We start from the raw sequence: 56440 nt of genomic DNA, 5'->3' as shown, positions 1-56440 counted from the left end.
AGCAGGATGTGGCCGTCATCCTGAACTACAAAGTCGCAGGCTTCGGCGCCCGGTACGCCCGGCGGCAGCCACGCATCCCGGCTGCCCATCGACAAGTCACCGGGCAGGCGCACCACCTGCCGACCGTTGTCACCGAAACCTTTATCCGGCTTGCCCTGTGCGTTGAACATGGCCAGTGCCGGCAGGGTGCGATGAGCGTTTTCATAATGCAGGCCGGCGAGCAGGATGCGCCCGTCGGGAAGTGTCTGGACTTTGCCGGCCGTGGCTTCAAAACCCGGGGCAAAGGTGTCGATGACGCTGCCTTGATCACCGAAGGTCAGATCGGCCGAGCCATCGGCCAGCATCCGCGCCAGGCCGAATCGGCTGCCGGTGGCGACGCCAACCTTAGCTGCGACCAGAACCCGCCCCAGCACATCGAGGGCGATGTCCTCGGTCAGGCTGGACACACTGCCAGCGAAATACACTTGAGCGACGCCGGTGGCGGCAAATGTTCTGTCGAGTTGACCGGCTTGGCTCAATAAAGACGTCGAAACCGCCGGCAGCGCAAAAGTGTTCAGAGTGGACATGCACGCATCTCCTTGCGAGTTGACCTGTCCCGGGAACCGGGTGGGTAACTGCATGAGCGAAACATTCAATCCCTGAACCGGGAGAAGTACAACTGTAAGAACTAACAGGTGGAGGGTCGCACTGTGCCAGAACAGTGTCTTTTTGAACCAATAGCAAGCCGGCCAAGCAGTTAAGCCTGAATAACTTGCAAATAGTTGTACAAAATTACGAGGCGTTAAAAAGATTGCAACTAACAGAGTAGGGCGGATGACCTGAACGTCATCCGCATCGTCCGGCTGTTAGTGTGGCATCGACCAGGATTGCAGGCTGTAACCTTCTTCGCTGAGTTCAGCGCGCGCCTGCTGCAGCAGTTGCTCGAGTTGCGCCGGATCAGAGTAGGCGCTGCTTGGGATCTGTTTGCGACCGATATGGGAATTGGTCCGATCGACGACGGTCAGGCTCAGTTCGCCATTGCCGTCTTGTGGCGCCCAGGCCACGCACTGGAACGGTTTGAACGCGTGGTTGGCAATCAAAAGAGCTTCGTTGATACGGAGCGGGGCGGTCATGGATTTCTCTCTCTGTCGTGCCCAATCAAGTGATGTGCCGTCGGTTGGGCTTACCGTTCGGCTGGTACTTGTACTGATGCACCGAACCCGCAGGCGGGTCACACATGAAACAAAGAAATTTCAACTTTCTTTCATCGCATTGCTTTACAGACAGGTTTTTGAAAGCTCACTGAAAGGTCTGGGGCTGAAATGAGTAGATAGCTGACTAACAACTTCTGTTCTTATAACGTGTTTGCTTGTACACCTATAAGCAATCGATACAAGGCCCTGTCAAAATCTTGCTAATGTTACAGTCGGGTCTGCCAAATGACTGTTTTTACGATCATTTCTAATAATTTGGCGCCAAGGAACAGTCATGAGCGAAGCGCCAGCGTTACGACGTTTATTGGTGGTCGATCCGTGCGACGACTGCCACCGCTTATTGCCCGGATTACGCGCCGTAGGTTGGGATGTCGACAGTTGCACCCTGGAAAATGCCGCCGACCGCAGTTGTGATGTCGGCTTGTTGCGATTGCAGCCATTTCACCTCGAACGTCCCGAAGCCGTAAAGGAACTGATCAGTCGCAGCGGCACTGAATGGATCGCCGTGCTCAATCAGGAAGTCCTGCGTTTACAAAACGTCGGTGACTTCGTTTGTGAATGGTTTTTCGATTTTCACACCTTGCCGTTCGACGTGTCGCGGGTACAGGTTACCCTCGGCCGGGCATTTGGCATGGCGCGTCTGCGCGGGCAAGGCACGATTCATGTGGATCAGCCCGAACACGAACTGCTTGGCGACAGCAAACCGATCCGGGAACTGCGCAAATTGCTCAGCAAACTGGCGCCGACCGAATCGCCGGTATTGATCCGCGGTGAAAGCGGCACCGGTAAAGAACTGGTTGCACGCACGCTGCACCGGCAATCCCAGCGTCACAGCAAACCATTTGTGGCCATCAATTGCGGGGCGATTCCCGAGCACTTGATTCAGTCCGAACTGTTCGGGCACGAGAAAGGCGCGTTTACCGGCGCCCATCAGCGCAAGGTCGGGCGCATTGAAGCGGCCAATGGCGGCACGCTGTTTTTGGATGAGATCGGTGATCTGCCGCTGGAATTGCAAGCCAATCTGTTGCGCTTCCTGCAGGAAAGGCACATCGAACGTGTCGGCGGCAGTCAGCCGATCCCGGTGGATGTGCGCGTTCTGGCGGCGACCCACGTCGACCTTGAAGCCGCCATCGAGAAAAAGCGATTTCGCGAAGATTTGTATTACCGGCTAAACGTCCTGCAAGTGGTCACTGCGCCTTTGCGTGAACGACACGGTGATCTATCGATGTTGGCCAACCACTTTTCCCATTTCTACAGCCATGAAACCGGCCGCCGCCCACGCAGTTTCAGCGAAGATGCGCTGATTGCCATGGGCAAGCATGACTGGCCGGGCAATGTCCGTGAATTGGCCAACCGTGTGCGGCGTGGACTGGTGTTGGCCGAAGGCCGGCAGATAGAGGCCCGTGATCTGGGTTTGATCAGCCAGCATTCGATCGCTACGCCCATGGGTACGCTGGAGGATTACAAGACCCGCGCCGAGCGCCAGGCACTGTGCGATGTGTTGAACCGGCACAGCGACAACCTCAGTGTGGCGGCGAAAGTGCTGGGCGTGTCGCGGCCGACGTTTTATCGCCTGCTGCATAAACACCAGATTCGCTAGATACCTGAAGATCAAAAGATCGCAGCCTGCGGCAGTTCCTACAGGGATTTACACAAACCCGATGTAGGAGCTGCCGAAGGTTGCGATCTTTTGCTTTTACCTAGAAGTAGTACGGGAATTTCAGGCTGAAGGAGAAGTCCGGTGCGTCGTCGGTCAGACCGATCGACAGGTTCGGAACAATGGTCAGGTTGTCGGTGGCGGCAATGGTCATGCCGACGTTGAAGTAACCGGCGTTGGCGTCACTGGACACCACCGACTCCCAATCCCCGCCATCCTGTTTCAGCTTGCTTTTACGCTGCACCAGGTCAGACATCGAGAACGACATACTCATCTTCTCGTTCAGCGCGAACGCAATACCGGCGCCGATCTGGAAGCTGTCGCCAATGCGCACTTTGCCCGGGGTTTTCTGGTTGACGGTGGAACTGATGTCGTCGAACGACTCCTCCAGGTTGTGGGTGTAGGACAAACTGCCGAACAGTACGGCCGGATCAAACGTCTTGACCAGCGAGATACCGGGGGTGACCGACCAGACGCCGTTGCCGGTAGGCAGGGTGTCAGGCACGAACAGGTTGGTATTCGCGTCGGTCTGGCGCAGCTTGATGCCGAACGGATCCTTGCCGGTTGGCGCCTTGACCCGCAAGGTGACGACCGCATCCGGGGTGTTGACCGATTCGTCGAGGAACTTGTAGGCGATGCCGAAGTTGACGTCGCCGATAGTCGGATCGCGTGTGACATCCTGTTCGGTGGTGACGTTGGCTGCGCCCTGGTTGCCGCCACCCGACTGATAAGTCGAATCGCGGTAGACCACCGGTACGTTCAGGTCGAACTGCCAGCGGTTGTCGAAGTTGTAACGCCCCGTGAGGTCGAGGGTCCAGGTATCGGCCTTGATCCGGTCAAGGTTGATGTTGCCGAGAAAGATCGAGTCGAGTGCCAGAAAGCCGTTGAGGATCAACTGACGGGTGTCGTAACGCGAGTAGGTGATACCGGTTTCGAAGCTGAATTTGCCACCGCCGAAGAAGCCACTGGCTTCGTCGTACAGGTTGGACACACTTTGTGCCGGTTGCGAATCATCTGCCAGCGATTGCCCGTAAGAAGCCCCACTGCCTCCGGCTGCGCCCCCCGACGCTGCTGCGGCCCCGGTACCGGTGGCCACTTTGGGATTGCCTTTCATATCCGACGGCGACTTGGCCAGCCTTTTGGGTTGTGGCGCCGCCGGTTGATCTTCGACCTGGCGGACCCGTTGTTCGAGTACCGCCAAGGCTTTTTGTTGTACTTCGTATCGTTGCTTCAGCTCCAGAAGCTCTTGTTTCAGGACTTCTACGTCGGCGTCCGGTGCCGCTTGCAGCATCGCTGCAGGTAGAAGCGTGCTCAAACAAACAGCGGCGCGCAGTGATACTGATCGATACATGAATAAGCCGTCCCTTTAAGCCCAATGATCGAGACTCAGCGTAGTTCAATATCCAATAGTGCGTAGTGCCCTGAGTTGAGTCAGGTTGCAATCCAGTGCGCCGGCGCTCATGCCGTTATTGTTCAGGACGACGTTGAGTTGAGTCATGTTGTTGACCACGTTGGCGCTGCCCAGCAAACGGGTGTTCTGCAGCAAGCCACCCTGAGCGACCTGTTGCAGGGCGGTGCCCTGATTGCCGGCGGCCTGAATAGACATCTGGACGCCGCCACCGGTCGCCGAAACGGCCACGCTGCCCGCGGCATTGCTGCCGCCGATGGTTTGCCCGGCCATCAGCGCCTGCCCTTGAACGGGTACCAGTGCCGGTGCCTGATTGGCTTCTTTGACGTTGATGGCAACGTTGTTACTGGCGGTATTGCTGTCGCCAGCGGCACGCACGCTTTGTGTCACGCCCTGGCTGCTGTCGAGGCCGGCGCCACCCGTGATCGTGCCGGTGCCCGTTGGGAGGACGCTGCCGTTGCCGTGTTCCTTGATGGTTTGCACGTAGAATTCGGGTTTAATCGTTGCTGCCTGAAGTTGCATCGAGGTTGCCGCCCCGATCAGATCGCCACTGGCGTTGCGCCAGGTACTGCTCATGACAATGCCGAAGCTGATAATCCGCCCCGGCATGACATAACGACCCCGTAGTTCGGACAACTCCTTGTCTTGTATTTCGATAGGTTTGAATCCTGCATTGGCATAGCCTGACGCACTCGCTGCCAGGCAGGCGGCGGCCAGCCAGTATGAGGTTTTCATTTGCTGCTCCCGGGACATCCAGCCCCATTCTTTATAATCGGCGATTAAAAGAAGTCGCTCTGTATGAACCCGAAGTCCATCAATTCAGCATCTCTGACAGGGTTGAAGTTATCCAGCTTGTTCTTGGCCGTCAGCGGTGTCGGCGGGCTGCGCAATGCATTGGTTTTGTCATAACCGGGGCCGACGATGGCGAAGACTATGCCGTTCCAACCTTTGACAAAGTCATCGTGCTTGTAGCGTTTGTGGCCTAAAACCGGGTCTCCGATGTAAACCCAATCCTTGTCCGAACGCTGCAGAACCACGAAATGCTTGTAGCCGCGAATTTCCATCAGTACCACCACCGGGATCGTTACAGCGTCGAGTTTTTCCGGTGGAATCTTGTAACCCCTGGCGCGCATGCCGATGCTTTCTATGTAGCGCTTCATGTCCAGCATGGAAAACCCTTGAGTACGAACAAGGTCCTGGTCTGCATTGACCAGCATGCCTTTGATGATGTGCTCCTCATCGACGTCGAGCCAATAGGCCTGGCGTAACACCGTGGCCAGTGCAGCAGCGCCGCAGCTGAAATCGGTTTTCTGTTCGACGATGTCGGAAAACTTGCGCTCACGGATGCTTTGCACGTTTTTGTAGATGAGTGTGCCGCCGGGGAGGGCAGCCACGGGCATCTGGGCAGCCTGGGTCAGGCCAGACAGACAAAGCAGAGCGATAAGGGCAGTCTTACGCATGATCGATACGCCTTTGCGGACTGAGGAAAAGCCCCGTTTCCGGGGCTTTCGTTTCGATCGCGATTACATGCAGGCTTTGCAACCTGCAGCGATGGACAGCGAGTTGCTTTGTTGGTTGCCAACACCTGCGGCGTTGTTGAAGCCACCGTTGCCAGACCAGTTGTTGCCTACGTTGGTCATGTTGGCGTTGTTGGTGACAGGGTTTTTCCAGCCGTCTGGAGTCATCACTTGTTGAGTGGTCACGCCAGCCAGACCGAAGACACCCACAGCGACGAAGTCAGAGCTGGATGGTTTGTTGCCACCATTGCCGCCGTGCCCTTTGTCGTTGTTGCCATAGCCGCCACCGCCGTGACCATGATCGTCATCTTTGGTGGTTGCAGTACCAGCGGCGACGAACGCGCCGACGGCGGCAACAGTGCCAGTGACGGTATCCTTTTTGTAGGTTTGAGTGCCGTTGTTGGCGACGGTCAAACCGCTGGAGCTTTGGTTGGCGGCGGCAGCAGCCTGCGCTACACGACCACCGGACACAGCGATTGCCAGATTGTTTTTCTGTTGGTTGAAGTTGCCGGCACTGTTGTTCACGCCGATGTTACCCGAGCCGCTGTTGCCGACGTTGTTGAGGCTGGCGTTGGCGGTGCTGGAATAGTTGGCTACCCCGTTGTTGGCGTTGACTTGAGTGGCGCTGGAAGCAGCCACTGCGGTGCCGAAGATGAAGCTTTCGTCAGCAGTCGCCAGAGCCGCGGCGTTGTCTTGTTGGTTGCCGTCGCCTGCGGTGTTGTTCGCACCAATGTTGCCGTTGGCGCCGTTGAGCGAGCCACTGACGTTGGCGTTGTTTTGGGTGCCTTGGTTAAGCACTGCGTTGCCGCCGCTGCTTTGCGTATCGAGCACTGCGGCACCGGCGCCAGCGCCGATTTGCAGCAGTTCTTCGAGGGTAGGGCCTTTTGGATCATGGCCATTGCCATGACCGTTGCCGTGCCCGTTACCATGACCGTGATCATTGTCATCACGACCGCCTGCCTGTGCTGCGATTGCCATCACTGCTGCAAGTGCGAAAACCAGTGGTTTGAGAGCCATTGTAGGTTTCATGGTGTTTCTCCATCGTGCTTATTAGTTGGTTAAGTGTTGGTACTTTCTAATTGCACTGCTTTTGTTGTTTGGGTCAGTCAGCGACCCGGATGCTCAGGGTGTTAGCCATTCGGTTCCCCACCCCGGCACTCTGGTTCACCTGGATTACCCCGCGGCTGCCGGTGAAGGCCTGATCACTTGTCGTGACCTGGCGACTGCCGGGTGAGGTACCAGTTGCTCCTGAGCTCGGTAAAAGCGCCACGTTCTGTTGCGAAAGGGCACTGTCGTCAACGCTCAGCGGGGCAGCACTGATGCTGACGCGCGTCACGTTGGCCATCTGGTTGTTGGCGCCGGCACCCTGGTTCACGCCCAGAATCCCGTTGCCATTGCTGAAAGAGTTGCCGCCGATGGTGGCGCTGGCGTTCGTTGACGGATTGCCCGGGGTGTCGATGTGTTGGCGGACAATCGTGGTGGCGCTGGCCGAGGTACCGATGGCGATCGCCTTGGTGTTGGTCTGTTGCATCTGGTCGCCAGCGGCCTGGTTGACGTTGTAGTTGCCGCGGTACTGGGCACCAGTGTCCTGAATGTTCGCGTTGTTCACTGAGCTGGGGTCGGCGGCCATGGCACTGGCGCAGCCGAAGAGGGCAAGCAGGAGCAGGGTGCGATTCATCTTATTGGCCTCCAGCCATGCGGGTCAGCGGCGCCAGACCGGTGCTCAGCGAACGATTGATGGTGTTGGAGATCGTACCGCCGCCACCGCCGCCGTGGCCGGCACTCATGCCAGGCAGGCCATTGGGGTTGGTCAGAACGTTCATGCCGGGCAGGCTGGAACCGGGCGTCGCGATGTTGCCTCTGATGGTCGCGCCGCTGGCTACACTGGCGAAGTCACCGTCATTGAGTTCGGTGCTGTTCATCGCCTGATTGATGCGACCCGAAGGGTTGGCGTTGACAGTGGTGGGATAGGGGTCTTTGCCGGGTGCGCTGCGACCGATAGGAATCGGCTGAACATCGCGATTGAGGACAATCACGCCGTTACCTTCTGCCTGCACGTTGAAGCTGATCAACGTACTGGCTGCTGATCCGATCAGCAGAAGGCAGGTCAAACCTTTTTGGATATTCCCCACGGCTGCAATTCCTTCTTCAGTGGGCTGGCCCGAGTCAGCGTTGTGAAGGAGAGAGCGAAAGCTGTGCCGCTTTTTAAAAGTGCTTTAATTACAAAGAGTTGGGAAATAAATGCGCATGTCTGATACACAACCTGTTTCAGGCTTGATACACGCACCGGCGCGCCGACCTGTCCATTGGCTGAACAAAGCTCTGGAACAAGGGTTTGCAGCGGTGTGTATCAGCCGCGTAACAACTCGTATGACAAAGCAGTGAACAGTGCTGAAACGGGCACTTTGCAACGCACGGAGTGTTTCAGGAATGGACACTTTGCCCCCAAAACAGGGGGCGCGGCGGGGAAGATGACCCGCTGACCGGGTTATTGCGCCAGCAATTGGTCGACGGCGGCAAATGCCTGAGTCTGGCGTTCGCCCCAATTGCCCTGAATGATCTGAAAACGCTGGTGATGGTTTTCCAGCCAGTTTCGCGTGGACTGGTAAAACGCCATTCGCTCGTGCAGATCCGGTTGGCAGCGCTGACCGTCATCGGTCCAGTCGATCTGCTCAGGCGAGAGTAAAAGATGCAGGTCGTAATGCCGCCCCAACAACTCCGATTCAAGCCATTCCGGACATTCGCCGAACAGCGTCTGGCTCCACAACATATTGCTCAACAAATGGGTGTCGAGAATCAGCAGCGACGGCTGTTGTGCCCGAGCCAGGTCTTCCCGATGCAGTTGGCCGCGAGCGATTTCAGGGATGTCAGCCAGACAGGTATCCCGGGGGTTGAGCTCGATAAACCGGCGCACGTACTCATCCACGCGCAAGCCGCCAAAGCGTTGTTGCAGTCCCGCCGCCAGCCAGCTCTTGCCGGTGGATTCGGGCCCGGTCAGCACCACGACCTTCATGTGCGCAACGCCGGGTCAGCGCGCCACTCGCGAAAGCCTTGAATCGCCAGCAAGGTGAACAGACCGTACAGCGCAGCGGTGAGGTACAACCCCTTATAGATGAACAAGCCGACAAAGATCACGTCGAGCACGAACCACAGCGCCCAGCATTGCAGGCGTTTCTGCGCCATCCACAGTTGCGCGACCAGACTGAAACCGGTCAGCGCGGCATCCAGCCACGGTTGCGCGGCGTCGGTCCAGTGGGCCATGGCTGCACCGAGCAGCAAGCTGCCGATAGCGCCGATGCCCAGGCCGATCAGGATCGAGCGTTGATCGAGGCGGGTGACCTCGCGGCCATCATGCATCGTCCCGGCACGGGTCCATTGCCACCAGCCATAGATTTGCAGCGCGGCGTAGATCACTTGCAGCAACATGTCCGAGTACAGCTTCACTTCAAAGAAGATCCAGCTGTACAGCAACACCATGACCAGCCCGATCGGCCAGCACCACGGATTCTGTTTGACCGTCAGCCAGACGGCGATCACACCGAGGGCGGCGGCAAACAGTTCAAGCCCGGACATGTAGATTCCTTGGGGGAAATTGAGGAGGGGGCGGATTGTACTGCATTGGGCTAGGTACTGATGACCGCTGTAGATCAAAAGCCCCTCACCCTAACCCTCTCCCAGAGGGAGAGGGGACTGATTGGGGGATGCTTTGGAGCTTGAATCCATAATCGACTCGATTTTTCAGGTCGACGTATAGCTTGAGACACCTCGGTCGGCCCCCTCTCCCTCCGGGAGAGGGCTGGGGTGAGGGGTGGGCTCACCAGAGTTACATGGTCAGACGCGGAACTGGCGCAGGAGGCTGTTGAGTTGTTCGCTCAATTGGCCGAGCCGTACGCTGGCTGCGCTGGATTGCTCGGCCGCGATCGCCGTGCTGTGCGAGAGCCCCGCCGCCTGGGTGACGTTCTGATTGATGTCTTCGACGACATGCGCCTGTTGCAGCGTGGCGCTGGCAATCGACGCGTTGAGACCATTGAGATTGCGCAGCGCCTGGCCGATGGCGTTCAGGCTGGCACCGGCCAGCCCGGCTTGCTCGATGGTCAGTTGCGATGCCTTGCTGCTGTCGCCGATCACCTTCACGGCGGCTTCGGAATGGTTCTGCAGGCGTTCGATCATCGACTGGATTTCCGCCGTCGACTTCTGCGTGCGCTGCGCCAGCAGGCGTACTTCATCCGCCACCACGGCAAACCCGCGACCTTGCTCACCGGCCCGCGCCGCTTCGATCGCGGCGTTGAGCGCGAGCAGGTTGGTTTGCTCGGCAATCGAGCGAATCACCTCCAGCACACTGCCGATCTGTGTGCTTTCGGCGGCGAGCGTGCGAATCACTTCAACCGCTTGATCGATGGTGCCGGACAGCTTGTCGATCTGCTGCAGGCTGCCGTCAATGTTGATCTGGCCCTGTTGCGCCTGCGCTTCGGCATCGCGCATTTCGGCGGCGGCGTGCTCCGCGTTCTTCGCCACATCCTGCACGCCGTAAGTCACTTCGTTGATCGCCGTGGCCACCAGTTCCATCTGCTGCGACTGCTGCTGGCTGCGCTGCTGGGCCTGCGAAGCGTCGTTACCCAGTTCGCTGGACGACTGGCCCAAGGCGCTCGCCGATACCTGGAGGTCACCGATCACCCGACGCAGCTTGGCGGTAAAGGCATTGAAGTGATGCGCCAGTTCAGTCACTTCATCTTTGCCGTGGGTATCGAGGCTGCGGGTCAGGTCGCTTTCACCGCTGGCGATGTTGGCCATCGCGTTCACGGTTTCCTGCAATGGACGGACGATGCTGCGCGCGATCAGGATCACCAGCAGCGCCATGATCACGGCAATCGCCAGACCGATGACCGTAGCCTTGATCACTTGGCCCTGGAATTCCGCCTGCACATCGTCGACGTAAACCCCGGAGCCGAGCACCCAGCCCCACGGTTCGAACAGTTTGACGTAGGAGGTCTTGGCCACCGGCTCGCTGGCGCCCGGTTTCGGCCACCGGTAGTCGACCATGCCGGCACCTTTGGCCTTGGCGATGGCGACCATTTCGTTGAACACCGCAAAACCGTCCGGATCGCGGATCGCCGAGAGGTTCTGGCCTTCGAGTTTCGGGTTGGTCGGGTGCATGACCATCACGGGGGTGAGGTCGTTGATCCAGAAGTAATCGCTCTGGTCGTAACGCAAGCCGCGAATCGCCGTCAACGCCTGTTTCTGCGCGGCGTCCTTGCTCAGGGTGCCGGCGGTTTCGAGGTCGTGGTAATAGGTCAGCAAGCCGCTGGCTGTCTGTACCACGTGCTGGGTTTTCTGGGCTTTGGCGTGATAGAGATCGTCGTGGATCTGCTTGAGCATCAACATGCCCAAGGTCAGCAACATGACCACCGCCACAATCAAGATGAGCCACAAGCGTCGGCTGATCGACACACTGCGCAAGCTGTTCATAACGCTGTCACTCCGGATTCTTTTTCTTGTAATAAACGACCGCCAGCATCCAACCACGATTTTGTGAGCGGGCATACGCGACCCAAGTCGTATAACGCGGCAGCGCTATTAAGGCTTGTCTGTTAGGATTTCGGCCCCGCGCGTGAAAACCTGAATCCAAATTGATATTTCACGGAATTTTGACCGTTTCGTGTGGATCCTGTGCGTGCGGAATCGGTACAGCCATAAACAGCTACGCTGATCGCAGTGAACGCTAGAAAAATACTATCGGGGCATGCCGGCGCGCATCGCTCTTTGGGGGATTGATGGATCTTTGGACGGCCTTGCAGGCACTGATACTAGGAGTTGTAGAAGGGCTGACGGAGTTTTTGCCCATTTCCAGTACCGGACACCAGATCATTGTTGCCGACTTGCTGAATTTCGGCGGCGAACGGGCCATGGCGTTCAATATCATCATCCAGCTCGGCGCGATCCTCGCGGTGGTCTGGGAGTTTCGGCGCAAGATTCTCGACGTGGTCATCGGTTTGCCGACCCAGCCGAGCGCCCGGCGTTTTACCGCCAACCTGCTGATCGCTTTTTTGCCGGCGGTGGTGTTGGGGGTGATTTTTGCCGACCTGATTCACCAGTACCTGTTTAACCCGATTACCGTCGCGACCGCGCTGGTCGTGGGCGGCATCATCATGTTGTGGGCAGAAAAGCGTCAGCATGAAGTGCATGCGGAAACGGTCGATGAGATCACCTGGAGAGACGCCCTTAAGGTTGGCTTTGCGCAATGTCTGGCGATGATTCCCGGCACCTCGCGTTCCGGCTCGACGATCATTGGCGGTTTGCTGTTCGGCCTGTCGCGCAAGACCGCCACCGAGTTCTCGTTCTTCCTCGCGATGCCGACCATGGTCGGTGCGGCGGTCTACTCGGGCTACAAGTACCGTCACCTGTTTGTGCCGGCGGACTTCCCGGTGTTCGCCATCGGTTTTGTCACGGCGTTCATCTTCGCCATGATCGCCGTGCGCGGCTTGCTCAAGTTCATCGCCAGCCACAGCTATGCGGCGTTCGCCTGGTATCGGATCGTGTTTGGTCTGGTCATTCTGGCGACGTGGCAGTTTGGCTGGATCGATTGGGCGGCGGCCAAGCCATGAGTGATTCCCGCGCACGCCGCCCTGAAGGGCGACCTTCAGGTGGCAACAACCTCCAGCATCTGAAGCTGAAACTGCTGGTTCTGTTGGTCGTCTGTGCGCTGCCGTTGTTCGGCTCAGTGTCGATGTGGCTGCGCGGGATATCGTGGGTGCCGTTGGCGGCTTACGGGATCATCAGCGTGCTGGCGTTCTTCATGTACTGGGCTGACAAGCGCAAGGCCCGCGCTGATGCCTGGCGCACGCCAGAGAACATCCTGCATGCTGTGGAACTGGCCGGCGGCTGGCCGGGCGCGTTGATCGCTCAACAAGTGTTCCGGCACAAGACACGCAAGGTGTCGTTTCAGATTCTGTTCTGGGTGATTGTGCTGCTGCATCAGGTGTTCTGGATCGATCAGCTGTTTCTCGGTTCGAACCTGTTGACCCTGTTCTGACAGCTTACACAAAACCCTTGTAGGCGCTGCCGAAGGCTGCGATCTCTTGATCTTGCTTTTTAAAAGATCAAAGTCAAAAGATCGCAGCCTTCGGCAGCTCCTACACAGGGGGATCGGGGTTAGAGCAATAATCCGATTTGGGTCTTTTTCGGCAACTTGCTCACCACCAATTGATGCGAGCGCTGCAACAACCCGCGCAATTCCTCAGCACCCAACGGGTAGGGCGGGTGCATGATGATCCACTGCGCCCGCGCCAGATAAGGCGCCGGGTGAATGCCCGGGCGGTCGCAATGGCCGAGAAACAGATCCTTGTCGACCTTGAATGCCAGTGAGTCGCCACGCAGTCCCTGCAAGGCAAACATCTTGTTGCCGGCAATCGAAAACACCCGCACGCCGCCCCATTTGTAATCTTCCCGAGCGCCCGGCAATGCCAGGCAGAACGCCGCTACGTCGGCTTCGTTCATCTTTCCCTTGCTCATAACAACCGCTCCCCACAGGCATTGAACGACTCGACCAGATGATCGATCCAGGCACGCACCGCCGGCATCACCCCGCGTCGATGCGGATACACCGCTTGCAGCCAGCCGCCAGGCAGCGACCACTCTGGCAGCAATTGCACCAGGGTGCCGTTTCTCAGTTCTTCTTCGCAGTACATCATCGGCAGCAAGGTAAAACCCTGACCGGCCAGCACGCAGGCTTTGCGCACAATAAAGTCGTCGATGCCCAGGCGTGCCTCCATGTTCAACTCAAAGCTTTCACCCTGTTGATCAAACAAGCGCACATGCACCAGACGATCCGCCTCCAGCGCGCCGAGCACCGGCAGCGTTTTCAAGTCTTGTGGATGGTGAATCGTTTGACCCTGGATAAACGCAGGGCTGGCCACCACGACCATTTGCGCCTGGCGCAGACGCCGGGTGACCAGCAACGGGTCCTCATCTCCATGTTCACGCACGCGCAACGCCACATCAAAGCCTTCGCCGACCAGATCGACGCGGCGATTGAGCAGAACGACTTCAAGTTGCACCTGCGGGAATTTACCGAGAAATTCGCTGATCACCCACGGCAGCATCTCATGTGCCAAACCGGTCGGGCATGACACCCGCAAGCGTCCACGCGGCTCACTGGACATGCTCGCCACCGCTTCATCGGCCATCTCCGCCTCAAGCAACATCGCCTGACAGTGACGCAAATAACGCTCGCCCACCGCTGTGAGGTTGAGTTGTCGAGTGGTGCGTTGCAGTAAACGTGCACCAAGACGTTCTTCCAGTTCGGCAATGCGCCGTGACAAGCGTGACTTGGGAATGCCCAGCAAACGCCCGGCCGCCGCGAAACCGCCGGCCTCGACCACTTTGGCGAAATAATAGAGATCGTTGAGGTCCTGCATCGTTTAATTCCAACTGTTCTATCAGTGGGACAAACTATCGCATTTCAGGCGGCTAATCATCCATTGGTTTCTTGCGTAGGATTGTCTCCATTCCGTCGCCACCGGCGATTCCTTCCAGGAGATTCCACATGAAACTGCTGCATATCGATTCGAGCATTCTGGGCGACAACTCGGCTTCCCGTCAGTTGAGCAGCGAAGTCGTCAAAGCCTGGCAGGCCGCCGAGCCAAGCGCCGTGGTGACCTACCGCGACCTGGCAGCCGATGCCATCAGCCACTTCTCGTCGACCACCCTGGTCGCTGCCGGCACCACCGCTGAGCTGCGTAACGCCGCACAACAGCACGAAGCCGAGCTGAGCGCATCGACCCTGGCCGAGTTCATCGCTGCCGACGCCGTCGTCATCGCTGCACCGATGTACAACTTCACCGTACCGACCCAACTCAAGGCGTGGATCGATCGCGTAGCAGTCGCCGGTCAGACCTTCCGTTACACCGAAGCCGGCCCTGAAGGTCTGTGCGGTGGCAAGAAAGTGGTGATCGTCTCCACATCCGGCGGCATCCATGCCGGTCAGGCCAGCGGCATCGCTCACGAAGAATACCTGAAGCTGGTACTGGGCTTCCTCGGCATCACCGACATCGAAATCGTTCGTGCCGAAGGCCTGGCGTATGGCGAAGAAGTGCGCAACAACGCGATGACCGCTGCCCAGGCGAAGATCAGCGAGCAACTGTTCGCCGCCGCGTAAGGCTTGCGTAAAGAACAGCTGATGTTCAGGTAACGCTCAAAAAACTCTGTATTCTGGTTCTGCAAGGGCCAGTTACGGAGTTTTTTGTTTCTGACTGTTACATAATCTGGCCCGGGTTATGCAGTCACACAATCAGCGTCTGAGTGCATTGTCGTACCGGAGCACCGAATCCCCGGGGTTTCAGGCCCGCAACGCAACGGAACTTTCGATTGAGTAACAACAGGGTGGGGCATCCCATGATGCGTCTTTGTGCAGCGTTACTGATTTGCCTGCTCGGCAGCCTTAACACAGTGCATGCCGCGCCTGGGCGACACCCGGTGTGGAGCGTCGGCTACCACGAGATGACGTTTCTCGATCCGCTGGACCTGCAACCGATGCGCGCCATCGCCTTCTATCCTTCCAGCGACCGTGAACACATGAGCCTGCTCGAGGGCTACTCGGTCGAGGCCGGCGAAGACACCAAAGTCGCCATCGGCCGCTTTCCGATGCTGATGCTCTCCCATGGCAACACCGGCACGCCGCTGGCGCTGCATGACCTCGCGACCTCACTGGCGCGCAAAGGCTTTGTCGTGGTGGCGGTGATTCACCCCGGCGACAACTCCAAAGACCACAGCCGATTGGGCACCCTGAGCAATCTCTACGGGCGACCGATCCAGATTTCCGAAGCCATTACCGCAACCCTCGGCGACCGCATGCTTGCGCCGTACGTTAACGCCGATCAGGTCGGGGTGATCGGTTATTCGGCGGGCGGTGAGACCGCTTTGATCCTCTCCGGCGCGCAACCGGATCTGGATCGCCTGCGCCGGTATTGCCAGGAACGCCCGGACGATCGTGACGCCTGCAATACGCAGGGTGAGCTGATCGTCGATCGCGATGACCTGCAACCGGTGGCCGATCCGCGTGTTCACGCGTTGCTGTTGATGGCGCCGCTGAGCTTGAAGTTCGGTCGTCACACTCTGGCCGACGTGCATGTACCGGTGCTGCTTTACAGTGGCGATGGCGACAAACTGGTGGCCTTCGACAAGAACGCGGCGGCGCTGGCGCGCAAACTGCCGACGGCGCCGGATTTCAAATTACTGGCCGGGGCAGGGCACTTCGTGTTCATGGCGCCGTGCAATGAAGAACAGATTCGCGCGATGCCGGCGTTATGCACCGATGCTGATGGTGTGGATCGCGAGGATATCCATCGCAACCTCATATCCGAGGCCGGGCGATTCTTCTCCCATGCGTTGGGCAGACCGACGCGGGCGGGCATGCAAACCGCAGATCAATAGATCAAAAGATCGCAGCCTTCGGCAGCTCCTGCACGGGAATACCGTACAACCTGTAGGAGCTGCCGAAGGCTGCGATCTTTTGACTTTGTTTTTCAGCTTGTTGCGCGGCGCTTGAGCAGCAACGTCAGCCCCAGCCCGATCACCGACAACAGCGCCGCACTGAAGAAAATCCACGAATACCCCAGGTTCAACGCCACGGCACCCATCAGCGGTCCGGCAATCGCCAGCGCCAGATCGAAGAACACCGCATAAGCGCCCAGCCCTGATCCCCGGCTGGAACTGGGCACCTGTTTGATCGCTTCGACGCCCAGCGCCGGATACACCAGCGACAGGCCAAATCCCGCCAGCCCTGCGCCGATCAAGGCGAACGCGGTGGAGGGCGCCAGCCACAACATCACCAGGCCCACGGTTTCGATGGTCATGCAGGCGATGGCCGAAGTGAAGCCGCCGAAGCGACTGATCGCCGAGATAAACATCAGGCGCGACAGGATGAAGCACACACCAAACACCGTCAGACAGTACGCTGCGCCGGTCCAGCCACGGTTCAGGTAATACAAGGTGATGAACGTGGTCAGCGTGCCGTAGCCGATCGAGGCCAGAGTCAGGCTGGCGCCATACGGGGCGATCCGCCCGAATACCGCCCAGAACGGCAGCCGTTCGCCGCGTATCACCGGCACCGAGGGTTTGTTGCGGATCAGCAGCAGCGCGCCTGCCGCCAGTACCGCCAGCGCGATGCCGAGGCTGGTAAAGCCGTAATCGGCGACCATCACCACACCCAACGGCGCACCAATCGCAATCGCGCCATAGGAGGCAATGCCGTTCCAGCCAATGGATTTCGCGGTGTGTTCGACACCCACCTGGCCCATGCACCAACTGATCGTGCCGACACCGATCAAGCCCTGCGCGATACCGAGCAGCAAACGGCCGATGATCAAAATGATCAGACTGGTGAGCGGGAAGTCTTGCAGCAGTGTGGAGAGCAACGTCAGCAAGCCGCTGAGGACAATTCCCCACAAGCCATAAATGATCGCCCGCTTGGTCCCGACCGTATCGGACATGCGCCCGGCCATCGGCCGGCTGAGCAGGGTGGCCAGATACTGCGAGCCAATCACCAGCCCGGCAATGACTGCGCTGAAACCCAACTGCTCGTGCACGTAACCGGGCAACACCGCGATCGGCAGACCGATGCAGAGGAAGGCAATAAAGGTATAGAACACGATGGAGACGATCTGCAGGGTGATCGCCATGGAGCTTTGCGGTGGCTGTTGCTGCGCAGACATGAGGACTCGTTCGCGGGCGGCGGTGGGAGAGTTCGCATCATGGCTTGAGCGTCATATAAAAGAAAGCAGGCTAACTATTTTTCACCTCGCCGATCGTTCCCACGCAGAGCGCGGGAGCGATCAGCGCCCTGAAATGCAAAAAGCCCTGTCACATGGACAGGGCTTTCAACTTGCAGCTAGCGGCTCGAAACTTGAAGCTGCTGTTTAGAACACCACACCCTGACTACGCAGGTAGTCATCGTAGGTGCCGCTGAAGTCAGTCACGCCATCCGGGCTCAGCTCGATAATGCGCGTGGCCAGGGACGATACGAACTCACGGTCGTGGCTGACGAAGATCAGCGTGCCCGGGTAGTTTTCCAGCGCCAGGTTCAGCGCCTCGATCGATTCCATGTCCAAGTGGTTGGTTGGTTCGTCCATGATCAGCACGTTCGGCTTTTGCAGGATCAGCTTGCCGAACAGCATGCGACCTTGCTCACCACCGGAAATCACTTTGACCGACTTGAGGATCTCGTCGTTGGAGAACAGCATGCGGCCCAGAGTACCGCGAATCATCTGCTCGCCTTGAGTCCACTGACCCATCCAGTCGAACAGGGTGACGTCGTCTTCGAAGTCGTGCGCGTGGTCCTGGGCGTAGTAGCCCAGTTCGGCGGCGTCGGTCCACTTGATGCTGCCGGCGTCCGGGGTCAGTTCGTTGACCATGGTGCGCAGCAGGGTGGTTTTGCCGATACCGTTCGGGCCGATGATCGCCACGCGCTCGCCGGCTTCAACCTGGAAGCTGAAGTCTTTGAACAATGGCTTGCCGTCGAAGCCTTTGGCCATTTTTTCGACGATGACCGCCTGGCGGTGCAGCTTCTTGTTCTGATCGAAGCGGATGAACGGGCTCACGCGGCTCGATGGCTTGACCTCGGCCAGCTGGATCTTGTCGATCGCCTTGGCACGCGAAGTGGCCTGCTTGGCTTTCGAGGCGTTGGCCGAGAAGCGGCTGACGAACGATTGCAGTTCGGAAATCTGCGCTTTCTTCTTGGCGTTGTCCGACAGCAGTTGCTCGCGGGACTGGGTCGCCACGGTCATGTACTCGTCGTAGTTGCCCGGGAACAGGCGCAGCTCGCCGTAATCCAGGTCAGCCATGTGCGTGCACACACTGTTCAGGAAGTGACGGTCGTGAGAGATGATGATCATCAGGCTGTTGCGCTGGGTCAGCACGTTTTCCAGCCAGCGAATGGTGTTGATGTCCAGGTGGTTGGTCGGTTCGTCGAGCAACAGCACTTCCGGATCGGAGAACAGTGCCTGCGCCAGCAATACGCGCAGTTTCCAGCCTGGCGAGACTTCGCTCATCGGGCCGAAGTGCTGCTCGATGCCGATACCCAGGCCCAGCAACAGTTCACCGGCACGGGACTCGGCGGTGTAGCCGTCCATTTCGGCGAATTCGGTTTCCAGTTCAGCCACGGCCATGCCGTCTTCTTCGCTCATTTCCGGCAGCGAGTAGATACGGTCGCGCTCGGCCTTGACCTTCCACAGCTCTTCGTGACCCATGATCACGGTGTCGATCACGGTGAATTCTTCGTAGGCGAACTGATCCTGACGCAACTTGCCCAGGCGCACGTTCGGCTCGAGCATGACCTGACCGCCGGACGGGTCGAGGTCACCGCCGAGGATTTTCATGAAGGTCGACTTGCCGCAACCGTTGGCGCCGATCAGGCCGTAGCGATTGCCCGCACCGAATTTGACCGAAACGTTTTCGAAGAGCGGCTTGGCGCCGAACTGCATCGTGATGTTAGCTGTAGAGATCAAGAGTTTTTCCTGCGAAGCATTCTTAAAAAGCGAGGGTGCGGCTGCAGCGCGTGGCCCGAGTCAAAGTGCGCTGATGCGGGGAAGTCCCGTCATCAACCAAGGGGGGCGCGTAAAGTTTGGCGGCGATTGTACTGGTCTGGCTCTTTAAACGATAGGGCGATCACGCCACAATCGCCGATTGGCATGATCACGGGACAGTTTTTCACAGTTGAAGATTCACTATCGGTTACAAACTGTGGCTAAAATGCCACCTTTCACCGAGCGTCCGGTTACGGCGCGGGCCAAGGACGTGCCATGTGTATTCAGACCACTGCATAAGACGCTGGGCCTCAGGCCGCCAGGCGCGCAGTTTGTTCACTTCTGACGTGTGACGATTTCCGTGAAACTCATCATTGCTGCTATTTATGTCATTTCCATTGCATACGTTCATCTGCGTGGGCGTGTGCGACACAAACTCGGTCGACAACTGAGCGACCATTCGACGTTTCTTGCGCCGATCAACTGCTTTCTTTATCTGTTTTCGAAGAAGCCGAACAAGCCGTACCTGGACCCAAGCGAGTTTCCTGACTTGAGCCCGTTGCAGGCGCACTGGGAAGAAATCCGCGAAGAAGGGCAGAACTTGCTGCGTGCCGGCGAGATCAAGCGCTCTAACCAGTACGACGATGTTGGTTTCAACTCCTTTTTCAAGAGTGGCTGGAAGCGTTTCTATCTGAAGTGGTATGGCGAGAGCCATCCGTCGGCGATGAAGCTGTGCCCGCGCACCACTGAATTGGTGCAGAGCATCGGTTCGATCAAAGCGGCGATGTTTGCCGAGCTGCCACCGGGTTCGAAACTGGTGCGTCACCGTGACCCGTATGCAGGTTCCTACCGCTATCACCTGGGCCTGGACACGCCGAACGACGCTGGCTGCTATATCAACGTCGACGGTGAGAGCTACCACTGGCGTGACGGCGAAGCGGTGATGTTCGACGAGACGTTTATTCATTACGCCGAAAACACCACGGACAAGAATCGCATCATCCTGTTCTGCGATATTGAGCGTCCGATGAAGTACCGCTGGGCCGCCGCGTTCAATGCGTGGTTCAGCCGCACCGTGATGTCGGCGGCAGGCGCGCCGAACGATGCCGGTGACCGCACCGGTGGCATCAACCGGTTGTTTACCCGGATCTACAAGATTCGTCTGCGTGGCAAAGAGCTGAAAAAGCGCAATCGCAAGCGTTACTACATGGAAAAGTGGGCGATCTTTGGTGGTTTGCTCGCGGTGTTCATTCTGATCTGAATTTTTGCATTGCTTTGGCTGGCCCCTTCGCGAGCAGGCTCGCTCCCACCTTAGTCTCGAGTGAAAGCAATTTTTGCATTCGACTCAGAACCCTGTGGGAGCTAGCCGCTAGTGATAACTCTCTCAAATACAACCTGTCAGTTGCCTGACGATCTCTGGATTGTCATTCGCCGGAAGCCTTCTTTGTCCTCTTGGCTGGCGCTGCTTTGGTGGCGGCTTTCGCCTTCGGCTTGGCGGCTGCTTTGCCACCCAGACTGCGTTTAAGCAGCTCGGTCAGGTCGATTACATCGGCCGTCTTGCGCTCTTCCTCACCACCCACCGACTCAACATCCTCGATCTTGCCTTCATGGGCCTTTTTCTCCACCAGGGCCATGATCTTGTCTTCAAATTCATCCTTGTAGTCTTCGGGCTTCCAGTCCGCGCTCATGTCCTGCACCAGCCGCTTGGCCATGTCCAGTTCACCCTTGGCCAGCTGCGGCTTGGTCACTTCGCTGCCCAGTTCGAGATCATCGAGGCTGCGCACTTCCTGCGGCCAGCGCAACTTCACCAGCACCAGTGCTGATTCCAGCGGCATCAACGCCGCGAGGTACTGGCGCGTATGCAGCACCACGCGGGCGAGGGCGACCTTATTGGTTTTGCTCAGGGTTTCACGCAACAATGCGTAAACCTTGCCGCCGCGTTTGTCGGGCGCCAGGTAGTAGGGCGTGTCGATGTTCTGCAGGGGAATCTGTTCGGCGTCGACGAAAGAAAAGATGTCGATGGTCTGCGTCGATACGGGATGCGCCGAGCGAATCTCTTCCTCGCTCAGCACCACATAACGGCCCTTTTCATAGGCCACACCTTTGACGATGTGCTCTTTGGTGACTTCCTTGCCGGTGACCTTGTTGACCCGTTTATAACCCACTGGGTCCATGCTACGGCTGTCGAGCCAATCGAAATCGACGCCCTGCGACGAGGTCGCCGAGACCAGTGCGACAGGGATGTGCACCAGTCCGAAACTGATTGCGCCTTTCCAGATTGCCCGAGCCATGGTGAGTTCTCCGAGTGATGATCGGATGACCTGCGGTCGTGGCTGAAAGTTTCCCCGGAATGCGCGGGGTTCCAGGGACTCGGTCAAGCCGTGTTACATGTTGTTTAAAGCTTGTGGGTTAACAAATCCGAACCCTCGGCGTAGCGTGGACTCGAACGCTCTATCCCCGGCCCATCGAGAGGCAGCGTCATGAACCGAATTCTGCTTGGCATCGTCGTCCTGACCCTCAGTGGCGGTCTGGTTCATGCCGACGTCCTGTTGGCGCAAAGCCCCACCGGCAATAGCAATAACCCCTACAACAGTCCGATCCGCCGGGCCAATCCCAACAGCATGCAGGGCACCCAGCCCAGCGCTCCGCCCGTTCGGGGGCCGAACACTGTACCGACGCCGCGTCAGCCTACGGTCGAAAACCGTGGCATCGGCAACGGCCAGCCGATCCGCTCGGTGCCGAGCACGCCACCCACGTTCATTCCCAACCCACCTTCGCGCAGCGGAGGCAGCAACCGTTGAGCGGCAGGACCGAGGTTCTGTCGGCCCTTGAAACGAACAAAAGGAATCGTGCATGTTGCGTAAAACCCTTCTAGCCACTTTCTGTGCCGGCGCGCTGATCAGCGCTCCGGTATTCGCCGCCGCCCCTAAAGAGCTGCAAAGCGAACAGGGCACCCTCGAAGTCACGACCATCAGCGCAGGCCTTGAGCATCCATGGGCCTTGGCATTTCTGCCGGATCGCCAAGGCATGCTGGTCAGTGAACGTCCCGGCAATCTGCGCGTGGTGAGCGCCGACGGCAAACTGTCGGCGCCGATTTCCGGCGTGCCGCAGGTCTGGGCCAAAGGGCAGGGCGGGTTACTGGATGTTGTGCTGTCGCCGGACTTCAAAGAGGATCGCCTGGTCTATCTTTCTTTTGCCGAAGGTGGCGGTGCCGGCGACAAGGCCGGCACCGCTGTAGGGCGTGGACGGCTCTCGGATGACTTGAAGACGCTGAAGGATTTCAAAGTGATCTTCCGCCAGGAACCGAAGCTTTCGGTCGGCAATCACTTCGGCTCACGGCTGGTGTTTGATCGCGACGGTTATTTGTTCATTACCTTGGGCGAGAACAACGACCGGCCAACGGCGCAGGATCTCGACAAGCTGCAAGGCAAAGTCGTGCGCATTTACCCGGACGGCAAGGTGCCGGATGACAACCCCTTTGTTGGTCAGTCCGGCGTTCGGCCGGAGATCTGGGCTTACGGCGTGCGTAACCCACAGGGTGCGGCGCTCAACCCATGGACCGGTACGTTGTGGGAGAACGAGCACGGCCCGCGCGGTGGCGATGAGGTGAACATCATCGAGCGCGGCAAGAACTACGGTTGGCCGCTGGCGACCCATGGCATCAATTACTCAATGCAGCCGATTCCGGAAGCCCAGGGCAAAACGGCCGAAGGCACTGTCGCGCCGCACCATGTCTGGGAGAAATCGCCGGGCGTTACCGGCATGGCGTTTTACGACGCCGATCGTTTTAAACCGTGGCAACACAACGCGTTTATCGGCGCGCTGGTGACTCAGGAACTGATCCGCTTGCAGTTCGATGGTGACAAGGTGGTGCACGAGGAGCGCTTGCTGGGCGAACTCAAGCAGCGGATTCGCGATGTGCGGCAAGGGCCGGATGGTTATTTGTATGTGCTGACGGATGAAGAGAAGGGATCGCTGTACAAGATCGGCCTGAAGCCCGCGCTTTAAGGACGATCCTCCTGTAGGAGCTGTCGAGTGCAACGAGGCTGCGATCTTTTGATCTTGTTTTTCAAAATCAAAAGATCGCAGCCTTCGGCAGCTCCTACAGATGGCTTCTCACATTTCGCGGGAATACAACACCACCGCCGCACGCAATTTACCCCGGCCAAACCGGCACATTTTCTCGAACTCCCCGTGACTCACCGGCACATGCTGGCAATCCATGGGCTGTCGATGCTGGCTGTGGTCGACATCCGGGTCATGCAGATAAACAAAATCCTCGTCGCAATCGGTCACGACCACCCAGTGCGGGGATTTGGAGCGCGTCAGTCGATAGCTGCTGATCAACACCAGCGGCTGCCCACCGGCGTCCAGCAGTCGCGGCAGATCCAGTGACGAGCCGATCACACACTCGACATCGGTCTTCTGCAATTGCGCCGTGAACTCTTCGTGTACCAGGCACATGACGTCTTTTTTATGCGCGTCACGTACACCGTCGAGGAACAGCGGCCCACGCATGCTCAGCGCCATACGCACGCGAAACCCCCGACGCCACGCTGCCAATGCCAATCCCTGCGGGCTGCATCCGCCATGGCCGGAGGTCATGAACACCGTGGTCGCTTCCCGCCAGACCTGCAGTTCCTCTCGACGCTCCAATGAGCGTTCCGCTTGCAGCGCCCCCATGGCCATCAACAGACACGCGGGCCCACAGGTGAAATCGGTGGTTTGCCGGTAGTAGGGCACTTTGATGCTGCGCGAATCGCGGTGCTGGAGAATGCGTTTCTCCAGGCGTAGCGCGTCGGCGTGGTCTTCGTAGTAATCATGAATCAGCGCAAAACGCCGGTAGCCATTACGCTCGTACAACGCGATCGCCGCAGGGTTGTCGAGGCGCACCTCCAGGCGCAGGTACGCACAGTCATGCTCCAGGGCCATCGCTTCAATGCGTTGCAGCAGCTGTTTGCTCAGGCCCGTGCCGCGCGCCTCGACGGCCAGTGCAATGGAATACAGCCGCGCAAGCGATGTGCCGCGATGAAACAACACCAGCGCATAGCCCAACAATTGACCATCGCGCTCCGCCACCAGCAACTGCCCGTGAGCGCGGGTGATCATCCATTGAAAGCTGCGACTGGTGAGCCGGTCCGTGGTGAAACATTGCATTTCCAGTGCCAGCAACGCCGGCAAGTCTTCAACTACCGCCAAACGAAAAACAGCCTTCATATGACCACCGTAAAAGTTGCGTAACGAAACGAGACTTTCGAAAAACTTCGTGCTTAATAGAAAAGGTCTTGTTCTCCAACGGATCAATCTCTATGTCAGCGGTACAGGGTCATTGGCGCGAAGTATCCGAGCAAAGTTTGCCGGCGGCAACTTATTTAAAGTCAGCAATTAAAACATCCAGTCAGGTGTTGATTATTGTCGAGCGTAAGGAAGATTGGGCCTCATATTTCCCCAGCGAAGACATCCTGACGGCGCAGGAGTACCTCGAGCACAGCTGTGACAGCGAGCCGGGCAAGCGCATGCAGGTGATCAACCTGTGCCGCAGCTATAAGTACCTGGGCCACGGTTACTATTGCTCGCTGCTCGCCGAAGCTCGGGGACACAAGGTGATCCCGTCGGTGCGTACCATTAGTGAACTGACGAAGAAATCACTTTACGGCCTGGCGCTGGACGATCTCGATAAAACCCTGGAGAAAGCCCTCAGTCATCATCTCTACAGTGATACCGAAGGCTTTACTTTGACCTTGTATTTTGGGCGAACTCATATTGAGCCATTACAGGATCTGGCCCGGCAATTGTTTGAAGTGTTTCCCTGCCCGATTCTGTTAGTTGAGTTTCGTAGAACTAACGGCTGGCACATCGAAGGCATAAAGTCCGGTGCCTTGCACAAGTTGCGCGATGATCAGGAAGATCAGTTTGCCAATGCGCTGGACGGTTTCAGTCGTAAAGTCTGGCGTGTGCCGCGCTCGCCGCAAGTGGCGCGCTACGACCTGGCAATATTGCACGATCCGCAGGAGGCGTTGCCGCCGTCCAACGCCAGGGCACTGGCGAATTTCGTCCGGGTCGGTAAAACCATGGGGATCGACGTCGAACTGATTGAACGCAAGGATTACGCACGTCTCGCCGAGTACGACGGCTTGCTGATCCGCGAAACCACCAGCGTCGACAACCACACTTATCGCTTCGCCAAGAAGGCCGAAAGTGAAGGGCTGGTGGTGATGGATGACCCGACGTCGATCCTGCGCTGCACCAATAAGGTTTACCTGACCGATCTGCTCAACAGTCATCAACTGGGGATGCCCGCCACCGAAATTCTCTACAAGGAGCGACCCGAAGACTTCGAGCGAGTGGGCGAGCGCCTCGGTTTTCCGCTCGTGCTGAAGATTCCCGACGGTTGTTTTTCCCGTGGTGTGATCAAGGTAGAAAGCCAGCAGGCTTTGCTCGACGCCACTGCCGAACTGTTTGAGCACTCGGTGTTGCTGCTGGCTCAGGAGTTTTTCTACACCGAGTACGACTGGCGCATCGGCGTGCTCAATCGCAAACCGATCTTCGCCTGCCAATACTTCATGTCCAAGGGGCATTGGCAGATCTACAACCACAAGGCCAAAGGCCAGGACGTCAACGGCGAATGCCGGACGATGGCGATCCACGAGGCGCCGCGTGCGGTGGTTGAACTGGCGGTAAAGACCGCCAACCTGATCGGTGACGGCCTCTACGGTGTCGATCTGAAGCAGGCCGGCGACAAAGTGGTGGTGATCGAAGTCAACGACAACCCCAATCTCGACGCCGGTATTGAAGACGCTTATTTGCACGACGATCTTTACTCATTGGTGCTGGAGGAGTTCGTGCGGCGCCTGGAACTCAAGCGTCGCGGCCAGGCCTGGTGACGCGCCGATGATCAATAGCTTCGCACTGAGCCACGGCGCCTTGCAGAGGGTCGAGCGACTGGACGCCGAGGTGATGCTGTTCAGCAACCCCGATGTCGCCGAGCGCGACTTGCTGCACAGTCACTTCAAGGTCGATGAACATGCACTGGCGTCCGCGCTGGACCCGGACGAGGTGTCGCGCATCGAGTTCCATCCCGACCATTTGTTCCTGATCTGGAAGCGTCCGGAAAACTACTCCGGTGGCGGCAGTCTGGCATTTGAGGTGTCATCCTGCGGATTGTTGTTCGCGCCGGGACAATTGCTGGTGATCGCCACTGACGACACACCGCTGCACGGCCTCGGCACCCGCCAGCCGTTGAACACGCCGCTGGATGTGTTGCTCGACTTGCTGTTCAACAACATCCATCACTACCTCGGGCACCTGAAGGTGATCAAACTGGTCGCCCGCGAACTGCAGCAGAAATTCAACGCCTCGATGCAGAATCAGCACCTGGTGCAGATGTTCAACCTCAGCGAAAGCCTGATCTATTACATCAACGCGCTGCACAGCAACGGCGCGGTCCTCACGCGCCTGCGCAATCATGCCGAAAAACAGCATTTTGGCAGTGAAGCGCTCGGCCTGATCGACGACCTGATCATCGAAAACAACCAGTGCTACAAGCAAGCGGAAATCTACTCGACGGTGTTTTCCGGTTTGATCGATGCGCGGGGCAATCTGATGAACAACAGCATGAACAACCTGCTGCGCAAACTGACGCTGATCAACGTGGTGTTTCTGCCGTTGAACCTGATTGCCAGTATTGGCGGGATGTCGGAGTTCAGCATGATGACGGCGGGGACGCCGTGGTGGGTTTCCTATCCGTTGTTTCTGGCAGCGATGTTGTTGGGGGCAGGGGGGATGTTGTTTGGGCTGCGGCGTTTGGCCAAATAATCGGCTTGTGCAAACACTACAGAGAACGCGCGCTGCAGTCCCGCATTTGGCCGAACCGCCACTGTGATGCCTTGTTATAGTTCGGGCCTCATTTTCTGCCCGGTAAAGGATCACTGCCATGACTCAATACTCCGCCTTCAGCGTCGAACTGGCCGACAACATCGCCCATGTGCAGATCAATCGCCCGGAGAAGATCAACTCGATGAACGCGGCGTTCTGGAGCGAGATTGTCGAGATCTTCCAGTGGATCGACGACACTGACGAAGTGCGCGTGGTGGTGCTCAGCGGCAACGGTAAACATTTTTCTTCCGGCATCGATCTGATGATGCTCGCCGGCGTCGCCAATGAATTGGGCAAGGACGTCGGCCGCAACGCGCGCCTGCTGCGCCGCAAGATCCTCACCCTGCAAGCCTCGTTCAATGCCGTCGACAACTGCCGCAAACCGGTGCTTGCGGCCATTCAAGGTTATTGCCTGGGTGGCGCCATCGACCTGATCGCCGCGTGCGACATGCGTTACGCCGCCGAAGACGCGCAATTCTCGATCAAGGAAATCGACATCGGCATGGCCGCCGATGTTGGCACTTTGCAACGGTTGCCACGGATCATCGGTGACGGCATGCTGCGTGAACTGGCTTACACCGGTCGCACTTTCGGCGCTGAAGAGGCGCGCAACATCGGTCTGGTCAATCGCGTCTACAGCGACAAGGACGCGCTCCTCGAAGGCGTACTGGATATCGCCCGGGAGATCGCTTCGAAGTCGCCGATCGCGGTCACCGGTACCAAGGAGATGATCAGCTACATGCGCGACCATCGCATCGACGACGGTCTTGAATACGTTGCCACCTGGAACGCCGCCATGTTGCAATCCACCGACTTGCGCGTGGCCATGGCCGCCCATATGAGCAAACAGAAACCCGAATTCCTGGACTGAGAAACCATGACATCTCGCTGGACCACTGCAGTACTGGACACTGATCAACCGGGCGGCTGGGCCGTGGCGCGCAGCCCGGAAGGCTTTCTGTTCGACGACAACGGCGCGCTGTTCCCACGGGAATGGCTCAAGCGTCAGGACTTGTCGATCCTCGCCGAGCATGGCATCGGCCATCTCGATGGCGAGCCGGTGTATCTGCTTGAGCTGCGCAGCGCCAGCGAGGTGCCGGGTTGTAACTGGAAAGGCCTGCGGGCGTTCATGCTCGACGGCGATCATACGCTCTACAAAGTGCTCGGTTATGCCGCGCAGATTGGCACCTGGGCGCGTGAGCATCGCTTCTGCGGCAATTGCGGCCAGGCGATGACGCAGGTGCCGCGTGAGCGGGCGATGTATTGCCAGCCGTGCGACCTGCGCAGTTATCCGCGTATTTCGCCGAGCATGATCGTGCTGATCACCCGTGGCGACGAGATTCTGTTGGCGCGTTCACCGCGTTTCGTCACCGGGGTTTACAGCACGCTGGCCGGGTTCGCTGAACCTGGCGAGTCGGCCGAGGATTGCCTGATTCGGGAAGTGCGTGAAGAAGTGCAGATCGAGGTGAAGAACATTCAGTACATGGGCAGTCAGTGCTGGCCGTTCCCGCACTCGATGATGCTCGGCTTCCATGCCGAGTACGCCGGTGGCGAGATTGTCTGTCAGGAAGACGAGATCGAAGACGCCCAGTGGTTCAACGTGCACGACCTGCCGCCGTTGCCGGCATCCAAGTCGATTGCCCGTTACCTGATCGACGTCTACGTGGCGCGGCGCTTAGGCCACGCTGAACCAGTGCTGCCAGGCTAGGCGCACGGTCAAACCCAACACCACGGTGATGAACACCGGGCGTATGAACTTGGCGCCACCGCTGATCGCGGTGCGCGCGCCAAAGAACGCGCCGACCATCACCGACAGGCCCATGCTCAGGCCGATGATCCAGTCCACCTGCCCGGAAAACACGAATACCGACAGCGCCGCAATGTTGCTGACGAAGTTCATGCTACGCGCCACGCCACTGGCCTTGACCAGGTCGATCGGGTAGAGCAGCAGGCTGCTGACCGTCCAGAATGCGCCCGTGCCAGGGCCGGCAACGCCGTCGTAGAAACCGAGGCTGAAGCCTTGGCTCGATTGCCATTTCTTTTTGATCGGGGCGTCGCTGTCCAGTGGCGCTTTCGGTGTGCCGCCGAACAACAGGTACAGGCCGCAGGCGAACACGATCACCGGGAGCATTTTGTTCAGCCATTCCGCCGGTAGGTAATGAGCGACGACAGCACCGGTGAGTGCGCCGACCAGTGTGCCGACGATGGCGTGGGTCCATTGTCGCGGGTGGAACAGCTTGCGTTTGTAGAAAGTGAAACTGGCGGTCGCTGAACCGAAGGTCGAACTCAATTTGTTCGTGCCGAGCACCAGATGTGGTGGCAGACCGGCGGTCAGCAACGCTGGTGTGGTCAACAGGCCGCCACCACCGGCGATGGCATCGATGAAACCGGCAATGAAAGCGACAAAGGCCAGGATGGCGAGGGTGGTGAGGTCAACGCTGAGTTCGAAAGGCATGGAATCGGCTTATTCGGCAGGGCGCAGATTTGGCTGCGGGGAGGGCGGTCATCTTACTCATTTCCAAGTTTTGCGGCGACCCGTCTGACGCCATCGCTGGCAAGCCAGCTCCCACAGGTTTTTACGTTGTACTCAAGATCATTGTTCACCCTGATCCTTGTGGGAGCTGGCTTGCCAGCGATGAGGACAGTCGCGCCAACAAATAAACCAACTGTTGCCCACACAACAACCTGCCAACAAATCCCCCTTCCACAAAACATCAACGCCACTCCGAAACCCAACAAAATCGGGCATTTCCAGGCTGGCACGCTTGCTGCTCTACCACTTCCATCTCCACAAATGTCCCGAGGACACGCCAATGAGTCAGCAAGCCGTGAAATTTGCCTACTGGGTGCCGAACGTCAGCGGTGGGCTGGTGGTCAGCAAGATCGAACAACGCACCGACTGGGGCATCGATTACAACCGCAAACTGGCGCAGCTCGCCGAGGCGGCCGGGTTCGAATATGCACTGACGCAGATACGTTTCACCGCCGGTTATGGCGCCGAGTTCCAGCACGAGTCCGTCGCGTTCAGCCACGCGTTGCTCGCGGCCACCAGCACACTCAAGGTGATTGCAGCGATCCTGCCCGGCCCGTGGCAACCGGCCCTGGCGGCCAAGCAACTGGCGACGATTGATCAACTCACCAATGGCCGTATCGCGGTGAATATCGTCAGTGGCTGGTTCAAAGGCGAGTTCCAGGCCATCGGCGAGCATTGGCTGGAGCACGACGAGCGTTATCGTCGCTCCGAAGAATTCATTCGCTCGCTGCGCGGCGTGTGGAGCCAGGACAACTTCACCTTTCGCGGCGACTTCTACCGCTTCGACAATTACAGCCTGAAACCAAAACCACTGGGCCGTCCGGAGATTTTCCAGGGCGGCAGTTCCCGCGCGGCAAGGGACATGGCTGCGCGGGTTTCGGACTGGTATTTCACCAATGGCAACAGCGTTGAAGGGATCAAGGCGCAGGTTGACGATATTCGTGCCAAAGCAGCGGCGAATCATCATTCGGTGAAAGTTGGCGTCAACGCGTTTGTCATCGCCCGTGATACCGAAGAAGAGGCAAGGGCCGTGCTTGCGCAGATCATCGATCAGGCCGATCCAGAGGCAGTGAATGCATTTGGCGACGCGGCAAAACAGGCGGGCAGGGCATCGCCGGAAGGTGAGGGCAACTGGGCGAAATCGACGTTTGAGGATCTGGTGCAGTACAACGATGGCTTCAAGACCAATCTGATTGGTACGCCGCGGCAGATTGCCGAGCGGATCGTGGCGTTGAAAGCGGTGGGGGTGGATCTGGTGCTGGCGGGGTTTCTGCACTTTCAGGAAGAGGTGCAGTATTTCGGCGAGCGAGTGTTGCCGCTCGTTCGCGAACTGGAGGCCGAAAAGACTGCCGCTGCTGCCTGAACACCCACAAATCCCCTGTAGGAGCTGCCGAAGGCTGCGATCTTTTGATTTTGTTTTTTAGGATCAAGATTAAAAGATCGCAGCCTTCGGCAGCTCCTACAGGGTCGATTGTCAGAGACCCAGGTCGGACAGGCTTGGGTGATCATCCGGGCGACGGCCCAGCGGCCAGTGGAACTTGCGTTCGCTTTCCTTGATCGGCATGTCGTTGATGCACGCATAGCGCTGGAACATCAGGCCTTGCTCGTCGAACTCCCAATTTTCGTTGCCGTACGAGCGGAACCAGTTACCCGAATCATCGTGCCATTCATAGGCGTAACGCACGGCGATGCGGGTATCCGAGTAAGCCCACAGCTCCTTGATCAAACGATAATCCAGCTCTTTCGCCCATTTGCGGGTGAGGAAGGCCTTGGCTTCTTCGCGGTTGTTGGCGAATTCGGCGCGGTTACGCCATTGGGTGTCGAGGGTGTAAGCCAGCGATACCCGTTCCGGGTCGCGGGAGTTCCAGCCATCCTCGGCCAGTCGAACTTTCTCGATGGCCGATTCACGGCTGAAGGGCGGCAATGGCGGACGTACCTGGGCTGCAGTAGACATGTTCAGTCTCCCGATCTAATTAATAATTGAACAACAAGTCCGGCTTATTAAGGCGTTACAGGTCCAATAACTTTCGCGCCATGCATTGCGCATTATCGGCGGCACTGTGATCACCCATCACAAGCGCTACGGTAATGGCACCGTCAATCAGGATCAGCAGCTGTTTGGCCAGCAGTTGCGGGTCCTCGGTGCCATGTTCGGTACACAGCTCGCACACGTAGTCGAGCAGCTTCTGTTTGTGTTCTTTGGCCACTAGCCGCACCGGGTCCTGTGGATCGCCGGTCTCGCCGCTGGTATTGATGAACGCGCAGCCGCGAAAACCTTCCGAGGCGAACCAGCTCTTGAGCGCGGTAAACAGGTTGAGCAGGCGATCGGCCGGGGTTTCGGCCTGATCGACAGCGCTGCGGTACCAGTGCATCCAGCGGATGTCACGGCGTTGCAGGGCGGCGACGGTCAGTGCGTCTTTGTCGGCAAAGTAACGGTAAATACTTTTTCTGGAGACGCCGGCGGTTTTCACCAGAAGGTCCATGCTGGTGGCAGCGATGCCACTTTTGTAGATCAACTTTTCGGTGACATCCAGAATGATGTCGCGTGTGTTATTGCTAGTGATTTCGTTCATGTGGCAAACAGTAGAACGATTGTTCTCCTTGGTCAAGCGGGTATTTTTATTGCTGGTGAAATCGCTTTCGCGAGCAAGCTCGCTCCCACAGGAGAATGCATTTCAAATGTGGGAGCGAACTTGCTCGCGAAGGGGCCATTACAGACACTGACAAGACCCGAAGGATGCGATGGTGTAAGCTCTCGGGTTCTTCGGATTCGACCCATTGCGAGCCCTATGCCGTTGCTTTTCAAACGTTCCTTGCTGCCCAAATTGCGCAGCTTTCCGCTGACCGCCGAGGCCGTGACCATTCTGTCCAGCGCCGCCGAGTTCCGTCGTTGCCTGCTGGAGAAAATCGCCACGGCGACCCAGCGCATCTACATCGTCGCGCTCTATCTGCAGCAAGACGAAGCCGGTCAGGAAATTCTCGATGCCTTGCACGCCGCCAAGCTCAAGCGTCCCGAGTTGGAAATCGCCGTGGTGGTCGATTGGTTGCGCGCCCAGCGCGGGCTGATCGGCGCCGGCAAACAGCCGGGCAATTCAGCGTGGTATCAGGAAATGACCCGCACGCACCAGAGCGAAGTGCCTGTGTACGGCGTGCCGGTGCAGACCCGCGAGTTGTTTGGTGTGCTGCATTTGAAAGGCTTTGTGATCGACGACTGCGTGGTCTACAGCGGTGCCAGCCTGAACAACGTCTACCTGCACAAATTCGACAAGTACCGTTTCGACCGTTATCACGTCCTGCAAAGCCACGAACTGGCCGACTCGATGCATCACCTGGTCAAGCATGGCCTGATCGAATCGAAAGCCGTGCACCGTCTCGATCTGCCGAACCTGCCGACCACGCGCAGTTTGCGCAACGACATCGGCGATCTGCGCAGCCGCCTCAAATATGCAACGTACGACACGGCCACGGGCAGCACCGCCAGAGACGGTCTGTCGGTGACGCCGTTGCTCGGCGTCGGCAAGAACAATCCGTTGAACCGGGCGATTCTTGAGTTGATCGCCAGCGCACAAAAGCAGCTGACCATTTGCACGCCTTACTTCAATCTGCCGCTGGGGGTGATCCGCGAGATCAACCGCGCATTGGCCCGTGGCGTGAAGATCGATATCGTCGTCGGTGACAAGACTGCCAACGACTTCTACATTCCGCCGAGCGAGCCGTTCAAAGTGATCGCGGCGTTGCCGTACCTGTACGAGATCAGCCTGCGTCGCTTTGCCAAGCGCCATCAGCGCAACATCGACAGCGGTCAGTTGAACCTGCATTTGTGGCGTGACGGCGATAACACCTATCACCTCAAGGGTATGTGGATCGATCAGCGTTATACGCTGCTGACGGGCAACAACCTCAATCCACGGGCGTTCCGCCTGGATCTGGAAAACGCGCTGCTGATTGATGACCCGAAAGGTGAATGGCTGGAGCCGCGGGCGAAGGAACTGGAAGAGATTTTCCGCCATACCACGCGGATCGACAGCTTTCAGAGTCTGGAGACGCTGCCGGAGTACCCGGGCGCGGTGGCCAAGTTTCTCAAACGCGTGAGTCGGGTGCGGATTGAGCGGTTGCTGTACCGGATTCTTTAGCACCGCTGAAAATGCCATCGCTGGCAAGCCAGCTCCCACAGGTTCTTTGGTGTACACAATATTTGTGAATGACCGAGAACACTGTGGGAGCTGGCTTGCCAGCGATGGAGTCCGCTTGGACGCTAAATAAACTTAGTTCAGACCCAGCTTGCCACGCAACGTGGACAAGTCTTCCGCCAGTGTATTCACCGGCCCGACCAGCGCTTTACGGTCGTTATCCTTCACCTTGTCATAAGTCTCGAATCCACCGTCCTTGGTCTTGTACTTGGCCAGAATCTTGTCCACGGTGGCAAAGTTCTTGTCGACCTTCGCTACGAAAGCCTTGTCCTGCTTCTCGATCTGCGGACGGAACAGGTCAACGATTTTCTTCGCGCCGTCGATGTTGCCCTGGAAGTCATACAGGTCGGTGTGGCTGTAGCGGTCTTCTTCGCCGGAGATCTTGGTCGCGGCCACTTCTTCCAGCAGCGCAGCAGCACCACCGACGACTTTCTCCGGCGGGAAGGTCAGGCCGGCGACGCGGGTTTGCAGGTCTTTGACGTCGCTGTTGAGCTTGTCTGCCAGCTCGTTCAGGCCCTGGGTGCTTTTTTCCGAGAACAGCGTGTATTCGATGCGGTGGAAACCGGTGAAGTCATCGGCTTTCACGCCTTTCTCGTGGTCGTCGACGCGCGAGTCGATGGACGCATCGAGGTCACTGAACAGCTCGGCAATCGGCTCGATCGACTCGTAGTAAACGCGGGTCGGTGCGTAGAGCTTTTGCGCGGTGGCCAGGTCGCCTTTCTTCACGGCGTCGGTGAACTGCTGGGTGTGGCTACCCAGCTCATCCAATTGCTCGGTAACGTAAATCTTGTAGTCCGAAACCGGCCCCACCAGATCCAGCGGTGCCGTCGCGGCGAATGCCGACAGCGGGGTGTTGAGCAAACCAAGGGTCAGCAATAGCGCGAGTGGCGTCTTTTTCATGGGGGCGGCTCCAGTGTTGGGATGTTGTTTTAGGCAGCTGTTTTCGGTTATGTGGCGTTGAGCAGCGAGCGACCGATGAAATCCTTGTCGCCGGTGACACCCGGCAGGGTGAAGAAGTAACCGCCGCCGACCGGTTTGAGGTATTCCTCAAGCGGCTCGCCGTTGAGGCGGGTCTGCACGGTGATAAAGCCTTTTTCCAGATCGGCCTGGTAACAGATGAACAGCAGGCCCATGTCGAGTTGTCCGTTCTTGTTCACGCCGTTGGAATAGTTGAACGGCCGGCGCAGGATCAGGTTCGCCTGGCTCGCGGCAGTGCGCGGGTTAGCCAAGCGAATGTGCGCGTCGAGTTTGGTCAGCTTGCCTTCCGGGTCTTTGCTGTAATCCGGAACTTCAGTCTCATGCTGCGCACCCATCGGCGCGCCGGTGGTCTTGACCCGGCCGATGATGCTTTCCTGTTCCTGCAACGGCGTGCGGTCCCAGCGCTCGACAAAGTTGCGGATGATCCGCACCGCTTGGTAACTGCCGTGCGCGGCCCAGGCCGGTTCATCGCTGCCCGGTTGCACCCAGACCAGACGATCCATGGCGTTACCGTCGTTGGAATCCGGATTGGCCGAGCCATCGCGGAACCCCAGGAAATTGCGCGCCGATTGCGCTGGCACCCCGGGTTTTGCCGGGGCTTGCGGTGGCACGCTGCCTTCCTGTTTCCAGCGCACCAGCAGCAGGTCCGGAAGGTTTTTGACGATGTCGCGCAGGGCGTGGATGTTGGTGTCGGTGGTGTTGGAGCAGAACTGCAAGCTCAAGTCGCCGTGGCAGCAATCGGCTTCCAGCGCATCGTTGGGAAAACCGACCATGCGCATCAGGCGCTTGGGCTTGGCCTCGGCCAGACCGAAGCGCTCGTCGAACAGCGACTCGCCGACGGAAACGGTGATGGTCAGGTTATCCGGCGTGACGTTCGGGCCGAGGATGCCGGAATCCGGCGGCGGCAGTTTCGGATCGATCTGCGCGACCGGGCCGCCCTTCATCAGGAACACGATGCGCTCGTTGAGCGTGCGAAAGAGCCGCTCCAGATCTTCACGATCACTGGCCAGCACGTCGAATGAAACCAGCATGCCCGAGGCCGGGCGCGGGGTGACGATGCCGGTCTGGTGCACGCCGTGGAAATCGTGGCGGTCTTCAGTCTTGTCGCTGCTCGGCGCTTCGGTGACTTGCGCCGGCGCGGCGGCCATGGCCGGGCAGCTCAGGGCTGACCCGGCGAGTGCGACACCGGCGGCGCCCATGCCCATCAGGACACGGCGACGTTGCAGGTTGAGCGTTTCTAGATCTTTCATCGGGAATTCGTCTTCTGCTTACAGGCCGGAAAGGCCGAGGGCGGGATCGATGCCATCCAGTGCGTCGGCCAGAGCCTGGGCCTTGTCGGCGATCTGCTTGCGTTGTTCGCCGCTGACGGAGTCGTAGCTGGCGTAGCCGTCCTTGATCTTGTAGCGGTTGAGTTCGCTGTCGAAGTCCGCCAGTGCCTTGTCGATTTTCGGCAGCAGGTCGGCGGCAGACTTGGTCAGCATCGGCCGCAGCAGATCGACGACTTTGCGCGCGGTTTGCGCGTTGGCGGCGAAACCGTTGAGGTCGCTGTGGCTGTAGCGTTCTTCTTCACCACTGGCGGCGCGGACATCGGCCAGGGTGTTGAGGTTGCGCACGATGATGCTGACCAGTTGCTCGGGTGGCAGGCTCTGCGCGAGCAGTTGCTGTTTGAGCGTGGTGACGTCGCCGAGCAGGCGCTGGGCCACAGGTGTCAGCTCGCCGAGTTTGCGTTGCTGGAACAGCGCATATTCGAGGCGGTGGAAACCAACGAAGGCGGGATCCTGCTCGCGTTTCTCGAAGTAATCGGCGCGAGCGTTGATGCTGTTGTCCAGTTCCGCCAGACGCTGAGCAGCTGGGGCCAGACGTTGGTAAGCCGCTCGGGCCGGCAGATACAGCGCTTGAGCCTGACTCAAATCACCGCTTTCAATCGCGTGATTAAGCGCGGTCACAGCTTTGATCAGCGCGCTGCTCTGGCTGGCCAGGTACACGCGGAATTCCGACAGCGGCCCGACGAAGGCGACCATCGACGGTTTGGCCTTGGCGGCGGCATCAGACGCAGCCGTCGGCGTCACGTGCAGGGTGCCGCGCGGGTTGCTCAGCAAGCCACAGGTGATCGCGTAATCGCCGGGTTGCAGGTTGGCGTTGATCACCTGGCTCAGGCCGGGAGCGATGTTTTCGCGTTCTTCGACGACCAGCACGCCGTCGAGAATTTCCCATTCCACGGCGCGCTCGGAGCGGTTGACGATACGGAAACTGGCGCGCCCGGCCGGCACGGTCAGCGCGTTGGGTTCGCAACTGCCCGGATGAATGTTGACCACCACTTCATCGTGGTTGTGTTGACGCTTGGCCGCGGCCATTTTCGAGGCGTAATAAAACAGTCCACCGGCGGCGAACATCACCACCACCGAACCGGCCACGGCCCAGCGCAAGGCGCGGGGAGGGGAGGCCTGAGGAGTATTAGGCTTTGACATGAATGCCCTTATTGGCTGGAAACTGAAGACGATTTGGCGGCTTTGGGGGTCGCCGGCGCGGCGGGATAGAAAAACATCACCAGCGCCACCACCAGATAAATCAGATACGCGCCGAGGGTGCTGACGGTCGGCGTGTCCTGATACCCGAACATGCCGGCCAGCACCGAGCCCAGCGGGCCGTCCATCGGCAGCGTCGCACTGAAGTCGAACAGCACGGTTTGCAGGTGATTCCACAGCCCGGCTTCATGCAGGGCCTGCACCGAGTTGGCGAGAATCCCGGCGGCGACCACCAGAATGAACAACCCGGTCCATTTGAAAAACGCCGAAAGGTTGAGGCGCATGCTGCCGCTGTAGATCAGGAAACCGACGATAATCGCCAGAATCAGGCCGAGCAGGGCACCGATCGGCGCGCTCGGGCCTTCGCTTTGCTGGAACACGGCGAGCAGGAAGAACACCGTTTCCAGACCTTCACGGGCGACGGCGAAGAAGACCATGGCGATCAGCGCAATGACCTGATGCTTTGAAGAGGTCAACGCGTGATCCAGCGAGGCTTGCAGCGAATGCTTGATCGAGCGCGCAACCTTGCGCATCCAGAACACCATGGAACTGAGAATGCCCACGGCCACCAGGCCGACGATGCCTTCGAACAATTCCTGCTGCTTTTGCGGGAATTCGGCGCTGACCAGTTCCAGGCCTCCACCGACCAGAAGGGCGAGGGCCGCGGCAAGGAAAACCCCGATCCACACCGCAGGCATCCACTGGCCTCTGCCAGTTTGCTGAAGGTAACTGGCAATGATGCCAACGATCAGCGCGGCTTCAATGCCTTCGCGCAGCATGATCAGAAAAGGAACGAGCATTCGGTATCCAACAAGTCATTTGAAGAGGTTACAAGTTGTAACATAATGACAACCATTCTCACATGACAATCATTGACACAAACCTGAACAGTAGCTGAACAAGTTAAAGAACAACCATTCTCATGCGGGTGAAGCGGAACTCTGTAGGAGCTGCCGAAGGCTGCGATCTCTTGTTCCTTTTTTGGAATCAAAAGATCGCAGCCTTCGGCAGCTCCTACATGGGATTTGTGGTGTTTGAGGTAAGATGCCTGCCACTCAAAAACAACAAGGTCCACCGCGTTCCATGTCGGAAAAAGACACCATCGCCGTTCAACTGGTGCGTGAAGCACTGCTGCAAAGTTGTGCCCCGGGCGTGGCCACGGAAGAAGTCTTGAACAAGGTCGGGATTGCTCCGGCGCTGCTGCAAACAGGGCACGGCCGGGTGGCGGCCTCGCAGTACGCCAGGCTTTGGCGCCTGCTGGCCCGGCGCGGCGATGACGAGTTTTTCGGCATGGATCCGCGCAAGCTCAAATCCGGCAGCCTGGAGTTCCTGTGCCGCAGCGCCCTGGCGCAACCGACGCTGGCGGCGGGGTTGAGCACGGGTTTGAGTTTTCTGTCACTGATGCTGGAACGCCTGCCGGCGCAACTGGTGCACCAGCAAAGTCTGGCGGAAATCGTTCTGCTGGAAGATGACCCCGAACCGCGGCGCGCCTTCACTTATTTCACTTATTGGATGATCGTCCACGGTGTGGCCTGCTGGCTGGCGGGGCGGCGAATTCCGATTCTGGCCATTGAACTGCGCTGCCCAGCGCCGGATTTCATCGATGACTATCGGGTGATGTTCTCGGAAAACCTGCGTTTTGATCGGCCCCGGACCCGGATGATTTTCTCTGCCGATTGCCTCGATCTGCCGATCAAACGCACGGCCGAGGAGCTGAAACGCTTTCTGGCTCACGCCCCGGCCAACATTCTGGTCAAGTACCGCGACCCGGAGAGCCTGGCCAGTCGGATCAAACAGGATTTGCGGCAACTGCCGGCTGAGCAATGGCCGGAAACCGAGGCTTTGGCACAGCAATTGTGCATGTCGGCCTCGACGTTGCGCCGGCGTCTGGCGGAGGAAGGGCAGACCTATCAGGGGCTCAAGGACAGTGTGCGCAAGGAGTTGGCGATCGTTTGGCTGGCGGAGCCTTCGATCAGTTTTGTCGAGATTGCGGCGCGGTTGGGGTTTGCCGATGCGAGCTCGTTTTACAAGGCGTTTCGCAAATGGTCGGGGTCGAATCCCGGGCACTACCGCACGCTGATCCTCAATGAAGTTGTCTGATCCAACACCTCCCGCCGCTTGATCGTTCCCACGCTCCGCGTGGGAATGCCTCAAGGGACGCTCCGCGTTCCAGCTCTTGAGCGGACGCGGAGCGTCCGAGGCTGCATTACCACGCAGAGCGTGGGAACGATCAGTGTGAGTGTGGTAGCAGTCTTGGCCAAACCAGTCAGCCACATTGATGGCTTTGACCATTGCCGCCGCAGCCCCACAGCGCGACTATCCCTCTGTTGTTTACGGTTCCCGGCCTAATAAAAACACAGAGGGATTCTGGCAATGCGCGATTACTTGTCTGCCACCGCACAGTTCAACTATCAGCACACCGTGGATGCCGCGCTCAGCGGTACGCTTGAGGCGCTCAACGCCTGCGTCGAATGTTGCGACCGTCATGCCTTGCCTGGGCGCATTGCCTTGTTCTGGGAAGGCCGCGACGGTGCCAGTGCGACGTACACCTTCAGCGATCTGCAAGACAAAGCCGCGCGTTTTGCCAATTTCCTCCTCGCGCAAGGCGTGCAGAAGGGCGACAAAGTCGCCGGCCTGCTGCCGCGCAACATCGAATTGCTCATCACCGTGTTCGCCACCTGGCGCATCGGCGCGGTGTATCAACCATTATTCACCGCGTTCGGCCCCAAAGCCCTCGAACATCGCCTGAACAGCTCCGGCGCCAAAGTCGTGGTGACCGATGCGGTCAACCGGCCGAAACTCGCTGAAGTCGCCGATTGCCCAACCCTCGTTACTGTCGGCGGCGCGAAAGGTCAGGGCATTGTCCGTGGCGATTTCAGTTTCTGGGCCGAACTGGCCAACTATTCCAACGTCTGCGAACCGGTGCTGCTGAGCGGCGAAGACCCGTTTTTGCTGATGTTCACCTCGGGCACCACCGGTCCGTCGAAAGCGCTGTCGGTACCGCTCAAAGCCATCGTCGCGTTCCAGAGTTACACCCGCGATGCCGTCGATCTGCGCCCGGAAGACTCGTTCTGGAACGTCGCCGATCCGGGCTGGGCCTACGGCATCTACTTTGGCGTGACCGGCCCGTTGTCGATGGGCCACCCAATCACTTTCTACGACGGCCCGTTCACCCTCGAAAGCACCTGCCGGATGATCAACAAGTACGGCATCACCAACCTCACCGGTTCGCCGACGGCTTATCGTCTGCTGATTGCCGGCGGTGACCAGTTCGCCAAGTCGATCAAGGGCAAGTTGCGCATCGTCAGCAGCGCCGGCGAGCCGCTGAACCCGGAAGTGATCCGCTGGTTCGCCGACAACCTCGACGTGGTCATTCACGACCATTACGGTCAGACCGAACTGGGCATGGTGCTGTGCAACCACCACGGTCTCGACCACGCGGTTCACGTCGGCGCCGCCGGTTTCGCCTCGCCGGGCCATCGCATCGTTGTGCTCGATGACCTGTACAACGAACTCGGTGTCGGCCAGCCCGGCATTCTTGCCATCGACCGGCCGCAATCACCGATGTGCTGGTTCGGTGGCTACGAAGGCGCGCCGACCAAAGCCTTCGTCGGCGATTACTACCTTAGCGGCGACACCGTGGAATGGAACGGTGACGGCAGCATCAGCTTCGTCGGCCGCAGCGATGACGTCATCACCACCTCCGGCTACCGCGTCGGCCCCTTCGATGTGGAAAGCGCGCTGATCGAACACCCGGCGGTGGTCGAAGCGGCGGTCGTCGGCAAACCGGATCCGGAGCGCACCGAACTGGTCAAAGCCTTCGTGGTGCTGAGCGCGCAATACCGTGCGGCGCCGGAGCTTGCCGAAGAACTGCGTCAACATGTGCGCAAACGTCTGGCCGCGCATTCGTACCCGCGTGAAATCGAATTTGTCAGCGAATTGCCCAAGACCCCGAGTGGCAAATTGCAGCGCTTTATCTTGCGCAACCAGGAAATCGCCAAGGCTCAAGAGGCCGCGGCACATAACGTGTCAGCTTGAATCAGGAAATACAGTCATGCAGATCGAGAACAAGGTTTTTATCGTCACCGGCGGCGCCTCCGGCCTCGGTGCCGCCACCGCGGAATTGCTGGTCAGTGCCGGTGCCAAAGTGATGCTGGTGGACATGAACGCCGAAGCGGTCGCCGCTCAGGCTCAACGTCTCGGCGCACAGAGTGTCGTCGCCGACATCAGCAACGAAGCCGCCGCCGAAGCTGCGGTACAAGCGACGGTCGCCGCGTTTGGCAGCGTCAACGGTCTGGTCAACTGCGCCGGTATCGTCCGTGGCGAGAAAATTCTCGGCAAGAACGGCCCGCATGCGCTGAGCAGTTTCGCGCAAGTGATCAACGTCAACCTGATCGGCAGCTTCAACATGTTGCGCCTGGCCGCTGCGGCGATTGCCGAATCCGAGGCGAACGCAGACGGCGAGCGCGGTGTGATCATCAACACTGCGTCGGTAGCAGCCTTCGACGGCCAGATCGGCCAGGCGGCATATTCCGCTTCGAAAGGCGCGATCGCCAGCCTGACCCTGCCGGCCGCCCGTGAACTGGCGCGTTTCGGCATCCGTGTGATGACCATCGCGCCGGGCATTTTCGAAACGCCGATGATGGCCGGGATGACCCCGGAAGTGCGTGACTCGCTGGCCGCCGGCGTGCCGTTCCCGCCGCGCCTGGGCAAGCCTGCCGAGTACGCTGCACTGGTTCGGCATATCATCGAAAACAGCATGCTCAACGGCGAGGTGATCCGTCTCGACGGCGCCTTGCGCATGGCCGCCAAGTAAGGAGGAATTGTCATGACTATTTCCAACGATCCGATTGTTATCGTCAGCGCCGTGCGCACGCCAATGGGCGGTTTTCAGGGCGAACTGAAAAGCCTCACCGCGCCGCAACTCGGCGCTGCGGCGATCAAAGCCGCAGTGGAACGTGCCGGTGTCGCCAGTGACGCGGTCGATGAAGTGTTGTTCGGTTGCGTACTGCCGGCCGGCCTCGGTCAGGCACCGGCGCGTCAGGCTGCGCTCGGCGCCGGGCTGGATAAATCGACCCGCTGCACCACCGTCAACAAGATGTGCGGTTCGGGCATGGAAACCACCATTCTGGCTCACGACATGCTGGTGGCTGGCAGTGCCGACGTGGTGATTGCAGGTGGTATGGAAAGCATGTCCAACTCGCCATATCTGCTCGATCGTGCTCGCGCTGGTTATCGCATGGGCCATGGCCGCGTGCTTGACTCGATGTTCCTCGACGGCCTCGAAGACGCCTACGACAAGGGACGTCTGATGGGCACCTTCGCCGAGGATTGCGCCGAAACCAATGGCTTCAGCCGTGAGGCGCAAGACGCGTTTGCCATCGCCTCGACCACCCGCGCGCAGCAGGCAATCAAGGACGGCAGTTTCAAGGACGAAATCGTCCCGCTGACCGTGACCGTCGGCAAAGAGCAGGTGCTGATCAGCCATGACGAGCAGCCACCGAAAGCCAAACTCGACAAGGTCGCCTCGCTGAAACCGGCATTCCGCGAAGGCGGCACGGTAACAGCGGCGAACTCCAGTTCGATTTCTGACGGTGCGGCGGCGCTGGTGCTGATGCGCCAGTCGCAGGCGCAGAAACTCGGGCTGAAACCGTTGGCCGTGATCCATGGCCACGCGGCGTTCGCTGATACCCCGGGCCTGTTCCCGGTGGCGCCGATTGGTGCGATCAAGAAGCTGATCAAGAAAACCGGCTGGTCGCTGGGGGACGTCGATTTGTTCGAAGTGAACGAAGCGTTTGCTGTGGTGGGCATGGCGGCGATGACGCATCTGGAAATTCCCCATGACAAGCTGAATGTGCATGGCGGTGCCTGTGCGCTGGGCCACCCGATCGGCGCGTCGGGGGCGCGGATTCTGGTGACGTTGCTCTCGGCGCTGCGCCAGAGAAAACAGAAACGCGGCATTGCGGCGATCTGCATCGGCGGCGGCGAAGCGACGGCCATGGCCGTGGAATGCGTTTACTAACGTTGACACTGGACCCTGTGGGAGCGGGCTTGCCCGCGATGGCGGTGAGTCAGGCAACCAATATGTTCACTGACACGGCCCCATCGCTGGCAAGCCAGCTCCCACAAGGGTGTTGTGTTCACCGGATTTTAAGGATTCACCATGATTCCCAACGAAGACCAAACCCAGATCCGCGACATGGCCCGGCAGTTCGCCGAGGAACGCCTGAAGCCGTTCGCCGCCGAGTGGGATCGCGAGCACCGTTTCCCCAAGGAAGCCATCGGTCAAATGGCTGAACTGGGCTTCTTCGGCATGCTCGTGCCGGAACAGTGGGGCGGTTGCGACACCGGTTACCTGGCGTACGCCATGGCCCTGGAAGAAATCGCCGCCGGTGACGGCGCCTGCTCGACGATCATGAGCGTGCACAACTCGGTCGGTTGCGTGCCGATTCTCAAGTTCGGCAACGACGACCAGCGCGAACGTTTCCTCAAGCCGCTGGCCAGCGGCGCCATGCTCGGCGCGTTTGCGCTGACCGAACCGCAAGCCGGTTCCGACGCCAGCAGCCTGAAAACCCGCGCACGGCTGGAAGGCGATCACTACGTGCTGAACGGCTGCAAACAGTTCATCACCTCCGGGCAAAACGCCGGGATCGTCATCGTGTTTGCAGTGACCGATCCGAGCGCCGGCAAGCGCGGCATCAGCGCGTTTATCGTGCCGACCGATTCGCCGGGCTACACAGTCGCTCGCGTCGAAGACAAGCTCGGTCAACATGCGTCCGACACCTGTCAGATTCTCTTCGAAGACGTCAAAGTGCCGGTGGCCAACCGTCTGGGCGAAGAGGGCGAGGGCTACAAAATCGCCCTGGCCAACCTTGAAGGCGGCCGCGTTGGCATCGCCTCACAATCGGTGGGCATGGCCCGTGCGGCATTTGAAGCAGCACGTGATTACGCCCGCGAGCGCGACACCTTCGGCAAGCCGATCATCGAGCATCAGGCCGTGGCTTTCCGCCTGGCTGACATGGCCACGCAGATCGCCGTCGCCCGGCAGATGGTGCATTACGCCGCCGCCCTGCGTGACAGCGGCCAACCGGCACTGGTCGAGGCGTCGATGGCCAAACTGTTCGCCTCGGAAATGGCCGAGAAAGTTTGTTCGATGGCGTTGCAAACCCTCGGTGGTTACGGTTACCTCAACGACTTCCCGCTGGAACGCATCTACCGCGACGTGCGCGTCTGCCAGATCTACGAAGGCACCAGCGACATTCAGCGCATGGTCATTTCGCGCAATCTTTGACAAGGAATTTTACCCATGGCTTACGAAACGATTTTGCTGGAAACCCACGGCCGCGTTGGCCTGATCACCCTCAACCGACCACAAGCGCTGAATGCACTGAACGCGCAACTGGTCAGCGAAGTGAACCAGGCGCTCGATCTGCTGGAAGCGGACGCGAACATCGGTTGCATCGTCCTCACTGGCTCGAAAAAGGCCTTTGCCGCCGGCGCCGACATCAAGGAAATGGCCGAGCTGACCTACCCGCAGATCTACATGGACGACCTGTTCAGCGACAGCGATCGGGTGGCTAACCGCCGTAAACCGATCATTGCGGCGGTCAACGGTTTCGCCCTTGGCGGTGGCTGTGAACTGGCATTGATGTGCGACTTCATTCTGGCCGGTGACAACGCCAAATTCGGCCAACCGGAAATCAATCTTGGTGTGTTACCGGGCATGGGCGGCACCCAGCGTCTGACTCGCGCCGTCGGCAAGGCCAAGGCAATGGAAATGTGCCTGAGCGGGCGCCTGATCGATGCGGTGGAAGCAGAGCGTTGCGGCATCGTCGCGCGCATCGTGCCCAGCGATGAGCTGCTCGATGAAGCGCTGAAAGTGGCGGCAGTGATCGCCAGCAAGTCGCTGCCGATTGCGATGATGGTCAAGGAAAGCGTGAATCGCGCCTTCGAAGTCAACCTGACGGAAGGCGTGCGGTTTGAGCGCCGCGTATTCCATGCAGCGTTTGCCACACAGGATCAGAAGGAAGGGATGGCGGCGTTTATTGCCAAGCGTGAAGCTGAGTTCAAGGGCAAGTAATGCGTCTAGAGCGAAAAGCCCCTCACCCTAACCCTCTCCCAAAGGGAGAGGGGACTGATTGGGGGATGTTTTAGATGTACGCCGACCTGAAAGTGCTTTATTGAATCCATAATCGCCTCGGTCTTTCAGGTCGATGTATAACGCCAGACACCTCGGTCGGCTCCCTCTCCCTCTGGGCGGTCCGACGTTTCGGGAGGGCTGGGGTGAGGGAAAGGGGCCAACACCCTTACAACTGATAGTTCTTCAACTCCCGCGCAATCACCATCCGCTGAATCTCGCTCGAGCCTTCATAGATCTGGGTAATCCGCGCATCACGGTAGTACTTCTCGACCGGATAATCCTCCAGATACCCATACCCGCCATGAATCTGAATCGCTGAAGAGCAGACCTTCTCGGCCATTTCCGACGCAAACAGCTTGGCCTGCGAAGCCTCCGACAGGCACGGCTTGCCCGCCGTGCGCAGTCGCGCCGCATGCAGGATCATCAAGCGCGCGGCGTTGATTTGCATGTGCATGTCGGCCAACAGGTTGGCGATGCTCTGGTGCTCATTGATCGGTTTGCCGAACTGAATACGGTCGCGCGAATACGTCAGCGCCGCTTCAAACGCCGCGCGGGCAATGCCCAAAGCCTGCGCCGCGATGCCAATGCGTCCGCCCTCAAGGTTGGACAGGGCGATCGCCAGACCTTTGCCGCGCGCTCCCAGCAGATTGGCCTCGGGAATGCTGCAGTTGTTCAGCGTCACCGCACAGGTGTCGGAGGCGCGGATGCCCATCTTGTGTTCGGTGCGATCCACGATAAAACCGGCGGTATCGGTCGGTACCAGAAAGGCCGAAATACCTTTCTTGCCCAGGTCCGGATCCGTCACCGCAAACACGATCGCCAACTTCGCCCGTTTGCCGTTGCTGACAAATTGCTTGGCGCCATTGATCACCCATTGACCGTCACGCAGTTCGGCGCGGGTGCGCAGGTTGTGCGCTTCGGAACCGGCCTGTGGTTCGGTCAGGCAGAAGCAGCCGATGGTTTGCCCGCTGGCCAGATCCGCCAGCCAAGTCTGTTTCTGCGCTTCGCTGCCGTAGTTGAGCACCGGGCCGCAACCGACCGAGTTGTGGATGCTCATGAACGCGCCGGTCGCGCCGTCACCGGCGGAAATCTCTTCCACGGCCAAGGCGTAGGCGACGTAATCGACGTAAGTGCCGCCCCATTCCTCAGGCACCACCATGCCAAGCAAACCGAGTTCACCCATCTTCGCAACGAGCGCGTCATCGATCCAGCCAGCCTTTTCCCAAGCCTGCGCGTGGGGCGCGATTTCGCCACGGGCAAAGTCCCGGGCCATGTCGCGGATCATCACTTGTTCTTCAGTCAGTTCGAGATCGTGCATGGCTCAGCTCCCGCTCTCATCAAAGCCTTCGAAGAAACTCGCGACATGGCCTGCGTCAAGCGCAGCCAGGGTCGGCGGGTTCCAGCGCGGTGTCTTGTCTTTATCGATCAGCAGCGCGCGTACGCCTTCGATCAGGTCGCCACGGGCGAACCACTGGCGATCCAGATGCAACTCCAGCGCGAAGCAATGTTCCAGGCTCAAGTGACGACCGCGACGGAGCATTTCCAGGGTCACCGCCATGGCCAGCGGTGAACGGGTTTCCAGCAGATTGGCCGTAGCAGTCGCCCATTCGTGGCTGTCGGCAACGGTCACCGCGCGCATTTGTTCGACCATGCTCGGTACGTCCGGCAGGGCGAAGAAGTGATCGATGGCCGGGCGCAATGCCTCCAGCGGTGCATCGGGCAGGGTTTGCACGGCGTGCTTGGCCAGCAGGTTTTGCAGCGCCTTGAGCGGCGTATCCTGCCATTCCATCTGATCAAGTCGTTCGTCAAGCAGCACCAGTTTACTGCTGTCCAGATACCAGTCGGCGAGGCCGCAATACAGCGCATCGGCCGCCCGGATCTGCACGCCGCTGACGCCCAGATAAATCCCCAGCTCACCGGGAATGCGTGGCAGGAAATAACTGCCACCGACATCCGGGAAATAACCGATGGCCACTTCCGGCATCGCCAGTCGGCTCCGCTCGGTGACTACGCGCAGATCGGCGCCTTGCACCAGGCCCATGCCACCGCCGAGGACAAAACCGTCCATCAAGGCCAGTACCGGTTTGCGGTAGTGATGAATCGTCAGGTCGAGGGCATATTCCTCAACGAAGAAATCTTCGTGCAGCGTGTCGCCGCTTTTGAAACTGTCGTAAAGGGAACGGATGTCGCCACCAGCACAGAAGGCTTTTTCACCGGCACCGCGCAGGACCACCGCATGCACATTGGCGTCAGTCGCCCAGGCATCGAGCTGCTGTTGCAGCAAACGCACCATGTCCAGGGTGATGGCATTGAGACCGGCGGGGCGGTTGAGGGTCAGGTGACCGATGTGGTTGCGAACCTCGGCCAGCACTTCGTGTTGCGTGGCGTCCATGGATTGGGTCCGCGGGGATGAAGCCTGAGCAGTCATCAGTAACTCCCTGCTTTTATTGTCTTTATTCGAAAAGCTCGCGCGCGAGCGTTACCGGATCGTAACAGTGCAAATTTGCCGTGTACAACGTGGATATGTGCAGGGCCTGTCTGCGTTTTTACCGTAGGAGCTGCCGAAGGCTGCGATCTTTTGATCTTTAAAATCAAGATCAAAAGATCGCAGCCTGCGGCCGCTCCTACACAGGGGGTCAGCTGAAGGTTTGGGTAATGCTGCGGCGCTTGGCGTGCAGTTCGCTGGCGTGGATCAGTTGTTCGAGATCTTCGGGGGTGATGTCGATGAAAGCTTCCATGTCGGCCAACGCGAGCTTGAGGTCTTCGGCGGTGATGGCCTGACTGTCGACGGGCGCAACGATCGGCGCCGGTTCAGCCGGTCGTTTTGGATAACGAATGCGCGTCAGGTTGTTGTAGGCCAAGGCACTGAGCAGCATGCTCGCCGCGCCGAGCATTACCGGTTCCATGGCTTTCCAGTCCAGGGCGATGGTCGCCGGATCAGCCAGAACCAGCGTCAGCGCTAACGCCCCGGCCGGTGGATGCAGGCAACGCAGCCAGCACATCAGAATCAGCGCCATGCCCGCCGCCAGGCAGGCGCTGCCGAGCGTGCGCCCGAGTACATGCGCCACCAGCAGTGCGACGACGCCGGCACACAAATAACCACCGAGAATCGACCACGGCTGAGCGAGAGCACCGGAGGAAACGGCAAACAGCAGCACGGCCGAGGCGCCCAGCGGGCCGATCAGGTGATAGGCGACTTCATGGCCAAACACCTGCGCGCACAACCACACACTGAGCAACGTGCCCAGCGCCATGCCGATGGCGGCGCGGCTCCATTCGGTCGGGCGGGTATTGATGGCGGCAGGCAACCAGCGAGCGAGCATGTGAATCCGATCCTTGCAGCAAATTCGAGGCAAAAAAAAGGACTTGTCCGGCAAATCCGGAAAGCCCTCGAAGCGTTCCAACATTGGGGGAGGAACGTGCACAGTGTGCCGATCAAAATCGATGCTGACAAATTCATATTAATGAAGACTTAGTGCATTAATATTGAATTGAAGCGACGCGACGGCCACTCACGAAGCACAAGTAGCCGCCCACCGCCGCCAGTGCGCTCAAGGCATAGAACATGCTCGGCGCCGGTGTGTGCATCAGCATAAATCCGCACATGACTGGACTGGCCGCGCCACCCAGCGCCGCCAGATTCTGCGCGCCGTAATAGCTGCCGCGCAGTGCTTCCGGGGCGAGGGTGTCGACGAACAGAAAGTCGGCCGGGTAAATGATCATCTCGCCCAACGTGAAGATGAACATCGCCACGCACCAACCGACCAGACTGTCGGCCAGACTGAAGCCGATCAGACCGACGATGAACAACGCGGTGCCGGCGGCAATCCAGTAGCGCAGGTGTTCACGGGTGAGTAATCGGCCGATCTGGTATTGCAACACAATCACCGTGATTGCGTTGCAGGCGAGCAGGGCGGCCATGGTATCCAGCGTCTGTTGCTGGGTGTGGGTGACCAGCAGGTATTGCGACAGGTACAGGGTGAAACGCCCATGCACCAGCGTGCTGAGCAGGCAACCCAGGGTAAACAGGATCATCGTGCGGTCGTTTTTCAGGATGATCAGGGTTTTCAGAAAACTTTGTGGCTGAGCGACCGGGGCGACCGGATTCACTTCGCGCACGGCACCGAACAGCAGAAAGATGCTGCCGATGGCAATCGCGCCCGCGACGATAAACGGCGCTGAAGGTTGAACGCCGGCAATCACCACGCCGATCATCGGGCCGACGGCGTAACCGATGTTGGTCAATGTGTAGTTGAGGGAAAACGCCTTGACCCGCTGGCCCACCGGCAGGTTTTCACTGAGGATGGCTTTGGAGCAGATGAGGAACAGCGCCGACGCCGTTTCGCTGATGATCAGCACCAGGGTAACCAGATACAGATTCTGCGCGAAGGTCAGCAGGATCAGACCGAAACCGCTGGAAAGCATGGTCAGAATCAGCAACTGGCGCTTGTCCAGCCGATCGATGATGTAACCACCGTACAGCGACAACAACGTGGCGCTGAGCACCGCGATCCCCAGCAGCAGGCCGACATCTTGCGGGTTGAGTTCGAGCTTGTTGCTGAGGAACAGCGTCAGTAGCGGGCTGATCAGCGCACGGCTGACGACGACGGTCAGCGAACTGATCATCAACCGGCGGATGAGGCGCGAGTAGGTGGCCACGAAGGGTCAATGTCCTTATTTCAAATGCCTGGCGGGCGTACGTCATCCTTACCGGACATCCACCACCGGTCAAGCTGCCATAACACCCTCCCACAGGGATTTGTGTTGTCTTCAGGAAAGGGGCAGGCGCATGGCGCAGCGCCGCTCTGCGGGAAAGCCATAGTGGGCTTCGGCTTGCAGCGTCTCATGCAAATGGCGATCAGCCTGTGCAAACGTCAGCTCGGCAAATCCCATCCGTTGATAAAACGGCGCATTCCATGGCAGGTCGCGAAAAGTGGTCAGCGTCACTGAATTCAATTGCATCGCGCGCGCTTGTTCAATGACGGCCGCAACCAGTGCGCGACCCATGCCTTGTCCTTGAAAAGCCTGACCGACGGATAGCTCCTCAATGTGCATGTGCTGATCGATGCCTACAGCACGAACAAATCCAGTCAGTTGCCCATCGCTATTTGCAGCAACCCACACGTACGCCTGTTCGATGGCCTGCAGATGTTGGGCTGCATCGGGCACTTCGGCATCAGCCAGCCACGCCAACGGCGGGTCAAGACGAAACAATTGCGCTGCCGAACGCTCGATCGCGGGGAGGGCCACCGCGTCAGCAAGGCTGGCGCGGCGTACGTCGAAAGTCATGTTGAGGCGCATCCTGCCGGTCAAGAGCCCGACAGGTTACGGCTTCAGCCACAGTAATACATAGTCGTTTTTATCAAAACGCCCGTTCAACACGGGCTGCGCGCTCGCCAGCGGCGTGCCCTTGAGAGATGGCAGATCACTGCGATCCATCATCAGCCACGCCGGACCTTTGAGCGTCTCCAGTTGCTGCACCGAGTCGCTGAACTGCGGTTGCAGATCTTGCGAGAGATTGACCATGAACTTGATGGCCTTCGCGTCTTTACCCATGCCGTGCAACACCAGTGGCGCGGGGTTTTGCTGAACCTTGGCGAACGCTGCACGACTGAAAACCTGTGTGTCGTACAGGCGACGCTCCACCGGTTCAAACACTGCCGCGTACACCGTCCACACCGCTAACACGGCACACAACGCCAATACCTCGGTGCGCCAGCGCGCAACCAATAATCGCGAGAGCGCCAGCAGTTGCAGCACGCCCAACGCGATCAAAACTATAGAAACCTCACCCAATTGCTCGGGAAAGCGCCGTCGGGCGACCAGCAAAACCACCAGCAACAAGCCCGGCGTGACCAGCCACAAGCCCATGATCAAGGCGCGCAAATAGCGGAACATCCGCCCGTGCGCCACCTGAAACGGATACGCCGCAATGATCGCCGCCATCGGCAGCATCGGCAGCAGATAACGGGCCTTCTTCGCCTGCGGAATCGACAGCCCGACCATCACAATCAACCCCGCTGCCGCGCAATACTGCACCAGACGCAACGCCGGGCCACGCTGCTGCGGTTTGCTCAGCCACGCTGCCGCCAGCACCAACAAGGCCAATGGGTAGGCCAACGCATAGTTGCCGAACGAACTGCTGAAGTAATACAGCGAACCACTGACGCCTTCGCTGCCGTCCATGCGCCCCATGAACTGCATGCGGATCACGTCCTGCATGAACGCCGGACCACCGCTGACCTGCGCCAGCCACAACAACAGCCCGACACACGCGACCAGCAACGCCGAAGCCAGCACACCGAACACCAGCAACCGCGGCCATTCACGGTTGAGCAGGTAATAGCTGCAGAGCATGCCGGTCGGCACCACCAGCCCCATCGGCCCGCGAATACCGAACCCCAGCAACAGCAATACGAAGATCAACGGCCAGTGACGTCTGCCACCAAAATGATCACGGGCATAACCCAGATAAAACAGCGCAAACGCCACCGCCGCGAGCATCAAGTCCTGCGACACCGCGCGTACTTCAGTGACAAAGCCACCGGTGAGCATCAGCAGCGCGATACTGATCAACGCCCAGCGCCGCGAGTACGGCGCCAACAGTCGGTACATCAACGTCACGATCAGCGCGCCGGCGATCGCACTCGGCGCCCACGCGGTCAACGCATTCACTGCGCCAAACGGCGACGACAGCAGCCAGATAAACAGCGTCGAAACCGCTGAATAATCCGCGTACGGCTGACCATAGGTGGTCGGAAACACCGTCGGCCCATGGCGCAGCATTTCCTGTGCGAACAACACAAACCGCGAATCGAAACCGATAGGGGCCTGCCCATAGACCCCGGCCATGAACACTAAAAACGCCAGCAGCCCTGCGATCAGGGACTGCCGGCGAATCTCAGGCGTTAACGCTATCAAGCGACGTCGGACGCGTGCGGCCACTGTTGCAGCGGGATCGGCAATGTGCGCGATTCGCCACGGCCCATCGGGAAGTAATGGAAGCCATTGCGCGCCAGACGCTCGGCGTCGTACAAGTTGCGCCCGTCGAAAATCACCGGGGTGTTGAGGCGTTGTTTGATCAGCTCGAAATCCGGCGCCTTGAACTGCTGCCATTCGGTGCAGATGATCAGTGCGTCTGCGCCGGGCAGTACCGACTCAGGCGTGCCCATCAGCATCAGTTTCGATTCGTCCGGGTAAAGGTTCTGGGTTTCCTGCATGGCTTCCGGATCGAACGCGCGCACGCTGGCACCGGCGGCCCACAACTCTTCCAGCAAGACGCGGCTCGGCGCGTCGCGCATGTCGTCGGTGTTCGGTTTGAATGCCAGGCCCCAGAGGGCGAAGGTCTTGCCGCGCAGGTCGCCCTTGTAGAACGCGTTGATACGCTCGAACAACTTGTGTTTCTGCCGCTGGTTGATCGCCTCGACCGCTTGCAGCAGATCGCTGGAGCAATGCGCCTCTTCGGCACTGTGGATCAACGCGCGCATGTCTTTGGGGAAGCACGAACCGCCATAGCCGCAGCCCGGGTAGATGAAGTGGTAACCGATGCGCGTATCGGCACCGATGCCCTGACGCACTGACTCGATGTCGGCGCCCAAGTGCTCGGCGAGTTCGGCGATCTGGTTGATGAAGCTGATCTTGGTCGCCAGCATGCAGTTGGCGGCGTATTTGGTCAGCTCGGCGCTGCGCAGGTCCATGAACATGATGCGGTCGTGGTTGCGGTTGAACGGTGAATACAAGTCACGCATCACGTCGCGCACCTCATCACCTTCGCAGCCGATGACGATACGATCCGGACGGCGGCAGTCGGCAACCGCCGAGCCTTCCTTGAGGAATTCCGGGTTGGAGACGATATCGAACTGCAGCAGACGACCGACCTTGATCAAGGCTTTTTCAATGTGCGTGCGCAGGGTGTCGCCAGTGCCCACCGGCACCGTGGATTTTTCCACCAGAATCAATGGCTGTTCACGATGGCGGGCAATCGCGTCACCCACCGACAGCACGTAACGCAGATCCGCCGAGCCGTCCTCACGCGACGGCGTACCCACCGCAATGAACGCTACCCGCCCGTGCTGCACGGCGAGTTTTTCATCGGTGGTGAATTGCAGGCGTTTGGAGTCGAGACCTTCGCGCACCAGGCTGGCCAGCCCCGGTTCGAAAATGCTGACGTGACCCTGGCGCAACAGGTCGACCTTCTTCTGGTCGACGTCCATGCACACGACATCATGGCCGACTTCGGCCAACACAGCCGCTTGCACCAGACCGACGTAACCGCTGCCAAATACTGTGATTCTCATGGAGCACTCCTGAATTCGGGCGCACGAGCCGGACGAGTGTTGATGGTGATGACCCCGAGCATGACCAGCGCCACGCCCAGTGATTTAGTGAAACTGAAGGATTCGTTGAACAGCGGCAGACTGGCCGCCAACAGATACACCAGCGCGTAGCTGATGCTCAGCAGTGAGTAAGCCCGGCCCAGCGGCAGATCGCGCAGGGCGGCGAGCCAGCAGAGCATCGACAGGGCGTAGGCGAAGATCGCCGCAATGACCACGGCCAGCGCGCGCCAGTCGAGGCTGTCGATGTGCAGCCATTGGTCAGGTGCGGGTATACGGGTCATGCTCCAGCGCATGCCCAGTTGCGCAGCGCTGACGAGGAACACACTGCCGAGGGCGAAGGTGATGCCACGACGCGGGTTCATGATTGTTGCCCCAACAAAACCACGCCACCGATCACCAACGCCACACCGAGCCAATGCTGACGGTCGATGGGTTCACGGAAGACGAAGCGCGCGATCAGGGTGATCAGCACGAAATTGAGGCTGAGCATCGGGTAGGCGATGCCGACTTCCAGACGCTGCAACACCAGCAGCCAGACCAGCAGACCCGAGCCGAGGGCGAGCAGGGCCAGCCACAACCACGGCGAGCGCAGTTTGTCCGCCCAGCTCGACTCGACGCCGCGCCAGCTCTCCACGGCGTATTTCTGCGCCACTTGGCCCAGACAGGTCAGCAGGCACGCGGCCAACAGCAGCAACAGGCTCATGACGCCTCCTTGGGCAGGATCATGATCACCAGGTTGCCCTGTTCGTAACGGATGCCGTCCTTCGGCAGTCGGTCGATTTCGTCCAGTTCGTCCTGCCCCTTGACGCGCATCACCACGCCGACCGAACCGCTGCGGCGCGCCTCGCGCATCCACTGTTGCACTTGATCGGGATCGACCCGCTGTTGAATGCCGTCAGGATAGGCAAGGCCATATTTCAATTCGCCTATCGTGTTGTACAACGCGACTTGCGGGGTTTTCAGGCGCCAGGCCAGCGCCGAAGCAGCGCCCAGGTCGTTGCTCAGCAGGTGGGTGGTTTGCGAAAGTTCCGTGACGTGATGCTTGATGAACTGATCCGGCATCTTGTTGGCGACCACCGATTTCGGCAGCGCCGCCGGCAACACTGCGATCAGCAACAGGCTGCCGAATGCCGGCGCCGCCCAGCATTGCAGCGGCAGAAAGGCTTGCAGCAGGTTGGCGATGATCCAGCCGATCAGCGCGATAAACACCAGCACCAGACTGTGCAGTTCGTGGTCGTAGACCGGTTTGCTCAGTTGCAGGTACACCAGCGCGATCAATGTGACGACGCCCAGCAACAGATTGAGCAGACCATTGATGCTCAGCGCGCGACCTTGCTCAAGACGCAAGCGGTCGGCCAGCGCGTTGCCCAGCAGCAACGCCATCGGCAGCAGACATGGCAGGATGTAGGTTGGCAATTTGCCGTTGGCCAGACTGAAAAACCCCAGCGGCATCAGCAGCCACAGCAACACAAACACGACTTTTGGCTGGACGCGGCTTTGCCATGCCTGCTTGAACGCAGTCGGCAGCAACCCCACCCACGGCAGACTGAACGCCACCAACAGCGGCAGATAGAACCACCACGGTGCATCATGCTGGGCATCGTCCCCGGCAAAGCGGCGAATGTGTTCGTGCCAGAAGAAGAACCGCCAGTAGTCCGGCTCCTGCGCATGCACCGAAAGCACCCACGGCAGGCTGACAAGGATCGCCACGGCAATCGCCACCGGGCCGAACATCAGCAGTTCACGCCAGCGTTTCTGCCAGAGCATCCACGGCAGCGCAATCAACACCGGCAGCAGCCAGGCGAGAAAACCCTTGGTCATGAAACCCATGCCGCAGGCCAGTCCCAACACTGCCCACGCGGCCATGCGTTTACCCGTGGTCTGGCTGTCGACGGCAAACCACAGCGCCACCAGACTCAGATTGACCCAGAAGGTGAATTGCGGATCGAGGTTGGCGTAACCGGCCTGACCGGCAACCACGGTAAAACTCATGTAGAGCAGGGCGCAGACGAAGCTTTTGCGCGGCTCGTTCCACAAGCGCCGGGCGACCAGATAGCACAGCAACACGCTCAAGCCAGTGCTCAGGGCAGACGCAAAGCGCACGCCGAACAGGTTCTGCCCGAACAACTCCTGCCCCAGTGCGATCATCCAGTAACCGGCAATCGGTTTCTCGAAATAGCGCAGGCTCATGAAGTGCGGCGACACCCAGTTGCCGCTCAGCAGCATGTCCTGACTGATCTGTGCGTAACGGGTTTCGTCGGGAATCCACAAGCCGTGCGTGCCCAGCGGCAGCAGATAGGCCAGCAAGCAAATGACCAGCAACAGCAGTGGCAGCGTCCAGCGTTTAGTCATGCGCCTTGCACTCCCAGCCAGCCTTCACGGCCGTCGAGGGCGCCGCGTTGCACGCGACCCACGGGCAAGGTGTTGAAGAACTCGGGCAGCAAATCGCCCAGCGGTTTGAAGTCGATACCTCGCTGGCGTGCTTCGGCCAGCAGTTGACGAAAATCCTCAGCCATCAGAATCCCTTCTACTTCGGCATGGATGGTGTAGACGTTGAGCTGTTGCGGGCGG

General features: G+C 59.1%; 55 protein-coding genes (2 of these 55 cut by a window edge). 20 read left to right on the top strand and 35 right to left on the bottom strand.

Features of this window, described 5'->3' with window-relative positions:
* Nucleotides 1-566, bottom strand: the beginning of a protein-coding gene (locus tag ACIF4X_RS01470; protein ID WP_397480635.1) for a hypothetical protein. It extends 736 nt beyond the left edge of the window; 566 of the gene's 1302 nt are visible here — the first part of the coding sequence; it begins with the start codon at nt 564-566; its stop codon lies beyond the left edge, outside the window.
* 279 nt (nt 567-845) lie between these two features.
* Entirely contained in the window at nt 846-1112 is a 267-nt protein-coding gene (locus ACIF4X_RS01465; RefSeq protein WP_116030401.1) for a hypothetical protein, read from the bottom strand.
* Nucleotides 1113-1467: 355 nt separating this feature from the next.
* On the opposite strand from ACIF4X_RS01465, the gene ACIF4X_RS01460 reads away from it, so the two are divergent.
* Entirely contained in the window at nt 1468-2793 is a 1326-nt protein-coding gene (locus ACIF4X_RS01460) for a sigma-54 dependent transcriptional regulator (RefSeq protein WP_160057981.1), read from the top strand.
* 100 nt (nt 2794-2893) lie between these two features.
* Here the strand turns inward: ACIF4X_RS01460 and ACIF4X_RS01455 are convergent, their stop codons facing one another.
* The 9 genes from ACIF4X_RS01455 to ACIF4X_RS01415 all read right to left on the bottom strand — a co-directional run bounded on the left by ACIF4X_RS01455 (nt 2894) and on the right by ACIF4X_RS01415 (nt 11241).
* Nucleotides 2894-4201 (bottom strand): hypothetical protein, encoded by a 1308-nt coding sequence (locus ACIF4X_RS01455; RefSeq protein ID WP_397480634.1) that lies wholly within the window; start codon nt 4199-4201, stop codon nt 2894-2896.
* A gap of 45 nt (nt 4202-4246) precedes the next feature.
* A complete protein-coding gene (locus ACIF4X_RS01450) occupies nt 4247-4993 on the bottom strand; it encodes a hypothetical protein (protein ID WP_397480633.1) in 747 nt (248 codons plus the stop codon).
* Nucleotides 4994-5037: 44 nt separating this feature from the next.
* On the bottom strand, nt 5038-5718 hold the full coding sequence (locus tag ACIF4X_RS01445; RefSeq protein ID WP_242208069.1) for a C39 family peptidase: 681 nt from the start codon (nt 5716-5718) through the stop codon (nt 5038-5040).
* 63 nt (nt 5719-5781) lie between these two features.
* Entirely contained in the window at nt 5782-6804 is a 1023-nt protein-coding gene (locus ACIF4X_RS01440; RefSeq protein ID WP_397480632.1) for a heme utilization protein, read from the bottom strand.
* Nucleotides 6805-6877: 73 nt separating this feature from the next.
* A complete protein-coding gene (locus tag ACIF4X_RS01435) occupies nt 6878-7453 on the bottom strand; it encodes an adhesin (RefSeq protein ID WP_397480631.1) in 576 nt (191 codons plus the stop codon).
* 1 nt (nt 7454) lies between these two features.
* Entirely contained in the window at nt 7455-7907 is a 453-nt protein-coding gene (locus ACIF4X_RS01430) for a hypothetical protein (protein WP_277762094.1), read from the bottom strand.
* Between the two features lie 356 nt (nt 7908-8263).
* Nucleotides 8264-8788: an AAA family ATPase gene (locus tag ACIF4X_RS01425; protein WP_397480630.1), complete on the bottom strand. Its 525-nt coding sequence runs from the start codon at nt 8786-8788 to the stop codon at nt 8264-8266.
* Complete coding sequence (pnuC, locus tag ACIF4X_RS01420) at nt 8785-9348, bottom strand: nicotinamide riboside transporter PnuC (protein WP_397480629.1); 564 nt, start codon at nt 9346-9348, stop codon at nt 8785-8787. Before pnuC ends, ACIF4X_RS01425 begins: the two co-directional genes overlap by 4 nt.
* A 258-nt stretch (nt 9349-9606) precedes the next feature.
* On the bottom strand, nt 9607-11241 hold the full coding sequence (locus ACIF4X_RS01415) for a methyl-accepting chemotaxis protein (protein WP_397480628.1): 1635 nt from the start codon (nt 11239-11241) through the stop codon (nt 9607-9609).
* A 305-nt stretch (nt 11242-11546) separates the two neighbouring features.
* Here ACIF4X_RS01415 and ACIF4X_RS01410 point away from each other — a divergent pair, with 305 nt between their 5' ends.
* Together ACIF4X_RS01410 and ACIF4X_RS01405 are read left to right on the top strand one after the other, a co-directional pair.
* Entirely contained in the window at nt 11547-12377 is an 831-nt protein-coding gene (locus ACIF4X_RS01410) for an undecaprenyl-diphosphate phosphatase (protein WP_397480627.1), read from the top strand.
* Nucleotides 12374-12805, top strand: coding sequence for a DUF1294 domain-containing protein (locus tag ACIF4X_RS01405; RefSeq protein ID WP_397480626.1), 432 nt, complete (start codon nt 12374-12376; stop codon nt 12803-12805). The genes ACIF4X_RS01410 and ACIF4X_RS01405 overlap by 4 nt, the downstream gene beginning before the upstream one ends.
* Before the next feature lie 119 nt (nt 12806-12924).
* Here ACIF4X_RS01405 and ACIF4X_RS01400 read toward each other — a convergent pair whose 3' ends face one another.
* A complete protein-coding gene (locus ACIF4X_RS01400) occupies nt 12925-13284 on the bottom strand; it encodes an MmcQ/YjbR family DNA-binding protein (RefSeq protein WP_093432792.1) in 360 nt (119 codons plus the stop codon).
* Nucleotides 13281-14189 (bottom strand): LysR substrate-binding domain-containing protein, encoded by a 909-nt coding sequence (locus tag ACIF4X_RS01395; RefSeq protein ID WP_397480625.1) that lies wholly within the window; start codon nt 14187-14189, stop codon nt 13281-13283. The genes ACIF4X_RS01400 and ACIF4X_RS01395 overlap by 4 nt, the downstream gene beginning before the upstream one ends.
* Before the next feature lie 128 nt (nt 14190-14317).
* On the opposite strand from ACIF4X_RS01395, the gene ACIF4X_RS01390 reads away from it, so the two are divergent.
* Nucleotides 14318-14929, top strand: coding sequence for an FMN-dependent NADH-azoreductase (locus ACIF4X_RS01390; protein WP_038361205.1), 612 nt, complete (start codon nt 14318-14320; stop codon nt 14927-14929).
* Between the two features lie 236 nt (nt 14930-15165).
* Nucleotides 15166-16203 carry an alpha/beta hydrolase family protein gene (locus tag ACIF4X_RS01385; protein WP_397480624.1) on the top strand — a complete coding sequence of 346 codons (1038 nt, stop codon included), beginning with the start codon at nt 15166-15168 and terminating at the stop codon, nt 16201-16203.
* A gap of 92 nt (nt 16204-16295) precedes the next feature.
* Here the strand turns inward: ACIF4X_RS01385 and ACIF4X_RS01380 are convergent, their stop codons facing one another.
* A complete protein-coding gene (locus ACIF4X_RS01380; RefSeq protein ID WP_397480623.1) occupies nt 16296-17483 on the bottom strand; it encodes an MFS transporter in 1188 nt (395 codons plus the stop codon).
* Between the two features lie 204 nt (nt 17484-17687).
* Nucleotides 17688-19274, bottom strand: coding sequence for an ABC-F family ATPase (locus ACIF4X_RS01375; protein WP_397480622.1), 1587 nt, complete (start codon nt 19272-19274; stop codon nt 17688-17690).
* A 379-nt stretch (nt 19275-19653) separates the two neighbouring features.
* Here ACIF4X_RS01375 and lpxO point away from each other — a divergent pair, with 379 nt between their 5' ends.
* The gene (lpxO, locus tag ACIF4X_RS01370; RefSeq protein WP_397480621.1) at nt 19654-20553 is read left to right on the top strand and encodes a lipid A hydroxylase LpxO; all 900 of its coding nucleotides are present in this window, start codon (nt 19654-19656) and stop codon (nt 20551-20553) included.
* A gap of 163 nt (nt 20554-20716) precedes the next feature.
* Here the strand turns inward: lpxO and ACIF4X_RS01365 are convergent, their stop codons facing one another.
* A complete protein-coding gene (locus ACIF4X_RS01365; protein WP_397480620.1) occupies nt 20717-21583 on the bottom strand; it encodes a Ku protein in 867 nt (288 codons plus the stop codon).
* A gap of 189 nt (nt 21584-21772) precedes the next feature.
* Between ACIF4X_RS01365 and ACIF4X_RS01360 the strand changes: the two genes are divergently transcribed.
* Nucleotides 21773-22093 (top strand): hypothetical protein, encoded by a 321-nt coding sequence (locus ACIF4X_RS01360; protein WP_397480619.1) that lies wholly within the window; start codon nt 21773-21775, stop codon nt 22091-22093.
* Between the two features lie 52 nt (nt 22094-22145).
* Complete coding sequence (locus ACIF4X_RS01355; protein ID WP_397480618.1) at nt 22146-23300, top strand: PQQ-dependent sugar dehydrogenase; 1155 nt, start codon at nt 22146-22148, stop codon at nt 23298-23300.
* Nucleotides 23301-23408: 108 nt separating this feature from the next.
* Here the strand turns inward: ACIF4X_RS01355 and ACIF4X_RS01350 are convergent, their stop codons facing one another.
* Complete coding sequence (locus ACIF4X_RS01350) at nt 23409-24509, bottom strand: peptidase C39 family protein (RefSeq protein WP_397480617.1); 1101 nt, start codon at nt 24507-24509, stop codon at nt 23409-23411.
* 92 nt (nt 24510-24601) lie between these two features.
* Here ACIF4X_RS01350 and ACIF4X_RS01345 point away from each other — a divergent pair, with 92 nt between their 5' ends.
* The 4 genes from ACIF4X_RS01345 to nudC all read left to right on the top strand — a co-directional run bounded on the left by ACIF4X_RS01345 (nt 24602) and on the right by nudC (nt 28875).
* On the top strand, nt 24602-26176 hold the full coding sequence (locus ACIF4X_RS01345; protein ID WP_397480616.1) for a RimK family protein: 1575 nt from the start codon (nt 24602-24604) through the stop codon (nt 26174-26176).
* A 7-nt stretch (nt 26177-26183) separates the two neighbouring features.
* Nucleotides 26184-27107 carry a magnesium transporter CorA family protein gene (locus tag ACIF4X_RS01340; RefSeq protein WP_397480615.1) on the top strand — a complete coding sequence of 308 codons (924 nt, stop codon included), beginning with the start codon at nt 26184-26186 and terminating at the stop codon, nt 27105-27107.
* A 118-nt stretch (nt 27108-27225) separates the two neighbouring features.
* Nucleotides 27226-28038 carry a crotonase/enoyl-CoA hydratase family protein gene (locus ACIF4X_RS01335; protein ID WP_397480614.1) on the top strand — a complete coding sequence of 271 codons (813 nt, stop codon included), beginning with the start codon at nt 27226-27228 and terminating at the stop codon, nt 28036-28038.
* A 6-nt stretch (nt 28039-28044) separates the two neighbouring features.
* Nucleotides 28045-28875 carry an NAD(+) diphosphatase gene (nudC, locus tag ACIF4X_RS01330; RefSeq protein ID WP_397480613.1) on the top strand — a complete coding sequence of 277 codons (831 nt, stop codon included), beginning with the start codon at nt 28045-28047 and terminating at the stop codon, nt 28873-28875.
* On the opposite strand, the gene ACIF4X_RS01325 is transcribed toward nudC, so the two are convergent.
* Nucleotides 28843-29622: a TSUP family transporter gene (locus tag ACIF4X_RS01325; protein ID WP_397480612.1), complete on the bottom strand. Its 780-nt coding sequence runs from the start codon at nt 29620-29622 to the stop codon at nt 28843-28845. The two genes, nudC and ACIF4X_RS01325, sit on opposite strands and share 33 nt — an antisense overlap.
* Nucleotides 29623-29980: 358 nt before the next feature.
* On the opposite strand from ACIF4X_RS01325, the gene sfnG reads away from it, so the two are divergent.
* Complete coding sequence (gene sfnG / locus ACIF4X_RS01320; protein ID WP_397480611.1) at nt 29981-31063, top strand: dimethylsulfone monooxygenase SfnG; 1083 nt, start codon at nt 29981-29983, stop codon at nt 31061-31063.
* Between the two features lie 111 nt (nt 31064-31174).
* Here the strand turns inward: sfnG and ACIF4X_RS01315 are convergent, their stop codons facing one another.
* Both ACIF4X_RS01315 and ACIF4X_RS01310 read right to left on the bottom strand, forming a co-directional pair.
* The gene (locus ACIF4X_RS01315) at nt 31175-31654 is read right to left on the bottom strand and encodes a nuclear transport factor 2 family protein (protein ID WP_105706580.1); all 480 of its coding nucleotides are present in this window, start codon (nt 31652-31654) and stop codon (nt 31175-31177) included.
* 55 nt (nt 31655-31709) lie between these two features.
* Nucleotides 31710-32273: a TetR/AcrR family transcriptional regulator gene (locus ACIF4X_RS01310; RefSeq protein WP_397480610.1), complete on the bottom strand. Its 564-nt coding sequence runs from the start codon at nt 32271-32273 to the stop codon at nt 31710-31712.
* 216 nt (nt 32274-32489) lie between these two features.
* Here ACIF4X_RS01310 and pssA point away from each other — a divergent pair, with 216 nt between their 5' ends.
* Nucleotides 32490-33833, top strand: a complete 1344-nt coding sequence (gene pssA, locus ACIF4X_RS01305) for a CDP-diacylglycerol--serine O-phosphatidyltransferase (RefSeq protein ID WP_397480609.1) — start codon at nt 32490-32492, stop codon at nt 33831-33833.
* Between the two features lie 132 nt (nt 33834-33965).
* Here pssA and efeO (ACIF4X_RS01300) read toward each other — a convergent pair whose 3' ends face one another.
* The 4 genes from efeO (ACIF4X_RS01300) to efeU are packed head-to-tail and all read right to left on the bottom strand — an operon-like array spanning nt 33966 to nt 38193.
* Complete coding sequence (gene efeO, locus ACIF4X_RS01300) at nt 33966-34790, bottom strand: iron uptake system protein EfeO (RefSeq protein ID WP_277757771.1); 825 nt, start codon at nt 34788-34790, stop codon at nt 33966-33968.
* A gap of 47 nt (nt 34791-34837) precedes the next feature.
* A complete protein-coding gene (gene efeB / locus ACIF4X_RS01295; protein WP_397480608.1) occupies nt 34838-36118 on the bottom strand; it encodes an iron uptake transporter deferrochelatase/peroxidase subunit in 1281 nt (426 codons plus the stop codon).
* A gap of 18 nt (nt 36119-36136) precedes the next feature.
* Nucleotides 36137-37336, bottom strand: a complete 1200-nt coding sequence (efeO, locus tag ACIF4X_RS01290; RefSeq protein ID WP_397480607.1) for an iron uptake system protein EfeO — start codon at nt 37334-37336, stop codon at nt 36137-36139.
* A gap of 8 nt (nt 37337-37344) precedes the next feature.
* Entirely contained in the window at nt 37345-38193 is an 849-nt protein-coding gene (gene efeU, locus ACIF4X_RS01285; protein WP_397480606.1) for an iron uptake transporter permease EfeU, read from the bottom strand.
* A 283-nt stretch (nt 38194-38476) separates the two neighbouring features.
* Between efeU and ACIF4X_RS01280 the strand changes: the two genes are divergently transcribed.
* The 6 genes from ACIF4X_RS01280 to ACIF4X_RS01255 all read left to right on the top strand — a co-directional run bounded on the left by ACIF4X_RS01280 (nt 38477) and on the right by ACIF4X_RS01255 (nt 45473).
* Complete coding sequence (locus tag ACIF4X_RS01280; RefSeq protein WP_397480712.1) at nt 38477-39493, top strand: AraC family transcriptional regulator; 1017 nt, start codon at nt 38477-38479, stop codon at nt 39491-39493.
* A gap of 273 nt (nt 39494-39766) precedes the next feature.
* Complete coding sequence (locus ACIF4X_RS01275) at nt 39767-41431, top strand: AMP-binding protein (RefSeq protein WP_397480605.1); 1665 nt, start codon at nt 39767-39769, stop codon at nt 41429-41431.
* A 16-nt stretch (nt 41432-41447) separates the two neighbouring features.
* On the top strand, nt 41448-42209 hold the full coding sequence (locus ACIF4X_RS01270) for an SDR family NAD(P)-dependent oxidoreductase (protein ID WP_397480604.1): 762 nt from the start codon (nt 41448-41450) through the stop codon (nt 42207-42209).
* Between the two features lie 12 nt (nt 42210-42221).
* Nucleotides 42222-43415: an acetyl-CoA C-acyltransferase gene (locus tag ACIF4X_RS01265; protein WP_397480603.1), complete on the top strand. Its 1194-nt coding sequence runs from the start codon at nt 42222-42224 to the stop codon at nt 43413-43415.
* A gap of 141 nt (nt 43416-43556) precedes the next feature.
* A complete protein-coding gene (locus tag ACIF4X_RS01260; protein ID WP_064118161.1) occupies nt 43557-44684 on the top strand; it encodes an acyl-CoA dehydrogenase in 1128 nt (375 codons plus the stop codon).
* A 15-nt stretch (nt 44685-44699) separates the two neighbouring features.
* Complete coding sequence (locus ACIF4X_RS01255; RefSeq protein ID WP_397480602.1) at nt 44700-45473, top strand: enoyl-CoA hydratase; 774 nt, start codon at nt 44700-44702, stop codon at nt 45471-45473.
* A gap of 226 nt (nt 45474-45699) precedes the next feature.
* Here ACIF4X_RS01255 and ACIF4X_RS01250 read toward each other — a convergent pair whose 3' ends face one another.
* From ACIF4X_RS01250 to arnD, 11 genes are all read right to left on the bottom strand, one after another.
* Entirely contained in the window at nt 45700-46851 is a 1152-nt protein-coding gene (locus ACIF4X_RS01250) for an acyl-CoA dehydrogenase family protein (RefSeq protein WP_397480601.1), read from the bottom strand.
* A 3-nt stretch (nt 46852-46854) separates the two neighbouring features.
* Nucleotides 46855-47961 (bottom strand): enoyl-CoA hydratase/isomerase family protein, encoded by a 1107-nt coding sequence (locus ACIF4X_RS01245; RefSeq protein WP_397480600.1) that lies wholly within the window; start codon nt 47959-47961, stop codon nt 46855-46857.
* Nucleotides 47962-48169: 208 nt separating this feature from the next.
* Nucleotides 48170-48856, bottom strand: a complete 687-nt coding sequence (locus ACIF4X_RS01240) for an HPP family protein (RefSeq protein WP_397480599.1) — start codon at nt 48854-48856, stop codon at nt 48170-48172.
* Nucleotides 48857-49013: 157 nt separating this feature from the next.
* Complete coding sequence (locus ACIF4X_RS01235; RefSeq protein ID WP_397480598.1) at nt 49014-50192, bottom strand: MFS transporter; 1179 nt, start codon at nt 50190-50192, stop codon at nt 49014-49016.
* Between the two features lie 111 nt (nt 50193-50303).
* Nucleotides 50304-50822: a GNAT family N-acetyltransferase gene (locus ACIF4X_RS01230; RefSeq protein ID WP_397480597.1), complete on the bottom strand. Its 519-nt coding sequence runs from the start codon at nt 50820-50822 to the stop codon at nt 50304-50306.
* Between the two features lie 36 nt (nt 50823-50858).
* Nucleotides 50859-52454, bottom strand: coding sequence for an ArnT family glycosyltransferase (locus ACIF4X_RS01225; protein WP_397480596.1), 1596 nt, complete (start codon nt 52452-52454; stop codon nt 50859-50861).
* Entirely contained in the window at nt 52451-53830 is a 1380-nt protein-coding gene (locus ACIF4X_RS01220; protein ID WP_397480595.1) for a UDP-glucose dehydrogenase family protein, read from the bottom strand. The genes ACIF4X_RS01225 and ACIF4X_RS01220 overlap by 4 nt, the downstream gene beginning before the upstream one ends.
* Nucleotides 53827-54231: a 4-amino-4-deoxy-L-arabinose-phosphoundecaprenol flippase subunit ArnF gene (gene arnF, locus ACIF4X_RS01215; protein WP_397480594.1), complete on the bottom strand. Its 405-nt coding sequence runs from the start codon at nt 54229-54231 to the stop codon at nt 53827-53829. Before arnF ends, ACIF4X_RS01220 begins: the two co-directional genes overlap by 4 nt.
* Complete coding sequence (gene arnE, locus ACIF4X_RS01210) at nt 54228-54572, bottom strand: 4-amino-4-deoxy-L-arabinose-phosphoundecaprenol flippase subunit ArnE (RefSeq protein WP_397480593.1); 345 nt, start codon at nt 54570-54572, stop codon at nt 54228-54230. Before arnE ends, arnF begins: the two co-directional genes overlap by 4 nt.
* On the bottom strand, nt 54569-56221 hold the full coding sequence (arnT, locus tag ACIF4X_RS01205; RefSeq protein ID WP_397480592.1) for a lipid IV(A) 4-amino-4-deoxy-L-arabinosyltransferase: 1653 nt from the start codon (nt 56219-56221) through the stop codon (nt 54569-54571). Before arnT ends, arnE begins: the two co-directional genes overlap by 4 nt.
* A protein-coding gene (arnD, locus tag ACIF4X_RS01200) for a 4-deoxy-4-formamido-L-arabinose-phosphoundecaprenol deformylase (protein ID WP_397480591.1) crosses the window boundary here: on the bottom strand, nt 56218-56440 show its 3' end. The gene runs 662 nt beyond the window's last position; 223 of the gene's 885 nt are visible here — the last part of the coding sequence; the start codon falls outside the window, past its right edge; it ends in the stop codon at nt 56218-56220. The genes arnT and arnD overlap by 4 nt, the downstream gene beginning before the upstream one ends.

Origin of the sequence: Pseudomonas sp. NPDC085632 (assembly GCF_044541255.1) — a bacterium.
Lineage (GTDB): Bacteria > Pseudomonadota > Gammaproteobacteria > Pseudomonadales > Pseudomonadaceae > Aquipseudomonas.
This window is presented reverse-complemented; position numbering and strand designations above follow the sequence as displayed.

Excerpts from the sequence above, each read along its gene's own strand:
- ACIF4X_RS01465 (WP_116030401.1), bottom strand. The coding sequence starts at position 1,112 with ATGACCGCCCCGCTCCGTATCAACGAAGCTCTTTTGATTGCCAACCAC.
- ACIF4X_RS01460 (WP_160057981.1), top strand. The coding sequence starts at position 1,468 with ATGAGCGAAGCGCCAGCGTTACGACGTTTATTGGTGGTCGATCCGTGC.
- ACIF4X_RS01455 (WP_397480634.1), bottom strand. The coding sequence starts at position 4,201 with ATGTATCGATCAGTATCACTGCGCGCCGCTGTTTGTTTGAGCACGCTT.
- ACIF4X_RS01450 (WP_397480633.1), bottom strand. The coding sequence starts at position 4,993 with ATGAAAACCTCATACTGGCTGGCCGCCGCCTGCCTGGCAGCGAGTGCG.
- ACIF4X_RS01445 (WP_242208069.1), bottom strand. The coding sequence starts at position 5,718 with ATGCGTAAGACTGCCCTTATCGCTCTGCTTTGTCTGTCTGGCCTGACC.
- ACIF4X_RS01440 (WP_397480632.1), bottom strand. The coding sequence starts at position 6,804 with ATGAAACCTACAATGGCTCTCAAACCACTGGTTTTCGCACTTGCAGCA.
- ACIF4X_RS01435 (WP_397480631.1), bottom strand. The coding sequence starts at position 7,453 with ATGAATCGCACCCTGCTCCTGCTTGCCCTCTTCGGCTGCGCCAGTGCC.
- ACIF4X_RS01425 (WP_397480630.1), bottom strand. The coding sequence starts at position 8,788 with ATGAAGGTCGTGGTGCTGACCGGGCCCGAATCCACCGGCAAGAGCTGG.
- pnuC (WP_397480629.1), bottom strand. The coding sequence starts at position 9,348 with ATGTCCGGGCTTGAACTGTTTGCCGCCGCCCTCGGTGTGATCGCCGTC.
- ACIF4X_RS01415 (WP_397480628.1), bottom strand. The coding sequence starts at position 11,241 with ATGAACAGCTTGCGCAGTGTGTCGATCAGCCGACGCTTGTGGCTCATC.
- ACIF4X_RS01410 (WP_397480627.1), top strand. The coding sequence starts at position 11,547 with ATGGATCTTTGGACGGCCTTGCAGGCACTGATACTAGGAGTTGTAGAA.
- ACIF4X_RS01405 (WP_397480626.1), top strand. The coding sequence starts at position 12,374 with ATGAGTGATTCCCGCGCACGCCGCCCTGAAGGGCGACCTTCAGGTGGC.
- ACIF4X_RS01400 (WP_093432792.1), bottom strand. The coding sequence starts at position 13,284 with ATGAGCAAGGGAAAGATGAACGAAGCCGACGTAGCGGCGTTCTGCCTG.
- ACIF4X_RS01395 (WP_397480625.1), bottom strand. The coding sequence starts at position 14,189 with ATGCAGGACCTCAACGATCTCTATTATTTCGCCAAAGTGGTCGAGGCC.
- ACIF4X_RS01390 (WP_038361205.1), top strand. The coding sequence starts at position 14,318 with ATGAAACTGCTGCATATCGATTCGAGCATTCTGGGCGACAACTCGGCT.
- ACIF4X_RS01385 (WP_397480624.1), top strand. The coding sequence starts at position 15,166 with ATGATGCGTCTTTGTGCAGCGTTACTGATTTGCCTGCTCGGCAGCCTT.
- ACIF4X_RS01380 (WP_397480623.1), bottom strand. The coding sequence starts at position 17,483 with ATGTCTGCGCAGCAACAGCCACCGCAAAGCTCCATGGCGATCACCCTG.
- ACIF4X_RS01365 (WP_397480620.1), bottom strand. The coding sequence starts at position 21,583 with ATGGCTCGGGCAATCTGGAAAGGCGCAATCAGTTTCGGACTGGTGCAC.
- ACIF4X_RS01360 (WP_397480619.1), top strand. The coding sequence starts at position 21,773 with ATGAACCGAATTCTGCTTGGCATCGTCGTCCTGACCCTCAGTGGCGGT.
- ACIF4X_RS01355 (WP_397480618.1), top strand. The coding sequence starts at position 22,146 with ATGTTGCGTAAAACCCTTCTAGCCACTTTCTGTGCCGGCGCGCTGATC.
- ACIF4X_RS01350 (WP_397480617.1), bottom strand. The coding sequence starts at position 24,509 with ATGAAGGCTGTTTTTCGTTTGGCGGTAGTTGAAGACTTGCCGGCGTTG.
- ACIF4X_RS01345 (WP_397480616.1), top strand. The coding sequence starts at position 24,602 with ATGTCAGCGGTACAGGGTCATTGGCGCGAAGTATCCGAGCAAAGTTTG.
- ACIF4X_RS01340 (WP_397480615.1), top strand. The coding sequence starts at position 26,184 with ATGATCAATAGCTTCGCACTGAGCCACGGCGCCTTGCAGAGGGTCGAG.
- ACIF4X_RS01335 (WP_397480614.1), top strand. The coding sequence starts at position 27,226 with ATGACTCAATACTCCGCCTTCAGCGTCGAACTGGCCGACAACATCGCC.
- nudC (WP_397480613.1), top strand. The coding sequence starts at position 28,045 with ATGACATCTCGCTGGACCACTGCAGTACTGGACACTGATCAACCGGGC.
- ACIF4X_RS01325 (WP_397480612.1), bottom strand. The coding sequence starts at position 29,622 with ATGCCTTTCGAACTCAGCGTTGACCTCACCACCCTCGCCATCCTGGCC.
- sfnG (WP_397480611.1), top strand. The coding sequence starts at position 29,981 with ATGAGTCAGCAAGCCGTGAAATTTGCCTACTGGGTGCCGAACGTCAGC.
- ACIF4X_RS01315 (WP_105706580.1), bottom strand. The coding sequence starts at position 31,654 with ATGTCTACTGCAGCCCAGGTACGTCCGCCATTGCCGCCCTTCAGCCGT.
- ACIF4X_RS01310 (WP_397480610.1), bottom strand. The coding sequence starts at position 32,273 with ATGAACGAAATCACTAGCAATAACACACGCGACATCATTCTGGATGTC.
- pssA (WP_397480609.1), top strand. The coding sequence starts at position 32,490 with ATGCCGTTGCTTTTCAAACGTTCCTTGCTGCCCAAATTGCGCAGCTTT.
- efeO (WP_277757771.1), bottom strand. The coding sequence starts at position 34,790 with ATGAAAAAGACGCCACTCGCGCTATTGCTGACCCTTGGTTTGCTCAAC.
- efeB (WP_397480608.1), bottom strand. The coding sequence starts at position 36,118 with ATGAAAGATCTAGAAACGCTCAACCTGCAACGTCGCCGTGTCCTGATG.
- efeO (WP_397480607.1), bottom strand. The coding sequence starts at position 37,336 with ATGTCAAAGCCTAATACTCCTCAGGCCTCCCCTCCCCGCGCCTTGCGC.
- efeU (WP_397480606.1), bottom strand. The coding sequence starts at position 38,193 with ATGCTCGTTCCTTTTCTGATCATGCTGCGCGAAGGCATTGAAGCCGCG.
- ACIF4X_RS01280 (WP_397480712.1), top strand. The coding sequence starts at position 38,477 with ATGTCGGAAAAAGACACCATCGCCGTTCAACTGGTGCGTGAAGCACTG.
- ACIF4X_RS01275 (WP_397480605.1), top strand. The coding sequence starts at position 39,767 with ATGCGCGATTACTTGTCTGCCACCGCACAGTTCAACTATCAGCACACC.
- ACIF4X_RS01270 (WP_397480604.1), top strand. The coding sequence starts at position 41,448 with ATGCAGATCGAGAACAAGGTTTTTATCGTCACCGGCGGCGCCTCCGGC.
- ACIF4X_RS01265 (WP_397480603.1), top strand. The coding sequence starts at position 42,222 with ATGACTATTTCCAACGATCCGATTGTTATCGTCAGCGCCGTGCGCACG.
- ACIF4X_RS01260 (WP_064118161.1), top strand. The coding sequence starts at position 43,557 with ATGATTCCCAACGAAGACCAAACCCAGATCCGCGACATGGCCCGGCAG.
- ACIF4X_RS01255 (WP_397480602.1), top strand. The coding sequence starts at position 44,700 with ATGGCTTACGAAACGATTTTGCTGGAAACCCACGGCCGCGTTGGCCTG.
- ACIF4X_RS01250 (WP_397480601.1), bottom strand. The coding sequence starts at position 46,851 with ATGCACGATCTCGAACTGACTGAAGAACAAGTGATGATCCGCGACATG.
- ACIF4X_RS01245 (WP_397480600.1), bottom strand. The coding sequence starts at position 47,961 with ATGACTGCTCAGGCTTCATCCCCGCGGACCCAATCCATGGACGCCACG.
- ACIF4X_RS01240 (WP_397480599.1), bottom strand. The coding sequence starts at position 48,856 with ATGCTCGCTCGCTGGTTGCCTGCCGCCATCAATACCCGCCCGACCGAA.
- ACIF4X_RS01230 (WP_397480597.1), bottom strand. The coding sequence starts at position 50,822 with ATGACTTTCGACGTACGCCGCGCCAGCCTTGCTGACGCGGTGGCCCTC.
- ACIF4X_RS01220 (WP_397480595.1), bottom strand. The coding sequence starts at position 53,830 with ATGAGAATCACAGTATTTGGCAGCGGTTACGTCGGTCTGGTGCAAGCG.
- arnF (WP_397480594.1), bottom strand. The coding sequence starts at position 54,231 with ATGAACCCGCGTCGTGGCATCACCTTCGCCCTCGGCAGTGTGTTCCTC.
- arnE (WP_397480593.1), bottom strand. The coding sequence starts at position 54,572 with ATGAGCCTGTTGCTGCTGTTGGCCGCGTGCCTGCTGACCTGTCTGGGC.
- arnT (WP_397480592.1), bottom strand. The coding sequence starts at position 56,221 with ATGACTAAACGCTGGACGCTGCCACTGCTGTTGCTGGTCATTTGCTTG.